Annotated in this window: 53 protein-coding genes (2 of these 53 cut by a window edge); 31 read left to right on the forward strand and 22 right to left on the reverse strand. The window is 72.6% G+C overall.

The features are described from left to right. The 6 genes from ABZV00_RS07395 to ABZV00_RS07420 all read right to left on the reverse strand — a co-directional run. Positions 1-1048: the beginning of an AMP-binding protein gene (locus tag ABZV00_RS07395; protein ID WP_355602694.1), read on the reverse strand. The gene continues 2504 nt to the left of window position 1, outside the view; the window shows 1048 of its 3552 coding nt (coding positions 1-1048); it begins with the start codon at positions 1046-1048; its stop codon lies off the left edge, out of view. Between the two features lie 321 nt (positions 1049-1369). Next, positions 1370-1777, reverse strand: a complete 408-nt coding sequence (locus ABZV00_RS07400) for a DUF2267 domain-containing protein (protein ID WP_355602696.1) — start codon at positions 1775-1777, stop codon at positions 1370-1372. 66 nt (positions 1778-1843) lie between these two features. Beyond that, positions 1844-2242, reverse strand: a complete 399-nt coding sequence (locus ABZV00_RS07405) for an NUDIX domain-containing protein (protein WP_328417475.1) — start codon at positions 2240-2242, stop codon at positions 1844-1846. 56 nt (positions 2243-2298) lie between these two features. Next, a complete protein-coding gene (locus ABZV00_RS07410; RefSeq protein ID WP_355602698.1) occupies positions 2299-3654 on the reverse strand; it encodes a hypothetical protein in 1356 nt (451 codons plus the stop codon). Next, positions 3651-4472 (reverse strand): sugar phosphate isomerase/epimerase family protein, encoded by an 822-nt coding sequence (locus tag ABZV00_RS07415; RefSeq protein ID WP_355602700.1) that lies wholly within the window; start codon positions 4470-4472, stop codon positions 3651-3653. The genes ABZV00_RS07410 and ABZV00_RS07415 overlap by 4 nt, the downstream gene beginning before the upstream one ends. Then, the gene (locus ABZV00_RS07420; protein ID WP_355602702.1) at positions 4469-5509 is read right to left on the reverse strand and encodes a zinc-binding dehydrogenase; all 1041 of its coding nucleotides are present in this window, start codon (positions 5507-5509) and stop codon (positions 4469-4471) included. The genes ABZV00_RS07415 and ABZV00_RS07420 overlap by 4 nt, the downstream gene beginning before the upstream one ends. A 116-nt stretch (positions 5510-5625) precedes the next feature. Here ABZV00_RS07420 and ABZV00_RS07425 point away from each other — a divergent pair, with 116 nt between their 5' ends. The 5 genes from ABZV00_RS07425 (at position 5626) to ABZV00_RS07445 (ending at position 10227) form a co-directional block, all read left to right on the forward strand. Then, positions 5626-7020: an extracellular solute-binding protein gene (locus ABZV00_RS07425; RefSeq protein WP_355602704.1), complete on the forward strand. Its 1395-nt coding sequence runs from the start codon at positions 5626-5628 to the stop codon at positions 7018-7020. Next, positions 7017-7976 (forward strand): sugar ABC transporter permease, encoded by a 960-nt coding sequence (locus tag ABZV00_RS07430; protein ID WP_355602706.1) that lies wholly within the window; start codon positions 7017-7019, stop codon positions 7974-7976. Before ABZV00_RS07425 ends, ABZV00_RS07430 begins: the two co-directional genes overlap by 4 nt. Beyond that, the gene (locus ABZV00_RS07435; protein ID WP_328417487.1) at positions 7976-8842 is read left to right on the forward strand and encodes a carbohydrate ABC transporter permease; all 867 of its coding nucleotides are present in this window, start codon (positions 7976-7978) and stop codon (positions 8840-8842) included. Before ABZV00_RS07430 ends, ABZV00_RS07435 begins: the two co-directional genes overlap by 1 nt. Positions 8843-8951: 109 nt before the next feature. Next, positions 8952-9566 carry a methyltransferase domain-containing protein gene (locus tag ABZV00_RS07440; protein WP_328417488.1) on the forward strand — a complete coding sequence of 205 codons (615 nt, stop codon included), beginning with the start codon at positions 8952-8954 and terminating at the stop codon, positions 9564-9566. A gap of 55 nt (positions 9567-9621) precedes the next feature. Further along, positions 9622-10227, forward strand: coding sequence for a class I SAM-dependent methyltransferase (locus ABZV00_RS07445; RefSeq protein ID WP_328417489.1), 606 nt, complete (start codon positions 9622-9624; stop codon positions 10225-10227). Between the two features lie 32 nt (positions 10228-10259). Here ABZV00_RS07445 and eccB read toward each other — a convergent pair whose 3' ends face one another. Further along, positions 10260-11645: a type VII secretion protein EccB gene (gene eccB / locus ABZV00_RS07450; protein ID WP_355602708.1), complete on the reverse strand. Its 1386-nt coding sequence runs from the start codon at positions 11643-11645 to the stop codon at positions 10260-10262. A gap of 127 nt (positions 11646-11772) precedes the next feature. On the opposite strand from eccB, the gene ABZV00_RS07455 reads away from it, so the two are divergent. Both ABZV00_RS07455 and ABZV00_RS07460 read left to right on the forward strand, forming a co-directional pair. Beyond that, on the forward strand, positions 11773-12492 hold the full coding sequence (locus ABZV00_RS07455; RefSeq protein WP_355602710.1) for a spermidine synthase: 720 nt from the start codon (positions 11773-11775) through the stop codon (positions 12490-12492). Between the two features lie 150 nt (positions 12493-12642). Further along, a complete protein-coding gene (locus tag ABZV00_RS07460; protein ID WP_328417494.1) occupies positions 12643-12819 on the forward strand; it encodes a hypothetical protein in 177 nt (58 codons plus the stop codon). A 12-nt stretch (positions 12820-12831) separates the two neighbouring features. Here ABZV00_RS07460 and ABZV00_RS07465 read toward each other — a convergent pair whose 3' ends face one another. Next, entirely contained in the window at positions 12832-14646 is a 1815-nt protein-coding gene (locus ABZV00_RS07465) for an acyl-CoA dehydrogenase (protein WP_355602712.1), read from the reverse strand. A 152-nt stretch (positions 14647-14798) separates the two neighbouring features. Here ABZV00_RS07465 and ABZV00_RS07470 point away from each other — a divergent pair, with 152 nt between their 5' ends. From ABZV00_RS07470 to ABZV00_RS07490, 5 genes are all read left to right on the forward strand, one after another. Beyond that, entirely contained in the window at positions 14799-15221 is a 423-nt protein-coding gene (locus tag ABZV00_RS07470) for an MmcQ/YjbR family DNA-binding protein (RefSeq protein ID WP_355602714.1), read from the forward strand. A 131-nt stretch (positions 15222-15352) separates the two neighbouring features. Further along, complete coding sequence (locus tag ABZV00_RS07475) at positions 15353-16390, forward strand: L-dopachrome tautomerase-related protein (protein WP_355602716.1); 1038 nt, start codon at positions 15353-15355, stop codon at positions 16388-16390. Between the two features lie 99 nt (positions 16391-16489). Then, positions 16490-17119: a DUF4291 domain-containing protein gene (locus ABZV00_RS07480; RefSeq protein WP_355602718.1), complete on the forward strand. Its 630-nt coding sequence runs from the start codon at positions 16490-16492 to the stop codon at positions 17117-17119. 77 nt (positions 17120-17196) lie between these two features. Next, positions 17197-17577 (forward strand): VOC family protein, encoded by a 381-nt coding sequence (locus ABZV00_RS07485; RefSeq protein ID WP_328417503.1) that lies wholly within the window; start codon positions 17197-17199, stop codon positions 17575-17577. 39 nt (positions 17578-17616) lie between these two features. Further along, positions 17617-18312, forward strand: coding sequence for an alpha/beta hydrolase (locus ABZV00_RS07490; RefSeq protein WP_355602720.1), 696 nt, complete (start codon positions 17617-17619; stop codon positions 18310-18312). Between the two features lie 106 nt (positions 18313-18418). Here the strand turns inward: ABZV00_RS07490 and ABZV00_RS07495 are convergent, their stop codons facing one another. The 3 genes from ABZV00_RS07495 to ABZV00_RS07505 all read right to left on the reverse strand — a co-directional run bounded on the left by ABZV00_RS07495 (position 18419) and on the right by ABZV00_RS07505 (position 21931). After that, the gene (locus ABZV00_RS07495) at positions 18419-19702 is read right to left on the reverse strand and encodes an MFS transporter (RefSeq protein WP_328417506.1); all 1284 of its coding nucleotides are present in this window, start codon (positions 19700-19702) and stop codon (positions 18419-18421) included. Continuing rightward, entirely contained in the window at positions 19699-20295 is a 597-nt protein-coding gene (locus ABZV00_RS07500) for a helix-turn-helix domain-containing protein (RefSeq protein ID WP_355602722.1), read from the reverse strand. Before ABZV00_RS07500 ends, ABZV00_RS07495 begins: the two co-directional genes overlap by 4 nt. Before the next feature lie 61 nt (positions 20296-20356). After that, positions 20357-21931, reverse strand: a complete 1575-nt coding sequence (locus ABZV00_RS07505; protein WP_355602724.1) for an LLM class flavin-dependent oxidoreductase — start codon at positions 21929-21931, stop codon at positions 20357-20359. 102 nt (positions 21932-22033) lie between these two features. On the opposite strand from ABZV00_RS07505, the gene ABZV00_RS07510 reads away from it, so the two are divergent. Continuing rightward, positions 22034-22627, forward strand: a complete 594-nt coding sequence (locus tag ABZV00_RS07510; RefSeq protein ID WP_355602726.1) for a MarR family winged helix-turn-helix transcriptional regulator — start codon at positions 22034-22036, stop codon at positions 22625-22627. Between the two features lie 31 nt (positions 22628-22658). Here the strand turns inward: ABZV00_RS07510 and ABZV00_RS07515 are convergent, their stop codons facing one another. The 4 genes from ABZV00_RS07515 to ABZV00_RS07530 all read right to left on the reverse strand — a co-directional run bounded on the left by ABZV00_RS07515 (position 22659) and on the right by ABZV00_RS07530 (position 28352). Then, positions 22659-23708: an aldo/keto reductase gene (locus ABZV00_RS07515; RefSeq protein WP_355602728.1), complete on the reverse strand. Its 1050-nt coding sequence runs from the start codon at positions 23706-23708 to the stop codon at positions 22659-22661. A 175-nt stretch (positions 23709-23883) separates the two neighbouring features. After that, positions 23884-25392, reverse strand: a complete 1509-nt coding sequence (locus ABZV00_RS07520) for a phosphoesterase (RefSeq protein WP_328417517.1) — start codon at positions 25390-25392, stop codon at positions 23884-23886. 195 nt (positions 25393-25587) lie between these two features. Then, entirely contained in the window at positions 25588-27585 is a 1998-nt protein-coding gene (locus ABZV00_RS07525) for a Xaa-Pro dipeptidyl-peptidase (RefSeq protein WP_355602730.1), read from the reverse strand. Between the two features lie 104 nt (positions 27586-27689). Beyond that, the gene (locus ABZV00_RS07530) at positions 27690-28352 is read right to left on the reverse strand and encodes a hypothetical protein (protein ID WP_355602732.1); all 663 of its coding nucleotides are present in this window, start codon (positions 28350-28352) and stop codon (positions 27690-27692) included. A gap of 340 nt (positions 28353-28692) precedes the next feature. Between ABZV00_RS07530 and ABZV00_RS07535 the strand changes: the two genes are divergently transcribed. Next, on the forward strand, positions 28693-29655 hold the full coding sequence (locus tag ABZV00_RS07535; protein ID WP_355602733.1) for a helix-turn-helix transcriptional regulator: 963 nt from the start codon (positions 28693-28695) through the stop codon (positions 29653-29655). 21 nt (positions 29656-29676) lie between these two features. On the opposite strand, the gene ABZV00_RS07540 is transcribed toward ABZV00_RS07535, so the two are convergent. Next, positions 29677-30081, reverse strand: a complete 405-nt coding sequence (locus ABZV00_RS07540; RefSeq protein ID WP_355602735.1) for a helix-turn-helix domain-containing protein — start codon at positions 30079-30081, stop codon at positions 29677-29679. Positions 30082-30171: 90 nt separating this feature from the next. Between ABZV00_RS07540 and ABZV00_RS07545 the strand changes: the two genes are divergently transcribed. Further along, positions 30172-31029 (forward strand): NAD(P)H-binding protein, encoded by an 858-nt coding sequence (locus tag ABZV00_RS07545; protein ID WP_328417527.1) that lies wholly within the window; start codon positions 30172-30174, stop codon positions 31027-31029. 107 nt (positions 31030-31136) lie between these two features. Here ABZV00_RS07545 and ABZV00_RS07550 read toward each other — a convergent pair whose 3' ends face one another. From ABZV00_RS07550 to ABZV00_RS07560, 3 genes are all read right to left on the reverse strand, one after another. After that, on the reverse strand, positions 31137-32303 hold the full coding sequence (locus ABZV00_RS07550) for an epoxide hydrolase family protein (protein ID WP_355602737.1): 1167 nt from the start codon (positions 32301-32303) through the stop codon (positions 31137-31139). 313 nt (positions 32304-32616) lie between these two features. Continuing rightward, on the reverse strand, positions 32617-32976 hold the full coding sequence (locus ABZV00_RS07555) for a hypothetical protein (protein ID WP_355602739.1): 360 nt from the start codon (positions 32974-32976) through the stop codon (positions 32617-32619). Between the two features lie 191 nt (positions 32977-33167). Further along, positions 33168-33869 carry a helix-turn-helix domain-containing protein gene (locus ABZV00_RS07560; RefSeq protein ID WP_355602741.1) on the reverse strand — a complete coding sequence of 234 codons (702 nt, stop codon included), beginning with the start codon at positions 33867-33869 and terminating at the stop codon, positions 33168-33170. A gap of 62 nt (positions 33870-33931) precedes the next feature. On the opposite strand from ABZV00_RS07560, the gene ABZV00_RS07565 reads away from it, so the two are divergent. The 6 genes from ABZV00_RS07565 (at position 33932) to ABZV00_RS07590 (ending at position 39686) form a co-directional block, all read left to right on the forward strand. Further along, positions 33932-34768: an alpha/beta fold hydrolase gene (locus ABZV00_RS07565; RefSeq protein ID WP_355602743.1), complete on the forward strand. Its 837-nt coding sequence runs from the start codon at positions 33932-33934 to the stop codon at positions 34766-34768. 194 nt (positions 34769-34962) lie between these two features. Next, entirely contained in the window at positions 34963-35910 is a 948-nt protein-coding gene (locus ABZV00_RS07570; protein ID WP_355602745.1) for an ion transporter, read from the forward strand. Between the two features lie 137 nt (positions 35911-36047). Then, the gene (locus ABZV00_RS07575) at positions 36048-37217 is read left to right on the forward strand and encodes an acyl-CoA dehydrogenase family protein (RefSeq protein WP_355602747.1); all 1170 of its coding nucleotides are present in this window, start codon (positions 36048-36050) and stop codon (positions 37215-37217) included. Then, on the forward strand, positions 37217-38062 hold the full coding sequence (locus ABZV00_RS07580; protein WP_355602749.1) for a PhnD/SsuA/transferrin family substrate-binding protein: 846 nt from the start codon (positions 37217-37219) through the stop codon (positions 38060-38062). The genes ABZV00_RS07575 and ABZV00_RS07580 overlap by 1 nt, the downstream gene beginning before the upstream one ends. Continuing rightward, a complete protein-coding gene (locus ABZV00_RS07585) occupies positions 38059-39276 on the forward strand; it encodes a ferritin-like domain-containing protein (RefSeq protein WP_355602751.1) in 1218 nt (405 codons plus the stop codon). Before ABZV00_RS07580 ends, ABZV00_RS07585 begins: the two co-directional genes overlap by 4 nt. A gap of 56 nt (positions 39277-39332) precedes the next feature. Then, positions 39333-39686, forward strand: a complete 354-nt coding sequence (locus ABZV00_RS07590; RefSeq protein ID WP_355602753.1) for a TraR/DksA C4-type zinc finger protein — start codon at positions 39333-39335, stop codon at positions 39684-39686. Positions 39687-39857: 171 nt separating this feature from the next. On the opposite strand, the gene ABZV00_RS07595 is transcribed toward ABZV00_RS07590, so the two are convergent. From ABZV00_RS07595 to ABZV00_RS07605, 3 genes are all read right to left on the reverse strand, one after another. After that, a complete protein-coding gene (locus ABZV00_RS07595) occupies positions 39858-41318 on the reverse strand; it encodes a GTP-binding protein (protein ID WP_355602755.1) in 1461 nt (486 codons plus the stop codon). Beyond that, positions 41315-43171, reverse strand: a complete 1857-nt coding sequence (locus ABZV00_RS07600; RefSeq protein ID WP_355603113.1) for a dynamin family protein — start codon at positions 43169-43171, stop codon at positions 41315-41317. The genes ABZV00_RS07595 and ABZV00_RS07600 overlap by 4 nt, the downstream gene beginning before the upstream one ends. Positions 43172-43286: 115 nt before the next feature. Further along, positions 43287-44165, reverse strand: coding sequence for an IniB N-terminal domain-containing protein (locus tag ABZV00_RS07605; protein WP_355602757.1), 879 nt, complete (start codon positions 44163-44165; stop codon positions 43287-43289). Positions 44166-44463: 298 nt separating this feature from the next. Between ABZV00_RS07605 and ABZV00_RS07610 the strand changes: the two genes are divergently transcribed. From ABZV00_RS07610 to ABZV00_RS07655, 10 genes are all read left to right on the forward strand, one after another. Further along, positions 44464-45729 carry an Hsp70 family protein gene (locus ABZV00_RS07610; protein ID WP_355602759.1) on the forward strand — a complete coding sequence of 422 codons (1266 nt, stop codon included), beginning with the start codon at positions 44464-44466 and terminating at the stop codon, positions 45727-45729. A 5-nt stretch (positions 45730-45734) separates the two neighbouring features. Further along, on the forward strand, positions 45735-48311 hold the full coding sequence (locus tag ABZV00_RS07615) for a LuxR C-terminal-related transcriptional regulator (protein ID WP_355602761.1): 2577 nt from the start codon (positions 45735-45737) through the stop codon (positions 48309-48311). 43 nt (positions 48312-48354) lie between these two features. Beyond that, positions 48355-50382: a nitrate- and nitrite sensing domain-containing protein gene (locus ABZV00_RS07620; RefSeq protein WP_355602763.1), complete on the forward strand. Its 2028-nt coding sequence runs from the start codon at positions 48355-48357 to the stop codon at positions 50380-50382. Next, positions 50379-50828 (forward strand): roadblock/LC7 domain-containing protein, encoded by a 450-nt coding sequence (locus ABZV00_RS07625; protein ID WP_355602765.1) that lies wholly within the window; start codon positions 50379-50381, stop codon positions 50826-50828. The genes ABZV00_RS07620 and ABZV00_RS07625 overlap by 4 nt, the downstream gene beginning before the upstream one ends. Further along, a complete protein-coding gene (locus ABZV00_RS07630) occupies positions 50806-51186 on the forward strand; it encodes a DUF742 domain-containing protein (protein ID WP_328417562.1) in 381 nt (126 codons plus the stop codon). The genes ABZV00_RS07625 and ABZV00_RS07630 overlap by 23 nt, the downstream gene beginning before the upstream one ends. A gap of 73 nt (positions 51187-51259) precedes the next feature. Further along, entirely contained in the window at positions 51260-51970 is a 711-nt protein-coding gene (locus ABZV00_RS07635) for a cellulose binding domain-containing protein (RefSeq protein WP_355602767.1), read from the forward strand. A gap of 85 nt (positions 51971-52055) precedes the next feature. Continuing rightward, positions 52056-52808, forward strand: a complete 753-nt coding sequence (locus tag ABZV00_RS07640) for an ABC transporter ATP-binding protein (RefSeq protein WP_355602769.1) — start codon at positions 52056-52058, stop codon at positions 52806-52808. Then, positions 52805-55345 carry an ABC transporter permease gene (locus ABZV00_RS07645; protein WP_355602771.1) on the forward strand — a complete coding sequence of 847 codons (2541 nt, stop codon included), beginning with the start codon at positions 52805-52807 and terminating at the stop codon, positions 55343-55345. The genes ABZV00_RS07640 and ABZV00_RS07645 overlap by 4 nt, the downstream gene beginning before the upstream one ends. Positions 55346-55455: 110 nt before the next feature. Next, complete coding sequence (locus ABZV00_RS07650; RefSeq protein ID WP_355602773.1) at positions 55456-56673, forward strand: sensor histidine kinase; 1218 nt, start codon at positions 55456-55458, stop codon at positions 56671-56673. Continuing rightward, a protein-coding gene (locus tag ABZV00_RS07655; RefSeq protein WP_328417572.1) for a response regulator transcription factor crosses the window boundary here: on the forward strand, positions 56673-56774 show its 5' end (the start). 543 nt of this gene lie beyond the right edge of the window; the window shows 102 of its 645 coding nt (coding positions 1-102); its start codon is at positions 56673-56675; its stop codon lies beyond the right edge, outside the window. Before ABZV00_RS07650 ends, ABZV00_RS07655 begins: the two co-directional genes overlap by 1 nt.

Consider the following 56774-nt stretch of genomic DNA (forward strand, 5'->3'; position numbering starts at 1 on the left):
AGCCGGGTGCGAGGTGTCCACTGCGCACCACGATCTCGCCGTCCGGAGCCAGCCGCAGCGCGTACCCGGGCAGGGCGGTGCCGACCGGCAGCGGACCGGTGGCCGTGCGGTCGACGTCGGCCAGCGGCAGCGCGTACCGGGCGGCGAAGGTGAATTCGGTGGCCCCGTAGCCGTTGACCAGCACGCAGCCCGATGCGAAGCGGCCCCGGGCGCGGGCGGCGTCGGTGTAGCTGGCCTGTTCGCCGCCGAGCAGCACCACCCGGACCCGGTCCAGCCGCTCGACGCCCGGGGTGTCCAGCAGGTACCGGTAGACGGTCGGGGTGGAGTGGTAGATCGTGACGCCGTGCCGGGCCAACTGCTCGGCGGCGTACGCCAGGCCGTGCCGGCGCAGGTCGACCGGCACGACGGCGGCACCGGTGAGGAGCGCCGGGTACAGGTCGGGGATGGCGGCGTCGAAGCTGAACGAGGCGAGCAGGCTGAGCCGGTCATCTGGCCGCAGGTCGAGGGTGGCGATCTGGTTGTCCACCACGTGCGTCAGGTTGCGGTGGCTCTGCCCGACCGCCTTGGGTCGCCCGGTGGAGCCGGAGGTGAACAGCACGTACGCGAGCGCGTCCGGGTCCACCGGCACCGGTCGCAGCGGCGCGGCCCGCACGTCGACGGCCGGGACGACCCGCAGGCCGGGCCGGTCGGTGGCGAGGCGCCGGGCCAGTTCGGTGTGCTCGCCACCGCAGAGCAGGACGGTCACCTCGGCACCGTCGAGCAGGTGCCGCAGCCGCTGCTCCGGGAAGCCGGGGTCGAGTGGCACGTAGGTGGCCCCGGCGGCGAGCGTGCCGAGGATGGCGGCGATGGTGCCGGCGCCGTGCCCGGTCAGCAGGCCGACCCGGACACCGGGCCGGACACCGGCCGCGGCCAGCAGTTCGGCGTGCCCACCGGCCAGGCCGGCGAGGCCGGCGTAGTGGAGCGGGCCGGTGTCGCCGAGCACGGCGGGATGGTCGGGGCAGGCGGCAGCGGCATCGCCGAAGCGATGGATCAGCGTCGAGGTGCCCATCTCAGGAGGCGCACACCGTCGCTCCACAACAGACGGACGCGCAGCAATCGACAGCCAAGATCATGATCCCCCCCAGGACGTCACAATGGAAGGAGCATATGGCTCGATGCATGTCGCGAAAGATCATCGACTAGAGTCGACCCGAAGGGGCTATCGACGGCTCCGACGAGGGACGGCGAATATCGTCCGATCATCCCCCTGGCGCGGCGCGCAATTTTCGCCTAAAGCGTCAACCGGCAACCATTTTTCCGGTTGCATTTCATTTGCGCAGTGGAATTTCCCGGTCAATAGCACCTGGTCCGAATAGCGACATCAAAACGTTCAATCCCCGACAGATGGCGGCGCAACGGGCGCGACTCCGCCGTCCGGATCGCGCGGCAACCCCGCCACCATCTCCCGGAACTCCCGCACCGTGACCGCCTCGCGCAGCGTCGCGAAGACCGCACCCGTGCCGGCCCGGGCGGTCGCCTCGTCGACCCCGGCCCGCTCCCCCACCAGACGCAGAAACTCCGCCGGTCCGGCGGCCACCGGCGGCCCGGCCGCGGCTCGATTCGTTCCGCCCACATAGCCGTTCAGCTCGTCCGGGAGCTGTCCGGCCAGGTCGGCCGTCGGACAGCCGGTCACCCGTTCGGCCATCGTCTGGAGCACGGCACGAGCCACCACGGCGGCCTGCTCGGTCGGCAGCCCGGAGCGCCGGGACACTGCGTCGATGAAGCGGGGGAACCGCACGCCGCCCTCCTGTCCGCCACGGGACCCGCGCTTACCCGGGCGCGGTCGCGGCAAACGGCGACGCGGTCAGCGCAGCAGGCCCACGGCCCGCAGGTGGTCGAAGATGAGGTGGTCGACCGGCGAGGTGCGGTGCCGGTCGGCGTACCCGAGCCAGGCGGTCTCGGCGATCTCGTTGGCCGGCCGCAACTGCCCCTCGTATCCCGCCCGATAGCAGATCATCCGCACGGTGGTGCCGGCCGCGTGGCCGTGCGCCTGGGCGCTGAACGTGCCCAGGTGCGCCGCACCGCCCACGTCGACCGTGACGCTCAGCTCCTCCTCGACCTCCCGGCGCAGGGTGTCCAGGTCGGTCTCCCCCGGCTCGCGCTTGCCACCCGGCAGGTACCACACGTCCTTGCCCCGGGACCGGGTGCTCAGCACCAGCCCGTCCTCGATGAGGATCCAAGCCACCTTGTCGATCTCGGACACGCCACCCCTCCCGCCGCTGGGACGGGCACGCTATCACCGGCACCAGCCGGAGCGGGTCACACCGCGTCGGGCGCGGGCTCCTCGGTCAGCAGGTCGAGCAGCAGCGCAGCGGTCCAGCTGAATGCCGGCGAGCCCAGCCCGGCACCGGTGTCCGGATGGAAGTACTCGTGGCAGCCGGCCCCGGCGACCAGCCCGATCATCGACTGGCGCAGCCCGGCGGCCAGCTCGGGATGCCCGTGCGCGAGCAGCCCGCGCCGTACCAGCCACCCGACGTTCAGCCAGCTCGGCCCGCGCCAGTAGCGCAGCGGCTCGAAGTCCGGCGCGGTCCGGTCGTAGCTGGGCAGCGGTCGGTCCATCCGCCGAGCCACCCCGAAACGCGCCGACCGCGCCTCGACGACCAGCGCGTCGGCCTGCCGGGTCGGCAGGTCGGGCAGGATCAGCGGTGCCAGCCCGAGCGCGGTACGGGCCGGGATGAGCCGGTCTGTGCGCAGGTCACGGGGGGCGAACGTACCGGTGGCCGGGTCGTACAGCCGGCGCACCACGGCCTCGGTGATCCGCACGGCGCGGGCCCGGTGTGGCCCCGGGTCGGCGCCGACCAGCGCGGCGATCCGGGCCAGCGCGTGTTCGGCCGCCCCGAACGCCGCGTTGAACAGCGGGCACTCCACCAGGAACGGATGCCCGTCGGCCAGGTCCCGGTCGCGGTAGCCCCGGTCCCGGTAGGCGGCGACGATCGCCAGGTAGCGCGCGTAGTCCAGGTCCGTGGGGCGGTGCGCGGCGTCGGCGTGCGCGGTGTCGTGCCGGCGGTACGCGCGCATCACCGCCGCCTCGGCCGGCACGGCGGCCATCGGCTCGTCCCAGGCCGGGCTGTTGTCCAGACCGGACTCCCACGGATGCACGATGCACACCAGCCCGTCGCCGGTCAGGTCCCGCCGGTCGGTCAGGTAGCGCTGCTGGGCGACCAGCGCGGGATAGAGCCGGCGCAGCGCGGCCAGGCCGGCCGGATCGGGCGTCCGCCGGTACGCCAGCCAGGCGGCGAGCGCGTGCACCGGCGGCTGGACCAGGCCCGAGGTGTCGACCCCCGGCGCGCCCTCGGCGCTTGCCGAGCGCCACATCTCCGGCCCCGGAAAGTACGCGCCGACCCGCATCGCCGGGTTGAACACGATGTGCGGCACCCGCCCGTCGGCCCACTGCGCCCGGAACAGGCTCGCCAGCTCACGCCAGGCCCGCTCGGGACGGACCTGGGCCAGCCCGACGGCGATGAACGCGGAGTCCCAGCTCCACTGGTGTGGGTAGAGCGTGCGCGACGGCACGGTGTGGTCGTGCTCCCAGTTGGCGTCGAGCGTGGCGACCGCGAGCCGGCGCAGCCCGGCGAGATCGGCCGGTCCGCCGGTGCGGGTCGGAACGGCGGTCATGCCGCGGCCCGTCGCGGCAGCGCGTGCCGCAGCACCGTGGCGGCCTGCTGGAGGGCGCGGACCGGGTCGCCACGCAGCCGGCACTCCAGCGCCAGCCAGCCCCGGTAGTCCAGCTCCAGCAGGGTCCGCACCAGCGCCGGCCAGTCCAGGTGCCCGGCACCCGGCTGGTACCGGTTGGAGTCGCTGACCTGCACGTGCCCGAGGTACGGCGCGGCGGAACGCAGCGCCCGGGGCATGTCGTCCTCCTCGATGTTCATGTGGAAGGTGTCGGCGACCACCCGGACCGAGGGCAGCCCGACCGCCGCGCAGAGCGCGACCGCCTCGTCGAGCCGGTTGACCATGTGGTCCTCGTACCGGTTGAGGGGTTCCAGGAAGAGGCTGACCCCCTCGGCCCGGGCGTGTTCGCCCAGCTCGCCGAGGGCGTCGACGAGCACCTGCCGGTCGCCGGTCGGCTGACGCGGCGGTTCGAACGGCGGCAGCCGCCGGGAGAACATCCCCCAGGCCGCCGGGGTCATCGCCCCGACGCCGCCCAGTTCGGCGATCACCGACAGCTGGGAGCGCAGGTTGCGCACCGCGTCGGCGGACCGGGCCGGGTCGAAGTCGCCGATGAAGTGGTCCATCTCGACGCAGACGGTGGGCATCACCACCCCGGCGGCGCGGGCCCGGCGCAGTTCGGGCAGCCGGCGGGCGAACGCGAGGTCGCCGCGCCCGCGCAGCTCGATGCCCTGATAGCCGAGGGCGGTGGCGAGGGCGTACTTCTGGATCAGGTCGGTGCCCGGCAGGAGCTGTTCCTGGCAGGCCAGCGCAATGGTGGTCATGAGAACCTCAACACCACTTGGAGGACGTCACCGGCGCTGCGGTCGAGCAGCGCGAGGGCGTCGGCGACCGCGCTGGCGTCGACGATGTGGCTGACCAGCGGCAACGGGTCGACGCTGCGCTCAGCCACCAGTTCCATGAAGGTCTGCGCCACCCGGTCGCCGGTCCACCGGCCGGCCATGCTCGGCGCGGGGGTGGGTCCGGAGACCTGGGCGGCCACCAACTGGATGCGGTTGTGGTGGAACTCCTCGCCGAGGCCGAGCCCGTCGGCCTGGCCCTGGTAGAAACCGGCGGCCACGACGCGGCCGGCGTGTGCGGTGGACCGGATCGCCTCGTGCAGCGCCGGGTACGCCCCGGACAGCTCCAGGCAGACGTCCGCGCCCCGGCCGCCGGTGGCCCGGCGCAGCACGGCGGCGGCGGATTCGGCGCCGGCGTCCACTGCGGACCGGGCACCGTAGCGGGCGGCGTGCTCCAGCCGGTCGGGCATCCGGTCGACCGCCACGACCCGTGCGCCGGAGAGCACCGCAAGCCGGGTGGCGAGCAGCCCGATGACGCCCTGCCCGAAGACACCGACCCAGTCGCCGAGGTGCAGGTCGGCGGCGAGCACGGCGGTCAGCGCGATGGCGCCGGGCCGGGCGAAGACGGCGGCGAGCGGGTCCAGGCCGGCGGGCAACGGGTGGACCACCTCGGCGGCCAGCACGGCCTCGGCACGGTGCCCCCAGATGCCCCACACCAACTGGCCCGGGTGCCGGTCGGTGACCTCCGGGGCCACCTCGACGATCTCGCCGACCTCCTCGTAGCCGAAGCCGATCAGCGGGTAGGGCACCGGGGTCTGCCGGGGCACGAACATCCGGGCGGCGTCGTCCCAGTCCTTGCTGAGCCGTGGATTGCTGCCCCGGTAGAGGGTCAGCTCGGTGCCGGCCGAGATGCCGGAGTAGCAGGTGCGGACCCGAACCTGGCCGGGGCCGAGCTGATCCGGCGGGCAGGGCTCGAGGCTGATCCGTCGAGGCCCGGCGAGAGAGACAACCCAGTTGCCCATGAGTCACATCCCGGTAGCACTGGGTTCCAGGATAGGCAAAAAATCGCTATATGTCTTGCCATTAATCAATCGAAGGCGTTGAATCCGGCATGTACCCTTCGAGAGGAGTGCCACCGATGTCAGCACCTCCGAGGCGGATACTCGCCACCACCTTGATCCTGGCACTTACCGCGTCCACCCTGCTGGCCTGCGGCGATGACGAGTCGGACAGCAGCAGCAAGAAGATCACCGTGTGGAGCCTGGAGGACGTGGCCGACCGGGTCACCGCCACCAAGGCGATCATCGCCGACTTCACCGCGAAGACCGGGGTCCAGGTTGAGCTCGTCACCGTCAACGAGGACCAGTTCCCCTCACTGATCTCGGCCAATGCCGCCGCCGGCGACCTGCCCGACGTGGTCGGCTCGGTCTCCCTGGCCGGCATCCGTACGCTCGCCGGCAACGAGCTGCTGCACGCCTCGGCGAACGCGGAGGTCGTCGACAAGCTGGGCCGGCAGACCTTCTCGCCGCGAGCGTTGGAGCTCACCTCGGACGACGGCAAGCAGCTCTCGGTGCCCAGCGACGGGTGGGGCCAACTGCTCGTCTACCGCAAGGACCTGTTCGCCGCCGCCGGCCTGCCCGCCCCCGACACGTACGAACGGATCACCACCGCCGCGGCGAAGCTGAACACCGGCGGCGTCGCCGGGATCACCGCGGCGACCGCCCCCAGCGACGTGTTCACCCAGCAGACCTTCGAGCACCTGGCGCTGGCCAACGGCTGTCAGCTCACCGACAACTCCGGCGCGGTCGCTCTGGACTCACCACAGTGCGTCGAAGCGTTCCGCTTCTACGGCGACCTGATCCGGAACAGCTCGGTGAAGGGCGCCCAGGACGTGGACACCACCCGCGCCACCTACTTCGCCGGCAAGGCCGCCATGGTGGTCTGGTCGCCGTTCATCCTCGACGAGCTGGCCGGGCTGCGCAACGACGCCAAGCCGACCTGCCCGCAGTGCCAGGCCGACCCGGCGTTCCTCGCAAAGAACAGCGGGTTCGTCACCGCGATCAAGGGCCCGAACGGCACCGAACCGGCCCAGTACGGCGAAATCAGCTCGTGGGCGGTGCTGGACGGCGCGGCGACCGACCCGGCGAAGTCCTTCGTGGAGTACATGCTCAGCGACGGCTACCCGCGCTGGTTCGGCATGTCCCCCGAGGGCCGCTTCCCGGTGCGCAAGGGCACCCAGGCAGAGCCCGAGGCGTACCTCACCGGGTGGAACACCAGCCAGGCCGGCGTGGACGTGAAGAAGCCGCTGGCCGACGTGTACGGCGAGGAGGTGCTCGCCACGCTGCGCCGCAGCCCGGACACCTTCCAGCGCTGGGGGCTCACCCAGGGGCAGGGAAAGCTGGTCGGCGCCATGCTCGGCGAGTTGCCGGTGCCCAAGGCGTTGAACGACGTCATCTCCGGCAAGTCCGACGCGGCGGCCGCCGCCGGTCGGGCCAAGAAGGACGTCGAGGCGATCAAAGCGGGCGTGAATTGACCACCACCGCGCCCGGCACCGGCCGCTCCCCCACCCGGGAGCGGCCGGTGCCGGTCCGCCGCCGCCGACCACTGACCCTGCGCCGCCGCGAGTCCCGCGCCGGGCTCGCGCTGGTCGCCCCGACCCTGCTCGTCACCATCGCGGTCATCGGCATCCCGATCGTCTGGACCGTGGTGCTCGCCTTCCAGCGGGTCCGGCTCGCCACGCTGCGCAAGACCGGGCTGTTCGGCGAGTTCACCATGGACAACGTCGACCGGGTGCTGCACACCCCCGGCTTCGCCGACACGCTGTGGATCACCCTGCTCTACAGCCTCGGCGGCACCGTCGGGTCGATCCTGCTCGGCCTGGTCGCCGCCCTGGTGGTCCGCCGGCCGTTCCCTGGTCGCACCCTGGTCCGGGCATCCATGCTGCTGCCGTACGTGGCGCCGGTGGTCGCGGTGACGTTCGTCTGGCAGGTGATGCTCGATCCGCAGCTCGGCATCGTCAACGCCTGGGGCCAGCGGTGGCTCGGCTGGGACGCCCCGGTGCCGTTCCTGTCCCAGGAGTCGACCGCGCTGGCCACGGTCGTCGTGTTCGAGGCGTGGCGGTACTTCCCGTTCGCATTCCTGTTCCTGCTGGCCCGGCTGCAGGCGGTGCCCGGCGAGTTGGAGGAGGCCGCCCGGGTCGACGGCGCCACCCCCACCCAACGCTTCCGGCACATCCTGCTGCCGCAACTGCTGCCGGTGATCGCCCTGCTCGGCGTGCTGCGCTTCATCATGACGTTCAACAAGTTCGACGACGTCTACCTGCTCACCGGCGGCGCGGCGGGCACCGAGGTGGTCAGCGTGCGGGTGTACGAGTTCCTCACCGCCCGGACCGACATCGGCGCCGCCGCCGCGCAGGCGGTCGTGCTGGCTGTGGTGCTCATCGTGTTCGTGCTGATCTATCTGCGCTTCTTCGGACGGAGGGTGGGCTGATGGACCGCGACGTGGTCGAGACGGTGAGCCTGCGCTGGCTGCGCCGCCTGGTGATCGCCGTGTTCCTGGTGGTCACCGTCTTCCCCTTCTACTACATGCTGGTGCTCTCGGTGCGCCCCATCGAGCGGCTGCTGCTCGACCCCGGCTCGCTGATCGTCGGCTTCGGCGAGCTGACCGTGGCCACGTACGCCGAGGTGCTCAAGGCCACCGACGACGGCGGCCAGGGGTTCCTCACCTTCATCCGCAACAGCGGTCTGGTCGCCGTGGCGGCGACCCTGCTCACCCTGGTCGTGGCGATCCCCGGGGCGTACGCGGTGGCCCGGCTGCGGTTCTTCGGCCGGCGGCAGGTGGACTTCCTGTTCCTGGCCGTCTACCTGTTCCCGTCGATCGTCATCGCGATCCCGCTGTTCGTGGTCTTCACCCGGGCCGGGCTGCGCGGCTCACTGTTCGGTCTGGTGCTGGTCTACATCTCGCAGACGCTGCCGGTCTCGGTCTACATGCTGAAGAACTACTTCGAGACCATCCCGGTCAGTCTCGAGGAGTCCGCCGCCATCGACGGCGCCGGTCGGCTCGGCATCATCCGCCGGGTCAGCCTGCCCCTCGCCATGCCGTCGATCATGGCGGTTGCGCTCTACGACTTCATGATCGCCTGGAACGAGTTCCTCTTCGCCCTGTTGTTCCTGGTCGACAAGCCCGACCGGTGGACGGTGTCGCTGGGGCTGTCCCTGCTCTCCGACGGGGTGGAGGTGCCCAAGACGGTGTTGATGGCCGGGTCGGTCGTCCTCACCCTGCCCATCGTGATCCTCTTCTTCGCCAGCGAGCGGCTGCTCACCGAGGGGCTGACCAGCGGCGCGGAGAAGGGCTGAGCCAACCGGCGTCATCGGCCGGTAAACATGCCGGCCGATGGCTCTGGTTTCTCGCGCCCGGCATCCGTACCATCGGCAAGTCCGTAAGCGCGAAGCCGAGGGGGCCGCGATGAGGCAGAGCGAGCCAAGCCGGCCGACCGATACGGCCGGCGAGGACTACACCGAACGGCTGCAACGACTCGGGGGTGCCCGCTGGAAGCGGCTCCTCGACGTGCAGGCGCCCTACCGGTGGAACCTGCGCCGGCTGCGGCTGGGGCACACCCTCGACGTCGGCTCCGGCCTCGGCCGTAACCTCGCCAACCTGGACGGCAACGGCGTCGGGGTGGACCACAACCCCGCCTCGGTGGAGCACACCCGGGCGGCCGGCTTCGAGGCGTACACGGTCGAGGAGTTCTTCGGCGGCCCGCACGCCCGTCCGGGCGCGTTCGACTCGCTGCTCGCCGCGCACCTCCTGGAGCACCTGCCCGCCGAGCAGGCGCGGGAGGTCGTCTCCTCCTACCTGCCGTACGTGCGCTCCGGCGGGACCACCGTGTTCATCACCCCACAGGAGCGCGGGTACGCCAGCGACGCCTCGCACGTCCGATTCGTCGGCTTCGACGAGGCGGCGCAGATCTGCCGGGAGCTGGGCCTGACCGTCACCCGGCAGTTCTCCTTCCCGTTCCCCCGGGCGCTGGGGCGGGTCTTCACCTACAACGAGTTCATCACCGTGGCCCGGGTGCCCTGACCCCTGCTCCCCGGGTCGCCCGCCGCGTCCCCGCAGGCCCGGTTACGGTGGCCACATGGCCAACCCGACCCGCTGGGCGACCGACACCGGCCCCGAGCACTCGCAGTGGTACATCGACCGGTTCCGGAAGCTCGCGGCCGAGGGAGCGGACCTGGCCGGTGAGGCCCGGCTGGTGGACACGCTGGTCCCGCCCGGCTCGCGGATCCTCGACGCCGGCTGCGGCACCGGCCGGGTCGGCGCCGCGCTGGCCCAGCGCGGGCACACCGTGGTCGGGGTGGACGCCGACCCGGCACTGGTGGTCGCCGCCCGCACCGACCACCCCGGCCCGCTGTGGCTGGTCGCCGACCTCGCCGAGTTGGACCTGCCGGCGGCCGGCGAGGCCGAGCCGTTCGACGCGGCGGTGCTGGCCGGCAACGTACTCGCTTTCGTAGCGCCCGGCACCGAGCCGGAGGTGCTGCGCCGGCTCGCCGCGCACCTGCGCCCGGACGGCGTGCTGGCGGTGGGCTTCGGCACCGAGCGCGGTTACCCGCTGACCGCCTTCGACGCCGACGCGGTCGCCGCCGGGCTGCGCCTGGAGCACCGCTTCGCCACCTGGGACCTGCGCCCGTGGCGCGACGACGCGGCCTTCGCGGTCACCATCCTGCGCCGCCCGGCCGCCTGACGCCCGACCCGGCTCCCGCCATCGCCCGACCGTCAGGCGGGGGCGGCGACGGCCCGCGCGGCGGCCGGGTCGAGGGTCGCACCGGCCGGCACCAGGCTGACCAGGCCGGCCGGCAGACGCAGTGGGCGCACGTCGCGGTAGCCGAGCATCGGGAGCACGTCCCGGTCGGCCAGCACGTACCGCCGGCCCAGGTCGGTGACCACGGAGACCGCGCCGCCGGACGCGCCGGGCGCCGCGGCGGCCTCGACCACCGCGCCCCGGCCCGGCTCCACCACCACGTGGTCGGCCAGCACGGTGCCGCCGGCCGGCACGGTGCGCGGCACGGCGGCCAGGTCCGGCAGCGGTACGCCCCACCGCACCTCGCTGGCGCCGTCGTCGCCGCTGACCCGGGTGCAGAGCGCCGCGTCGTCCCCGGCCGCCAGCCGGGGCGGGGCTGGCGGCGGGGCGGTCGGACCGCTCGGGGCGAGATCGGGCACCGTGGGCAGTGCGGCGAACCGGCCCAGCGTCATCGGCTCCGGCTCGTCCTGGCTGGTGCTGGCCAGCAACAGCCCGGCCTGCAACTCGGTGATTCCGGCAAGCCCCGCGTCGAGCGCCACGGCGTACTGCCGGCCGCCGCCGGAGTTGCTCACCAGGTAGACCTGGCCGATCGTGGCACCCGGCACCCGAGTGGCGGGCCCGCCCAGGCCGGGCAGGGCGAGCGGGGCCAGGTCGAGGCCGGCGGGTAGCGAGTTGAGCAGGGCGAGCGCCACCGGCAGCGCCCGGGCCCGGGTGGTGGCCAGGGCCGCCAGCACCCGGCTGGGATCGCGGATCAAGTAGCGCCGCTGATGCCAGACGAGGTGCAGACCGCCGTCGGGGCCGCGCAGCAGCAGCGCGTCGTCGCCCAGCGGCCGGCCGCCGGCGGGCTCGGTGCCGATCAGCAGCGCGGAGCGGGGCGCGTCGTCGCCCGCGCCGGCCGGGATCGTCGAGCAGACCGTCCACGCTCCGGTGGCCAACCGACCCGGGGCGGGCAGCGAGTCCGGCGCGTCGGCGATGCCCAGCGGCAGCCCGCGCGGCACGCCGTCGATCGAGCGCCGGGAGACCAGCACGGTCTTCGATCGGTCCGCGCCGACGATCAGCAGCGCCGAGGCGTAGTTGAGCACCGGGTGCAGCTTCTGCTCGCGGTAGACGAACCGGGCGCCGGACTCCTTCTCCACGATCACGGCGCCCGCGTCGCGCCAGCCGCTGCCGCCCCCGGCGAACAGGCCGTAGAGCGCGAAGCCGCCTAGCCCGATCGCCGCGACCAGGACGCTGGCCAGGCCGGCGCCGGCCAACCGCCGGAACGGCGACTGGGCCGGGTCGGTCTCCCGCATCACCAGGGCGGCGACCGTCCGCTGAACGCTGAACTGGTAGGAGTGCAGCTGGTCCTGCCGCGACGGCATGGGGTCCCTCCCGGTGGATCGGCCGGCCACAGGATATGCGTTGCGTCGATGTCCCGTGGACCCTGCGTGGCGGTGACCGTGCCGACCGGTACCATCCGGGGACGAATCTGGCGGCGAGAGGGCACCCGTGGGCGCGCGTTTCGAGGAGCTGGCCTGGCGGGAGACCCCGATCGGCGCGATCAGCCTGCGCCGGCGCCGGGACCCGGCGCTCCAGGTCGAGGTGTACGAGGTCAAGCTCGACGACGAGTTCCTCATGTCCAGCCTCTTCCCCGTCGCGGAGATCGAGCTGGCCCGGCTGGGCCTGGCCGAACTGGCCGGTGACACGCTCGACGTGGTGGTCGGCGGCCTCGGGCTGGGCTACACCGCCTGCGCGGCGCTGGATGACCCGAGGGTGCGTTCACTGCTGGTGGTCGAGGCGATCGAGGACGTGATCGACTGGCACCAGCGCGGGCTGCTGCCGTTCGCGGCGGGGCTCGCCGAGGACCCGCGTACCCGGTTCGTGCGGGCCGACTTCTTCGCGGCGGTGGCCGGCGACGCCGGGTTCGACGCCGAGGCGCCCGGGCGGCGGTTCGACGCTGTCCTGCTCGACGTCGACCATTCCCCGCGCAACGTCCTGCACCCCAGCCACGCCGCCTTCTACGAGCCGGCCGGGCTGCGCCGGCTGTCCGCCCTGCTACGCCCCGAGGGCGTCTTCGCGCTCTGGTCGGACGACCCGCCGGACGCCGAGTTCACCGCAGCGCTCACCGAGGTGTTCGCGACCGCGCGGGCGCACGTCGTGCCGTTCGCCAACCCGCTGACCGGTGGTCAGTCCGCCAACACCGTGTACGTCGCCCGCACCGCGGGCTGAAACCGGCCCCGCGCACACCGCACGCTGAACCGGCCCGCCCGCACCGCACGCTGGGCCCGGCTCCTCGTGCTGGGCGGGCATGGTGTCGGCCGGATGGGGAACGTGGCGCGGGGGTCGCCGCATGGGCGCGGCCGGTCACGGGAGGTCGAGATGCGTGCCATGCTCTGGGTCGTCGGCGTGGTCGCCGGCGTACTGATCCTGCTCGGGCTGATCCTCGAGGCGGTCCGCTGGCTCATCATCATCGGCCTGATCGCGCTGGTCGTGGTGATCGTGCTGGGCGTCATGAAGGGACGGCAGGCGATGAGTCACCAGGGCCGGCGGCGGTGAGGCCGGGGCCGCTCAGAACCAGTCCGCGCGCATCTCCAGCGTGGTCCGGTCCCGGCTGTCCAGCAGGTCCAGCTGCGGGCCGGTACGCGGCAGCTCGACCGTGAAGAAGTAGCGGGCGGCCTGCCGCTTTCCGGCGTGGAACGCGTCGCCGGACCCCTGCGGTGGCAGGGCCAGCACCTGTTCCAGCCACATCCACGCGATCACGACGTGCCCGACCGCCTCCAGGTAGACGCTGGCGTTGGCCAGCGCGAGCACCGGGTCACCGTCGGCCCAGAGTCGGCGGGTGACCGCGACGACCCGGTCCACCCCGCCCGCCAGCCTGTCGGCCAGCTCGGCGGCCTCGCCGCCGACCTGTCGGGCCCGGTCGACGGTGTCGCGGATCGTCCCGGTCAGCACGACCAGGCCGGCGCCGTCGTGCATGGTCACCTTGCGCCCCAGCAGGTCCAGCGCCTGGATGCCGTGGGTGCCCTCGTGGATCGGGTTGAGCCGGTTGTCCCGGTAGTGCTGCTCCACGTCGTGATCGCGGGTGTAACCGGCCCCGCCGAGCACCTGGATCGCCAGATCGTTCGCGGTCAGGCACCACTGCGAGGGCCAGCTCTTGGTGATCGGGGTGAGCACGTCCAGCAGCAGGTGCGCCCGCTCGCGATCGGCCTCGGCGGGGGCGGTCTTCTCCTCGTCGAGCAGCCGCGCGCAGTAGAGCACCAGGGCCAGCGCCCCCTCCACGTAGCTCTTCTGCGCCAGCAGCATCCGCCGTACGTCGGGGTGGTCGATGATCGGCACCTGCGGCGCGGCCGGGTCCTTGCCGCCGACCGGCCGGCCCTGGGGCCGCTCCCGGGCGTACGCCAGGCTCTTGAGGTAGCCGGTGTAGCCCAGCGCGGTGGCACCGGCCCCCACCCCGATCCGGGCCTCGTTCATCATGTGGAACATCTGGGCCAGTCCCTGGTGCGGCGGGCCGACCAGGTGACCGACCGCGCCGGGACGGCCGGCCGGGGTGTGCCCGCCGTCGCCGAAGCTGAGCAGGGTGTTGGTGGTGCCCCGGAAGCCCATCTTGTGGTTGAGCCCGACCAGCACCACGTCGTTGCGGTCGCCGAGCGACCCGTCCGGCCCGACCAGCACCTTTGGCACGATGAACAGCGAGATCCCCTTCACCCCGGGCGGCCCGCCGGGGATCCGCGCCAGCACCAGGTGGACGATGTTCTCGGCCAGTTCGTGATCGCCGCCGGAGATCCACATCTTGGTGCCGAAGAGCCGGTACGTACCGTCCGGCTGTGGTTCGGCGCGAGTGGTGATGTCGGCCAGCGAGCTGCCGGCGTGCGGCTCGGACAGGCACATGGTGCCGAAGAACCGGCCCTCCAGCATGGGCCGCACGTACGTGTCGACCTGCTCCGCGCTGCCGTGCGCCAGCAGCAGGTTGGCGTTGCCCAGGGTGAGGAACGGGTACGCCGAGGTGGAGACGTTGGCGGCCTGGAACCAGGTGAAGCAGGCGGCCGCGACGGCGTGCGGCAGCTGCAGGCCGCCGACCGAGGCGTCCAGCCCGGCCGTGAGCAGACCGGTCTCGGCGAAGCTCTCCAGCGCCGCCCGGACCTGCGGGATCAGCCGCACTCGCTGCCCGTCGAAGGTGGGCTCGGCGAGGTCGGCGGCGCGGTTGTGCGGGGCGAACTGCTCGGTGGCCACCCGCTCGGCGAGATCCAGGGCATCGTCGAAGGTGTCCCGGGAGTGCTCGGCGTACCGGGGGCGCTCGACAAGCTTGGACACCTGCAGCCAGTCGTGCAGCAGGAAGTCCAGGTCGCGGCGGGAGAGCAGGGTGGACGGCACAGCACTCCTCATCGGGCACGGGGGTGGGTCGGTCCGGGGCGCTGCCCGGCGGCGCCCGTGCCCATCCTGGCGGATCGGCCGGATGGACACCACCGGCACCGACGGGCCGGGCAACCATCACGAACCCGGTGATCTGTCGTACCGGCCCGCTAGGGTCGCTGACCGTGACCGAACCCGGAGACGTCCCGCCCGAGGTTCTCGACCGGCTGCGGCCGATCTGCCTCGGGCTGCCGGAGAGCTACGAGGAGCCAGCCTGGGTGGGCACCCGCTGGCGGATCCGCAAGCGGACCTTCGCCCACGTGCTCACCGTCGACCCCGACCACCAGGTCGCCCACTCGCGCGCCGCCGACGTCGACCGGCCGACCTGCCTGCTGATCTTCCGGTCGCCGCCCGACGAGATCGCCGGGCTCGTCGCCAGCGGGCCCCCCTTCTACAAGCCGGAGTGGGGCCCGACCGTGCTGGGCATGGTCGTGGACGACGACACCGGCTGGGACGAGGTCGCCGAGTTGCTCACCGAGAGCTACTGCCTGCTCGCCCCGAAGCGGCTCGCCGCTCTGGTCGACCAGCCCGGCCCACCGGCTGGTTGAGCGGCTGAACGGCACCCGCTGGGGCGATGGTTTCGCCCGACGCGGCCCGGGGATACCGCGCGGCGGGTGGTCGAGGCCGTCGGTCACCGGGTGGAGGCCAGGACGCCGTCGGGCGGGTGAGGAGCGGACCGATGTCCACGCTGCCCACCGAGGAGGATCCCCGGCTGACCCCGGTGCTCACCGAGGACCGGGTGTGCACGGGTGTCACGACCCTGCGGGATCGGATCTTCCTGAGCTACCCGTCGGCGGACCGGCCGGGCGTGCAGGTGGCCGAGGCGCTGCCGGACGGCCGCCGCGACCCGTACCCGAATGCCGCGTGGAATCGGGCGGGCCAGGGACCGGACGGCGCGTTCGTCAACGTCAACGGGTTACGTGCCGGGCCGGACGGCCGCCTGTGGATCATCGACGCTGGGGCGCCACAGATCGGCACCCGGCAGGTGCCCGGCGGGGCTCGGCTCATCGTGGTCGACCCGGACGGCGACCGGGTGCATCGCGTCTACCACCTCGACGCGGCGGTGCACCCCACCAGCCACGTCGACGACGTCCGCTTCCACGACGGCGTCGGCTATCTCACCGACGCCGGAGCGCCCGGCCTGATCGTGCTCGACCTCGACTCCGGGCAGGTCCGGCGGGTACTGGACGGGCATCCGAGCACCGTCGGCGGGCCTCTGGTCGCCGACGGCCGGCCGTTGCGCGACCCGGACGGTGGTGAGGTCCAGCTGCACGCCGACCAACTGGAGGTCTCACCGGACGGTCGTTGGCTCTACTACCAACCGGCCTCCGGCGGGATGTCCCGGATCGGCACCCGGTGGCTGGACGACCCGTCGGTGTCCCCCGACGAGTTGGGCCGGCGGGTCGAACGGTGGTGCGACACGCCCAGCACCGGCGGCGCGGCGATCGATGCCACCGGCACCATCTACGTCAGCGACGTCGAGCGACGGCGCGTCCTCGCCCTGGCACCGGACCGCAGTGTGCGCACGCTCATCGCCGATCCGCGGCTGGTCTGGGTGGACGCGATGTGGATCGACGCCGACTCCCGGCTCTGGCTGCCGGCCGCTCAGTTGCACCTGACCGCCGGGCTCAACGGTGGGCGGTCGGCCGTCGACTACCCGGTCCGGATCTTCCGGATGCCGGTCGATGCCGGCCCGCCAGCACTGGACCACCTCTGAGCGGAGACCGGTCGGTGCGGACGCCGCCGCAGGTCCAGCGCCGGCATGGGTACGGAATCTCGGTGGAGCAGCCGAGGGCCGATCGGTGAGGATCGGGGCATGTCCGTTCCCGCCCGTCAGATTCGCGCTCGCTACTCCGCCGACACCGTCACCGTCTACCAGGCGTATCCCCCACAGGTCGCGCTGCCGGCGGTGGCGGCCGGCCGCTTCGTGGCCCCCTTCAAGCGGGACCGGATGACGTGGATCAAGCCGTCCTTCCTGTGGATGATGTACCGCTGCGGCTGGGCCACCAAGCCGGGCCAGGAGCGGGTGCTGTCCATCGACATCACGCGGGAGGGCTTCGAGTGGGCGCTGGCGCGAGCCTGCCTGAGTCACTACGACCGGGACGTGCACGGCGACAAGGCGACGTGGTCGCGTCAGCTGAAGGCCAGCCCGGTGCGGGTGCAGTGGGATCCGGAACGGACACTGCACCTGGAAGCTCTGCCATACCGGTCGCTGCAGGTCGGGTTGTCCGGCGAGGCTGTCGCCCGGTACGTCGACGACTGGATGGTCTCGGTCACCGACATCACCCCCACCGTCCACCGCGTACGGGAACTTCTGCGCGCCAACGACGCACATGCGGCGACAGACCACCTGCCGGTCGAACATCCCTACCCATTGCCGGCTCAGATCGCCGCCGGCCTCGACGCCAGCGAAGACGTCACGGCCGGAGAGATACCCGGACAGTGACAACGCGCAGCTGGCCGCATCGCTCGGCGGCAGAGGCGGACGCCGATTCTTGCGTGGCCGGCGATATCCTGCCTCGCATGCATCGAAGCCGTGTGTACGCGCTGCTGATCGACGCCCCCGAGGCGGAGGCCGCGCGGGCGGCGCAGTTCTGGTCGGCGGCGCTGGGCGTCAGCACCCGGTCCGATCCCGCAGAGCCACAGTTCATTGGCCTGCACGAGGCGCTGCCCGGGCTGGTCACCGCGGTCCAGGCAGTCGACGACGCCCCGCGCTTTCACCTCGACATCGAGACCGACGATGTGCCGGCCGAGACCGCACGGCTGATCGACCTGGGCGCGACCGAGGTGTCGCAGTGGCTGGAGTGCCGGATTCTGCGGGCACCCGGTGGGCACCTGCTCTGCGTGCTGCCAGTGGCGAGTCCACCGGCGGTCTTCGCCGCCCAGGCCCGAACCTGGCCCTGATCCGCCGGGTTGTCGCAGGTCGGCGCTAGGGTTCCGGCCATGGCAGAGTTCGTACTGGTGGCGGGGGCGTGGCTGGGGTCGTGGGCGTGGGACGAGGTGCTGCCGCCGCTGCGCGCGGCCGGTCACGGCACCCATCCGCTGACCCTCTCCGGCCTCGCCGAGAAGCAGGGCGTGCCGGCCGGGCAGCAGACCCACGTGCAGGACATCGTCGGTGAGATCGAGCGGCGCGACCTGCGCGACGTGGTGCTGGTCGGGCACAGCTACTCGGGCATCCCGGTGGGTCAGGCCGCCGAGCGGATCGGCGACCGGCTGACCCGGGTGGTCTTCGTCGACTCGGAGGTGCCGGTCGACGGTGGCTCGTTCGCGTCCGGCTGGTGGCAGGGCCAGGCGGCGCTGGAGGCGTTGATCGCCGACAACGGCGGCTACTGGCCGCCGCTCGGCGCGTCCGACCTCGACGGCCAGGGTCTCACCGACGAGCAGGTCACCCGGCTGGTCGAGGGCTCCACCCCGCACCCCGGTGCCACGTTGACCGAGCCGGCCGTGCTGACCCGCCCGCTCGGCGCGCTGCCGGCCACGTACGTCAAGTGCCTGCTCGACGGGCCCGAGCCCAACGACACCGTGGCGAAGCTGCTGACCAGCGAGCCCTGGCGACTGGTCACGATGGACACCGGCCACTGGCCGATGATCTCCCAACCCGCCGAGCTGGCCCGGCTGCTGCTGGACGCGGCCGGCTGAGCTGCTCCGCCGGCCGGGTTCTCCCCCGGCCGGCGGTGTGCTGGCCGCCTGCCTGCTGCCCGCGGCGCGGTCAGGTCGGTCGCCGACTTGTCCTGCAGCGGCGCGGTCAGGTCACCGGCTCGTCCTGCAGCGGCGCGGTCGCTGGCTCGTCGATGGTGGTGATGTGGCGTACTGGCGACGCGAACAGCCAGAGCACGGCGAGCACGCCGCCCAGGCCGGCGACGACCAGTGTCGGCCGCAGCCCGATGGTGGTGCCCAACGCGCCGCCGACCAGCGCGCCGAGGGGCCGGATGCCGTAGTTGACGGCGCTGTACGCACCGGCTCGACGGCCCCGCGCGTCGTCGGGTGTGACCGCGGTGATGAGGGCGTTCAGGTTGACGTCCATCAGCATCACCCCGACGCTGGAGACCAGCTCGATGGCGGCCAGCATGCCGACTTTCGCCCAGGTCGGGCCGGCCACCAGCGCGGTCAGCGCCAGCGGCGCGGGAAAGAGGACGACGCCGATCATCGCGGTACGCCCCAACCCGATGGCGCGGGAGACCCGTGGCGCCAGCGCCGCGCCCGCCAAACCACCGATCGCGCCGGCGCCGAACGCGATGCCGATGGCACCGGCGGACAGGTCGAGCTCGCGACTCGCGTAGAGCACCAACAACGCGCTGGCGATGAAGGTGAAGAAGTTGACGGTGCTGGTGCAGCCGAGCGCGGCGCGCAGCACCGGGTGGCGCAGCACCAGGACGAGACCTTCGCGGACGAGGCCGAGGGTGGACGACCGCCGCGGTGGCGGAGGCGCCTCGGTCACCGGGATGCGGCCGAGCATCAGCGCGGAGCCGAGGAACGACACCGCGTCGACGATGACGGCGACCGGCGCGGTCAGCGCTTGGACCAGTCCACCGCCGACGGCCGGGCCGGCCACGAACGACACGGCGCGGCTCATGCTCAGCTTGCTGGTCGCGTCGACGTACGCCGACCGCGGCACCAACGCGACGAAGAACGCCTGGCGCGCCATGGCGAACAGCACCGCCCCGGCACCGGTGAGCAGCGCCACCAGGTAGAGCTGGGTGAGGGTGACCGCGTCGAAGAGGTAGGCAACCGGCAGGCTGAACAGCACCGCCGCGCGGATCAGGTCGGCGATGATCAGAAGCCGGCGCTTGTGGGTGCGCTGGTCCACCCACGCGCCCAGGAACAGGCCCAGCAGGTTGGGCAGCCAGATCAGCGCGGTGAGGATGCTGACCTGCGCGGGCGTCGCGGCGAGTAGGGAGACGGCGATCAGCGGCAGGGCCAGTTCGCTGATCCGATCACCGAACTGGGAGATCGTCTCGCCGATCCAGAAGGTGCGGAACCGCCGGTCGCGGTGCAGGGCGGGTGAGGGCGCGGTGCCGACGGTGGTCACGACGCGGCCGAGTCGTCGCCGGGCTCGGGCAGCACGTAGCGCAGCATCCGGACGACCTGCGCCCCGGTTGGTGGCGCCTGGTCGTCCTTGCGCCGCACGTACGGGGCGAGCAGCTCCTCGATCGCGTCCTCCAGCTGCCGCATCTCGTCGGCGGTGGCCACGAACCGGGTGTCGGCCACCCCGGCCAGCCCGCGCCACTCGGCGTCCAGCCGGGGCTCGTCCTGCAGCAGCCACTGCTGCGGAGCGTCGGCGTACCGGGCGAACATCTCGCCCCGCAGCTGGCGGCCGGCGGCCTGTCCCTCGGCGTCGTCCGGGAGCGTGAAGCGGAAGCCCCGGGCCGCCGCCTGCCACCAGCGTTCCCGCTTGCTGGTGGCGCCGTCCCAGTCGGTGACCAGGCCGAACGTCGCGAGGTGTCGCAGGTGCCAGCTGACCACCGACGGCGTGGCGCCGACGTGCGGCGAGAGCGCGGTGGCGGTGGCGGGACCGTGCCGCTGCAGGCGGTCGAGGATGGCCAGCCGGACCGGGTGCGCCAGCGCCCGTAGCGCCTGTGGCTCGGTGATCTCGAAATCCCCGTACGGATTCTTGAGAGACATGTTTCGAAAGTAGTCTCTCAGGTTCCGTCAGGCAACCCCGAACTTCGCCGGATGGCTTCGGTCAGCTCACCCCCAGCCGGGCCAGCGGCTCGACCAGCTCGCGCTCCTCGTAGCTGAGGTGGGACAGCAGGGTGTCGCTCAGCAGGTCCACCGCGGCACGCAGCTCGGCCAACCCGTCCGGCGCGCCGACGTACGCGACCAGGGCCCGGTCGACGCCCTCCAGCACGTCGTGGATGACGTGGTGTTCCTGCTCCAGCCGGTCGACGACCGGGGCGAGGCGGGGATCGCGCTGCCGCAGCCGCGGGAAGAGCGCCTGGTCCTCGATGGTGTGGTGGGTGGTGACGATGCGGCAGTAGGACTCGCAGTAGACGCCGAGCGTCCACCGGTTCTGCCGCATGGTCATCGTGTTGATGTGCGACCGGGCCGTGCCGGCATCGATCTCACCGGCCGCCACCTGCTCGATCAGGTCGTGGATCTGGGTCAGTTCGCCGCGCAGGCCGTCGTGCACCTGCACCAGGTGCTGGCCGTTGGCCTGCTCCTGCGGGGTGTAGGTGCGCGTCGGGTCGGGTGCGGGTCCGCTCGGCCGGGTCGACTCGTCCCAGACCTGCCGGTCGCTGCGCCGCCGGCCGTCGTCAGGGGTCGGCACCACCGCGAAGGCGCCGCTCGGGCGGGCCGCCCGCGCCGGCGCGGCGACAACCCTCGCCGGCTCAGGCTCAGGCTCCGGCGTGCGCTCCGGCGCCGTGCCACGGTCACGCTCGGCGGCGACCAACTCGCGGACGGCGGGGGCCACCTCGCCGGCGAACCGGCGCAGGTCGTCGGGGTCGTCGCTGCCGAGGATGAAGGTGCTGATGCCCTCGTCCAGCGCGAGCTCGGCCAGTTCCTGGACCCACTGCTCAGCCGGCCCGTGCAGCGGGCCGCGTCCGACCGAGGCGAACTGTCCGGAGATGTTGAGCAGCCGGCGGATGTCCTCGGGCGAGCGGCCCGCCTGCCGGGCGGCGTCGTCGATGATCGCGTTGCCCTTTTCCAGGTCACCGGGCTGGAGGTAACCCAGCGAGGGCAGCCAACCGTCGGCCCGGCGACCGGTGAGCTCAAGCATCCGAGGCTTGTACGCGCCCAGCCAGACCGGCACCGTGTGCGCGGGCGCCGGGCCGCGCTTGGCACCGACCACCCGGTGGAACTCGCCATCGACACGCACTCCGCCGCGCGCCTCGGCGTCCCAGAGCTGGCGGATGACCTCGATGGCCTCCTCCAGCGCCCGTACGCCCTGCCCGGGGGTCAGCCGACGGCCGCCCATCGCCTCGATGGCCTCCCAGAACGCTCCCGCGCCGAGGCCCAGCTCGACCCGGCCGCCGCTGAGCAGGTCCAGGCTGGCGACGCTGCGGGCGAGCACCGCCGGGGGTCGCAGCGGCAGGTTCGTGACGTTCGCCGACAGGTGCACCCGGGTGGTCCGCGCGGCGACGTAGCTCAGCAGCGTCCACGTGTCGAGGAACTTCGGCTGGTAGGGGTGGTCCTGGAAGGTGACCAGGTCCAGGCCGACCTGCTCGGCCAGGACCGCGAGACCGACGGTGCGTCCCGGATCGTCGGCGCCGGGCGTGGTGAACGATCCGAAGACCAGGTCGTGGCCGTAGTCGCTCATCTGCGAGCCTCCCGTGTCGCGCGATGCATCATGACCTCAACCTTATGCCATACAGAACATCTGCTGCCAATAAGGTCTGCGACGCTGCGCTATTGTCGTCGTATGACGGGTGCCACCGACGCGCGGGACCGACCCGATCCCCTCGACGAAGACCTGGGCTGGATGCTCGGGATCGTCTTCCGTGGTTACGTCCGGGCGGCCGAGCACGCGCTCACCGACTTCCCCGGTGGCCCACGCGGCTACCAGGTGCTCACCGCCGCGATCAACGGGCCGACCCGGAACCAGGGTGCGATCGCCGAGGAACTCGGCATGGACCGCACCGTGCTCACCTACGTCATCGACGACCTCGAACGACCCGGGTTCGTCGCCCGCCGGGCGGACCCGGCCGACCGGCGCAGCCGACTGGTCGACGTCACCGACGCCGGCCGCGCGGCGTGGGAGCAGCGGCGGCGGGCGCTGCGCCAGGTCGAGTCACACCTGCTGGGGGCGCTCTCGCCGGCCGAGTCGGCGACGCTGCGGGCCCTGCTCCAGCGGGTCGCCTGCTCGGCCCAGGCCGTCGACCCACTACGCGACCTCTGCGAGGTGGTCGCGCAGGTGCAGCCCGACCCGACCCCGCCCACGCTTTCGCCAAACGCACCACCGGCGTCCGCGCCCCCGCGGCGGACGCCGGCCACCCGCACCCGCCGTCGCGGCTGAGCCGGGCAGGCGGTCTGGTCAGGCGGTCGGGTCAGGCGGCGGCCCGCTCCGGCAGCGGACGACGCCGCAGCGCCGAATCGGTGAGCACCTGCGGCGCCCAGGCGCCGTCGGGCTGGTAGAGGTTCGTTCCGGGCGCGACGATCTCGTCGATCCGGTCCAGCACCGCGTCGTCGAGGGTGAGTTCCGCACCCGCCAACAGCCCGTCAAGCTGCTCCATGGTGCGCGGGCCGATGATGGCCGACGTGACACCCGGATGCGCGACAGTGAACGCCACGGCCAGCTCCGGCAGGGTGCAGCCGACCTCCTCGGCGAGCGCGACGAGACGGTCGACCGCGGCGTACTTGGCCGCGTTGCCCGGCAGCGCGGGGTCGAAACGGGCCGGGGTGAGGGCAGGTCGGCCGGCGCTGAGATCGACCGGTCGGCCGGCCCGGTACCGGCCGGAGAGGAAACCGGAGGCGAGCGGGCTCCAGACCAGCACCCCCATGCCGAGACGCTGGCAGACCGGCAGCACCGACGTCTCGATCCCCCGGGCCAGGATCGAGTACGGCGGCTGCTCGGTGCGGAACCGACCCAGCGCCCGCCGCTCGGCCACGTGGTACGCCTGCACGATCTCGTCCGCCGGGAACGTCGAGCAGCCGAAGGCCCGGATCTTTCCGGCCCGTACCAGGTCGGTGAGCGCGCCCAGCGTCTCCTCCACGTCGGTGGTGTGGTCCGGCCGGTGCACCTGGTAGAGGTCGATCCAGTCGGTGCCGAGCCGGCGCAGGCTCTCCTCCACCTCTCGGACGATCCAGCGCCGGGAGTTGCCCCCGCGGTTGGGGCCCTCCCCCATCGGAAAGTGGACCTTGGTGGCCAGCACCACGTCGTCGCGCCGGCCGCGCAGCGCCTTCCCGACAATCAACTCCGACTCCCCGGCGGAGTACATGTCGGCGGTGTCGACGACGTTGATCCCCCGGTCCAGTGCGGCGTGCACGATGCGGACGCAGTCGTCGTGGTCGGGGTTGCCGACCGCGCCGAACATCATCGTGCCGAGACAGTGGACGCTGACCTGGATGCCGGTGCCGCCGAGGACGCGGTAGCGCATGGAGTCCCCCGAAATGGTTGGAGCCGCGCGGACGGGGGCGGCTGGCCCGTCCAGCCAACCTAGGCATTCGAGCGCACTCGAGGTCAAGTGAGCACGGGCCGGGCCCGCCGGCACCGCTCGACCGTCGTGCGTCGAGCCGTACCGGCGGACCCGTGCCACCGCCGTCACGCCGGGGTCAGCGCACGTGCACGAACACCGGGTTCGAGTAGAACCACAGGTCGTCCCACGGGCTCTCCAGCCCGTCGGCCAGCGGCTCCGCCTCGTCCGTGCTGGTGCCGCGGACCCGCGCGTAGGTGTCGGCCTCCACGTTGCGCAGCGTGTGCCGGATGACGTAGTCCGCACCCTGTCGGCGCCAGTCCCGCGGGCCGAACCGGGCCACCACCTTGGTGGTGGGGTTGGTGTCGGCGTCCGGGTTGGCGCTCGGACCGGTGATCTGACCGACGATCAGGTCGACCCGGCGGACCTCGGGGCGGTCACCGTTGGCGTTCGCGCCGTTCAGCGGACGGAACTTGATCTCGATCTCGACATCGGTGCGGTTGCGACGGCTGACCGTGATGGTCTCGCCCACCTCGGCGGTCCGGCCCTGGGAGCTGGCGGTGACGTCGAGGCTGCTGATCAGGTCACCGGTGGTGACCCAGATCCGGCCGTTGCGCAGGCCGTCCATGATGTCGCCGTAGTCTTGGCGGGCGTGCACGTAGGTCTTGCTGTACTCGCCCGGCCAGAAGTCCGAGCCGCCGCGCGTCCAGTGCACGTGTGAGTCCGAGGTCGCCGTGATCCACCAGCGGCGGCCCTCGCCGAGCAGCGAGTCCCACAGCCCACCGACCCGCGCGGTCATCTGGTCGAAGCCACCGTAGGTGGGGTGGTTGCCGTACCCGCCCCGCTTGCCGCCGTTGAGCGGACCCGCCTGGTGGCCGGGCGCACCCTCGAAGCCGATGTACACGTCCGGGGCGGCGTTGTTGCCGTTACGGAACTCCCGTGGGGTGTCCTGGCCGTAGACGCCGAGGCCGGGCGCCGAGCGCGACGCGTGGTGGGCGATCACCAGCGGCTTGTGCGGCATCCCCCGGGCGACCTTGAGGAACTCCACCATCCTGGCCTCGGTGTCCCGGGCCGGGTCGGTGGGGAACGCGTCGTACTTGGCGAACCGGCTCTCCAGCTCGAACAGCTGCTTCGCCTCGTCGTCGTGGCGGGGGATCATCAGCGTGTGGTGGTCCAGCGCCGGCGCGTCGAACTCCATGCCCCAGAACTGGAGCACCTCGGGGACCAGCTTGCGCGAGCGCAGCAGGTCGGGGTACGCCTGCTCGATGTTCACCTTGGAGTGGGTCGGTCCACCGTGGTCGGTGCACATCGCCCAGCTCAGGCCGAAGTTCTTCGCCATGATGGCGTTGGTGACGATCGGGTAGACCGCGTCCGCGCCCTTGTGGAACACGATCGGGGACTTCGTGGTGTCGAATTCGCCGCTGTACTCGGAGTGGACATGGTGGTCACCGGCACGCCACGCCCGGTTCTTGGAGTTGCCCCGGTCGCCCGTGTCGTCGCCGGGCCGCCGCTCCTCGTCGGCCCAGGCCGCGCCTCCGCCGATCAGCGGGCTGGCAGCGGCCAGCGTCGCGCCGACGCCTGCGTACTTGACCAGCTTGCGGCGCGACAGCTGCCCGCGCTCGGTCTCTTCGGGTTGCTTGTCCCTCACGTGAGAGCCTCTCCTCGATCAAGCGAATGCTCTTTCGATCAAGGAGCCTTGAAGAAGGTCGTGAACGCACTCTGTACGGTGCGCGGGCGCACGATGAACACCCGGCCCGGACCTCCCGACAGGCCCGGCCCCGCCCGCTCGAGGCTGCGGCCGGCACCCCGCGACGGCGCGGGGTGCCGGACCAGGATCGCCAGGTCAGGGCACCTGCCAAGTATCCCGCGTGCTCCGGGCGGCCGACGAGTCGGCCGGTCCGGTGACCACCGGTGGCGCGACGTCGACCGAGGGCAGCCCGGCCCGGCCGGCGAGCGGCAGGATCAGCTCGCTGCGACCCAGGTCGACCCGGACGGTGGCGTCCTGGTCGTCGGTCTCGGTGAACTGCGGGTCGCTCTGGCCGAGCACCAGGCCGAGCACATGGCCGGCGGGCAGCATCGCGTCGTACGCGTTCAGCGGCACGGTCACCGTGTACCAGCGGTCCGGCCGCAGCGGGGTGCTGAACCGCAACGAGCGGTGGTGCGCCGCATCGAGCCAGCCCCGGGTGAGCACGGCGTGGTCGGAGACCTCGGTGATCTCCTCGGTGTCCCGGTAGCAGGCGTCGTCGGCGTCCGTGGAAGCTCCCCAGCACGACTCGGTGCTCAGCGTCCGCACCCCCTCCGAGCTGCCGTACCGGATCCGCTCCGCGGTGCCGTAGTCGACCAGCCGGGCGGTCAGCTCGGTGGTCGGCCGGTCCACCCGGATCCGTAGCCGCACCGAGGCGCTGCCGGAGATCCGCACCGGCGCGGTGAGCGCGCCGGAGAGGAAGACCAACCGGCCGGCGGTCGCGGTGCTCGGCTCGGCGACCAGCTCCGCTTCGCTCAGCGACTCGTCGACGTACGCCTGCTCGCGGCCCGGCCGCGCGCCGCGCCCGCCCAGGGTGCCGGTCACGCCGTCACCGGCACCGAGGGCCACCCGTACCTCCCGGGTGCCGGGTGCCGGCCAGTCCCGTTGCGTCGTCCAGGTTCCCGGCGCGGTCTCCAGGTCGACCCGCGGCTCGTCCATCACCCCGTTGCGCAGCCCTTGCAACCAGTAGTCGAACCAGCGGTGCAGGTCGGACACCCACTCGGCACGCCGGACGTCGAACGGGTCCTCGTGGCCGGCCTGGTAGAGCCAGAGCTTGCGGGGCACCCCCTGCTCGGCCAGCTCCTGCCACCAGCGGGCGAACTGGTTGGTGGTCACATTCAGGTCGTTGACGCCGTGCGCCACGAACACGCTGGCCCGCACCCGGCCGGCCGCGGGTCGGTAGTCGCGCTGCGCCCAAAACCCGTTGTAGTCGCCGGTCTCCTCGGCGCTGTCGGCGCGCAGCCGGGCCAGCACCACCGCGCAGGCCTCGTCGGTGCGGCCGTTGACGTACGAGTGCAGGTAGCCGGGATAGTCCGTGGCACGCAGCACCCCCTGGTAGCGCATGTAGTCGTACCAGCTGGAGATCGCCGAGATCGGCACGATCGTCGCCAGCCCCGGCACGCCGGTGGCGGCGACCCCATTGGCGACAGAGCCGTCCCACGACTTGCCGATCATGCCGACCCGCCCGGTGCTCCACGCCGCGCTGACCGGTTGACCGTCGGCGGTGAAGGCACGGGCCCGCCCGTTGAGCCAGTCCACCACCGCCTTGGCGCTGCCCACCTCGGCCGGGCCGCCGACGTCCTCGCAGCCGGTGGAGCGGGCGGTGCCGGCGAGGTCCACCGCAGCGAACGCGTAGCCGCGCGGGACGAAGTAGTTGTCGTAGAACAGCGGCGCCTTGGCGATCACGCCTGCCGCGTCGTACGTCTTGCGCTCGCTCTCGTTGCCTCGGCCGCAGCAGAGGTAGTAGGGCGAGGCGTCCATGATGACCGGCACCCGGACCCCCGCGGCGGCGGCCTCCCGGGGCCGGACCAGGTCCACCGCCACCCGGTCCCGCACGCCGTCGCCGTCGGTGTCGGCCCGGGTCTCCACCCAGACGCTCTCCCGGATCGCGTCGGCGTAGGAGTACGCGGGGACGGTCTGGTCGCCGACGACATGCGGCGGGGCCGGGCGGTGCTGGGCGGCCGGGTCAGCGGCCACCGGAGAGGCGGCCACCGGGGCGGCGGCCACCGGAGCGGTGGGCAGCGCCGCGAGCAACAGGCCGGCCAGGACGGCGGCGACCCGGGCGCGGGTGCCGGCGGTCATCGGAGTGGGCGACATCGGTGTCCTCCCCAGGATGCGGCGCGTGGATGACATTCCATCGCATCGATGTCCTGCTTGCCTAGTGCCCGCCCGATCGCCGCCCACGACCGGCGGGGCCGTCGTCAGATCCGGGCGCGGGGCAGCCAACCCAGGAATCGGTTCCGGACCCGGGGTAACGGCAGCGTCGGCAGGTCCTGGACGGCGGCGACGAGGCAGGAGCCGAGGTACATGGCGAGGGCGGCGCGCGCCCCACCGAACTCGGCGAGGAGCTGGCTCTGTTTCGTGGCGCAGGGCCATTCGCGACCGCAGCCGGTGCAGGTCCAACTCGGCGGGTTGGGCAGGTGCTCGGGCAGTCTCGCCCGGCGGTACCGGCCCACGACACTGTTGTCCGAGCGCACGTCGCGTCGCTGGGCGGCTGGGCCGCCGTTGCGTGGCGCGAGCGGCCGAACGGGCGGCAGGTAGCGCCGGACGGTCCCGAGGAGTACGCCGACGCGGATCAGCGCGTCCGGCCCCACGTGGTGGGCCAGCAACGCCGTCATCACATGGTGCCCCAGCAGGTCGAGGGAGTCACGGTTCAGGCGCAGGTCGCGGCAGAGGTCGACGAATTCGAGGGTGGCCAGTGGCACGCGGTCGTCGAGCGCGCGGCGCAGCACCTCGCGCAAGGCAGTCCCGAGGCCCTCCAGCGCGTCACCCTCGCCCAGTCCCAGGCTGTCCTGGTCCGCCACCCGCGTCAGCGCCTCGGCCACGGCCAGCCGGACGACACGGTCAGGGTCGGTACTGTCCAATGGTCACCCCGTTCGATGGCCGGTCGTCCGGCAAGGCCCGGCCGCGCTCCGGCGTCCGGGGAATTGTGGACAAGATTCCGGTGGGCGCAACCTGCATGGCTAGGCCAGCAGGCGCAGCGATACGAATGCGGTAGTCGGAATGCGAAGTCGACCAACCGACACACCGAGGTGGAACGGCGGGCGGGCCTCCACCTGTCCTATGGTGGAACTTCCATCAAAGCCTGTTGTGTAAGTGGGAATTGTTCACAGTTCGCTCCGGCCTCGCGGCCCGGTACGTCCCGACACCGCCGCCGGCCCCGGTCCAGCATCCGGCGACACCTTCCCCGGACGGAGACAGCGGATGACCTCACGAGTGCAGATCCGAGGATTCGAGAGCCGAGATCCGGCGGCCATTCGCCACTTCCTGGCCCGGACGTACGACACGGACCTGCGCATCCGCGGCGGGGACGACGGCTATCGACTCGTCCACCAACGCCTCGACACCGGGTTGTTCGCTCTCGCGACGATCGCTCAGACGGCGCACCTCGACATCGGTGCGCACGGTATCGACGCTCTGGTGATCTGCCGCACCCGCACCGCCCGGGTCGAGCGCGCCACCGACGGCGCGGTCCATCGGTTCGGCCCCGGCGACGTCTTCCTCACCACCAGACCCGGTCTGCCGTTCAACATGCACTGGCAACCCGGCGAGGTGGAACTCTGCGTGCTGGACCTGGCGGTGCTGGCGCAGGTCGCCACCGCCGCGCCGGCCCGGCGACCCGGTCAGGTCCGGTTCACCGACCTCGGGCCTGCCAGTGCCGCCCACGCCCGGCAGTGGCGGAACACCACCCGCTACATCAGCGACGTCGTGCTGACCAACGCGACCACCAACGCGGAGCCGCTGGTGATCGGCAACGCCGCGCGGATGCTCGCCGCGGCGGCACTCACGGTCTTCCCCAACACGGCGGTCACCGATCCGACCACCGAGGACCGGCGCGACGCCGGCACCGCCACGTTGCGCCGGGCGATCACCTTCATGGACGAGTACGCCGACCGGGACATCACCGCGGCCGACATCGCCAACGCCGCCGCCGTCTCCCTGCGGGCGGTGCAACTGGCCTTCCGCCGTCATCTCGGCACCACCCCGATGGCGCACCTGCGTCGGATCCGGCTCGATCGGGCCCACCACGACCTGGTACGGGCCGACCCTCGCCGGGATACCGTGTCGGCGATCGCCAGTCGGTGGGGGTTCGCCAGCCACAGCAGATTCACCGCCCGGTACCACGCCAGCTACGGGGTGCCGCCCCGCGAGACCCTCCACGCCTGACCGACGCCAGCACCGCGCGGGCTAGTCCCGGTCGCGCTCGTGGGCGTCGCGGGCGGTCTGCAACTCGGGCACCGAGCCTTCCAGCAGGTCGGCGAGGCCGCGCAACTGCTCGGCGACCCGGGCGCCGAGGGGGGTCAGCGAGTATTCGACGCGCGGCGGAATCGCCGTGAGGACCTCGCGGGTCAGCATGCCGTCGCGCTCAAGGGTCTGCAGGGTCTGGGAGAGCATCCGCTCGCTGACCCCGTCGATGCGCCGACGCAGCGCGTTGAACCGGTACCGACCCTCGCCGAGCGCCAGCAGGGCCAGCGAAGCCCATTTCGAGGTGACGTCCTCGAACGCGGCGCGGGAGGTGCACCCGCGCGCGAAGACATCGCTGACGAGTTCCTGGGTAGGCCCCGCCGGGTCCTGGGCCGGCACGTCGTTCACCTCAACAGCCTACCTCACGATTACGAGAACGCATGTACTGTAGATTAGTAAGTGCCTACAGTTTCGTCATCGCCGCACCGGAGGTTTCCCATGCCCACCTATGCCGTCACCGGCGCCACCGGCCGCCTGGGCCGCCTGGTGATCGAGCACCTGCTCGACGCCGGCGTACCCGCCACCGAGATCGCCGCCGTCGTCCGCACCCCGGAGAAGGCCGCCGACTTCGCCGCGCGCGGCGTCGAGATCCGCCAGGCCAACTACGACGACCCGTCGACGCTGCCCGGCGCCGTGGCCGGAGTACGCCGCCTGCTGCTCATCTCCGGTGACACTCCCGGTCAGCGCGTTGCCCAGCACACCGCGGTCATCGACGCGGCCAAGCTCGCCGGGGTCGAGCGCCTGATCTACACCAGCATCCTCCGCGCCGACACCACCACGAACCCCCTGGCGCCCGAGCACAAGGCCACCGAGGAGGTCATCGCCGCCTCGGGTCTGCCGTACACGATCCTGCGCAACAGCTGGTACACCGAGAACTACACCGACCAGCTGCCGCAGTACCTGCAGACCGGCGTGATCCTCGGCGCCACCGGTGGCAGCAGGGTCTCCGCCGCGACCCGGGCCGACTACGCGGCGGCGGCCGTCGCGGCGCTGACCCGCCAGGAGGACGGCAACGCCGTCTACGAGCTGGGCGGGACGGCATTCACCTTCGACGAGTTGGCCGCCGCCGTTACCGAGGTCACCGGCACCACGGTCGTCCACCGGGACCTGTCCGCCACCGAGCTCGCCGCGACCCTGGAGAACGTCGGGCTCGACGCGGGCACCGCCGGGTTCGTCGCCGCGCTCGACCACTCGATCGCCATCGGTGAACTGACGACCGACAGCGACGACCTCAGCCGGCTGATCGGCCGCCCGAGCACCCCGCTGCACGACGCCGTCCGGGCCGCGCACGCCTGACCGGCGGCCGTCGGCCACGTCGACGAGCACCGGCGGGCGACGGGTGCGTACCTGTCGCCCGCCTGCGCTCCGGGAGCCCCCACGGCCGACACGTGCCGGACGGGCGTTTACGCCCCGCGGCGCAGCGGTCGGAAGAAGTCTCGCAGGTCGTTGGCGAGCACGTCGGGTTCCTCCAAGGGCAGGAAGTGGCCTCCGCGGGTCGGGCCACGCCATTGGCGCAGGTCACGATAAACGCGCTCGGCGTACTCGCGGGGGTAGTCCCGGTCCTCCGGGGTGAGCCGGACTCCTGCTGGCACGTCAACAACCCCCAGGGGCGGAGTCCGGGAGTCGTCGTAGTAGGGCCTGAAGGATGAGCCGATCGTCCCGGTCGCCCAGTAAAGAGTGGCGATGGTGAGTAGAAGGTCTTTGCTGAACCGAGATTCGAGGTCTCCGTCGCAGTCGCTCCAGGCCCGATACTTTTCCACGATCCAGGCGGCTAGGCCGGCGGGAGAGTCGAGCAGGGCCGCAGCGAGGGTGTCCGGTCGAGTGCTCTGGATGGCGGCGTAGCCGTCATCGCTGCCATCGTGCTCGTTCGATCGCGCTTTCAGGTAGGCCTGCTCGGCTGCGGACAATGGGTGGGCGTCGTCGAGAATGGGGTGCAGGTTCGGATGGTGGGTGTGGATCCCGACCACCCGCTGCCGGTGCCGGGCGCCGAGAAAGCCGGTGACATGAGAGCCGATGTCGCCGCCGTACGCGCCGAACGTGGAGTAGCTCAGGACATCCGTCATCAGCCGTGCCCACAGGTCAGCAACTACCGGAGGGGTCACCAGGCCGTGGATCGGCAGGTCCGAGAACACGAAGCCGGGCAGGGACGGAACGACGACGTCGAAGGCGTCGTCCTGCTCGCCGCCGTAGGCAGCCGGATCGGCCAGCCGCGCCGCTAGCGGCAACATCTCCACGAAGCTGCTGGGCCAGCCATGGGTGAGCACCAGCGGCAGCGGGGAGCGGGTGCCGCTGGAGGTTGCCGCGCGCAGGTACACGAAGTGCACGCGCCGGCCGTCCAGGGTCGCGGTGTAGTGCGGCACTGCGTTGAGTTCGCGTTCCCGGGCGCGCCAGTCGAAGCCGCTGCGCCAGTAGGTCACCAGCTCGCGAAGGTAGTCCGGATCCGTGCCGGCACACCACCCGCTCGCAGTCGGGCGGGGAAAGCGGGTGCGCGCCAACCGCTCGGCCAGGTCCGCCAGCAGGTCGTCGGAGACGTCGATGGTGAACGGCACAGCTTGTGGCAGGGACGACATGAAGAGGGCCTCCGTGACCTGGGACGGATGAAATCCACATTCCCCAGGTCAGCTCGCCATATCGGCTCGCCCGATGGCTGCAAGGGAAGCGATTCGCATGCTACCGGCCGCGACGCTGCCTGAAAAGTGCTCACTCGGCTGTGGCCGGGAGCGCCACGTAGCCGGTGGTCGGCTGGGGCCGGGATCCGGCTCGGTCGGTACGCATCGGGTGCAGTCGGGGAGCAGGAACATCCGGCACACCGCCGCGGCGGGCTAGTCAAGGTCGCGCCCGTGGGCGTCGCAAGCGGTCTGCACGGCGACACGTGCCGGTCGGCTACTCCGTCTCGTCGTCCTGGTCGGTGACGTCGGCCAGGACGTCGGCCGCGTCCCGGTTGCCGCCATCGGCGAGCCGTCGAAGCTCGGCGACATCGACCCGCTCGGTCGCCAGCTCGACGAGCTGATCGGTCGCGTCCTGGTCGCCCCGGTCGGCCAGGCGCCGCAGCTCGTCCATGTCGCCGCGCTCAGTGGCGAGCTCGACGAGCTGAGCCGCCGCGTCGGTGTTGCCGCTCTCTGCGAGCTGGCGCAGCTCCGCCAGGTCGCCCCGCTCACCGGCAAGCTCGACGAGCTGGTCGACCGCGTCCCGGTCACCGTTCGCGGCCCGTTCCCGCAGGCCCGCAAGATCAGAATCTGACACGATCACGTACCTTTCACCAGGCTCACGCACGACGGTTCTCCATCGGCCCGCCGTCATCGTCGGCCGCCGCACCCGGCCCGGTCGACCCGACCACTCCCCCGGGCTCACCACCGAAACCTAGACAACCGGCGCCGCGTCGGGCAGCCGAACGCCTCAACAGCATCGGCTGGTGGTTCGCCCTTCCGCCGTTGTCACTGGGCCGTCTCCGTGGGGTCGGCGAGGAGCAACCCGGTCAGCAGGCTGCGCACGGTCCGCTCGAAGAGGTCCGTCCGGGGCGCGGGCACCGAGGGCTGGCTGAACGCCGCGACCATGTGCGGGTACGCGGTGAGGTCGCCACCAGCGAAGCTGAACGACCCGGAGGTGGCCTCGCTGCGGGCGAAGAGGCTCACCACGCCGGTCATCATGGCGATCGCCTCGAACTTGGCGGTGGCGGCGCAGCGGACGGGTTCCAGGACCCGCAGGCAGTTGTCGAACCAGGCGAGGCTGTCGGGGCCGATGCCGGACGGTCGGTGACTCACGTCGAACAACCACGGGTGGCGCCGGTGCAGCGCCAACTGCCTGCGGGCCAACAGCAGCATCGAGTGCAGCCAGTCGCCCTCCGCCTGCGGGTACGGCCGCAGCTCCCCCACGGCCCGGTCGGTCATCAGATCCAGGAGGTCGTCGCGGGAGGACAGGTACCGGTAGAGCGATCCGGCGCCGGTGCCCAGCGCGGTCGCGACGGCGCGCATCGACACCGCGGCGAGTCCTTCGGCGTCGGCCAGTGCGATGGCGGCCGCGACGATCTCGTCGCGGCTGTGCGCCGGAACGGGACCGCGGCTGCCGCGTTCGGGCCTGGTCCAGATCGGTTGCCGGTCGGTGTCACCGCCGCCGGACTTCCTCGGTGCGTCGCTCACCGATCTACTGTAAACTGCAAACGTCGTTCGCAGTTTAGACCTGGCGGAAGGGCGGACCGATCATGGAACGGATCACGGCACGGGACGGCGCCAGCGTCGTGCTGCACTCCACGGGCAGCGGACCCGGGATCGTCGTGGTGCACGGCGGCGGGGTCACCATCGACGTGTACGGCCGGCTGGCCACGGCCCTCGCCGACCGATTCACCGTGCACCTCTACAACCGGCGGGGACGTGCCGACGCCCCGCCCAGGTCGATGCCCTACACGTTCGACCAGGACATCGACGACCTCGCCGTGGTGCTGGAGCACACCGGGTCCGGCAACGTCATCGGCCACAGCTCCGGCGGCTTCATCGCGCTCCGGGCCGCACTCCGGCTGCCGATCGACCGACTCGCCCTCTACGACGCCGCGATCTCCATCGACGGCGGCTCACCGTCCGCGTGGCTGGAGCCCGCCCGCGCGGCGCTGCGGCGTGGCGACACCGCTCGGGGCCTCGCCATCACGGCCGCCGGCATCAACCCGCAGATGGCGGCGGCGAAGCTCCCGCTCGGCGTACGGGTGGCGATCACTCGCGCGTTCAAGCACACCCCGATCGGGCGCACGATGGGCGAGCTGCTGCCGATGACTCTGGACGAGACGGCCCTGATCCTGGCGCACGACGGCCCGGCCACCCAGTGGGACGGGGTCACCTGCGAAGTGCTGCTGACGTGCGGCGCCGACGGCCCGCCCTACTACATCGATCTCAACGAGGCGTTGGCCCGCGCGCTGCCACGAGCCAGGACGCTGACGATTCCCCGGAGCGGGCACGACGCCATCAACCGGGCGTACCCGAGAATGGTCGAGCCGCTCGTCGACTTCTTCGCGGCCCCGGTGACGCCGCGGCGGACGCCCCACACCTGACGGGCCACGCGGTCGCCCGGCCTGGCCGTCCCCAATGGATGTCGGCGCCATCGCGCGGCACGCACGGCCGCCCACGGTTATTGATCTTGGCATAGGCTGGGGGACATGCCCGAATGCCCCGCGCACCGCCATCATGACGGCCACAGGTCGGGCCGCCCAGCGGCCTCGGAACACACCACCGAGCCGGCCGGCTGGTGAGTGGAGCACCCGCGCCCGCCCAGCGAGGTGAGCCGGCCGCACCGACAGACGGCCGGTCGAGGCTGGTCGACGGCTGCCGGCGACTCGCCGACTCGCGCCCCTTCGAGATCGGCATCGTCGTCGTCATCCTCGCCAACGGGGTCGTCCTCGGCCTGGAGACGTACGACGGCCTGATCGCACCAGGTGCGGCGCTGCACTGGCTGGAGTTGTTCTTCCGCGCCGTCTTCGTCGTCGAGATCGGCATCCGGCTGGCTGCGTACGGCCGTCGTCCGCAGGACTTCTTCCGGCACGGCTGGAACGTCTTCGACTTCGTGGTGATCGCGGCGATCTTCATACCGGGCCTGCACGGCGACCCGGCGCTGCTGCGCGTGGTGCGGGTCGCACGGATGATCCGTTTGGTGCGGTTCTCGCCGGGCCTTCGCACCATCGTCGCCGCCCTGTGGCGCAGCCTGCCGGGCGTCGGCGGTTTCCTCGCCCTGGCCGTGGTGACGCTCTACGTGTACGGCATGGCCGGCTGGCTGATCTTCGGCAGCAGGTACCCGGAAGAGTACGGCGACATCGGCCGGTCCCTGCTGACGTTGTTCGTGCTGCTGTCGCTGGAGACGCTGCCAGACCTCATCGAGCAGGGCATGGCCATCTCGCCGTGGACCCTGCTCTACTACGTCAGCTACGTGATCATCACCGTCAACCTGCTGCTCAACATCCTCATCGCGGTCATCGTCAACTCGATGGAGGAGGCACGCCGGTTGGAGATGACCGAGCGGCTGGCCCCCGGGTACGACGAGGACGGTGACGGCGTACCGGACGAGCTGGACCGCATCGCGCTCACCCAACGGCTGGACGACCTGCGGGCGGTGATCGCCGAGTTGGAACGGGAACTGCGGATCGACCGCGACGACGGGCACGGCCGCCCACACCGGGAGGACGCCCGCGCCGGACGATGAACCGGCCGCCGGGTGCCGGATACACCCTCCGGTGCGGCGCATTCCAGCACGTGACGGTCATCCGACGTTCTTCCGTGGCGGTCCGCGTACCAGTTAGTCTCGATGGCGTCCTACAGGTCTGACTGAAGGGCATCCGCATGACGGCCAGTGTCGACAATGCCCGCACCAACACCGACACCCCGGACGCACTCGGCACGCTGATCGACGACGTGATCCGCCCCCAGGCGGCGACTGTCGACCGGGACGGTTCCTTTCCCCGGCAGGGCGTCGACGCCCTCGCCTCGGCTGGCCTGCTCGGCCTGGCCTCCTCGACCGAGGTCGGTGGCGGCGGCCAGGGGATGCGCGCGATCGCCGAGGTCATCGAGCGGCTGGCCGCCGAGTGCGGCTCCACGGCGATGGTTGTTCTCATGCACCACGCGGCGACCGCCGTCATCGAGGCACACGGCCCGCGCGAGGTCCGCACGGCCATCGCGGCCGGCGATCATCTGACCACGTTGGCCTTCTCCGAGTTCGGTTCGCGCAGCCACTTCTGGTCGCCGACCGGCACCGCGTCGGCCGCCGACGACGGCACCGTCCGGCTCGACGCCAGGAAGAGCTGGGTCACCTCGGCCGGCGAGGTGAACAGCTATGTCTGGTCGAGCCTCCCGCTGTCCCCGGGGGCGGGTCCGATGACCCTGTGGCTCGTCCCGGCCGACAGCGCCGGCCTCAGCATCACCGGCGACTTCGACGGGCTCGGCCTACGCGGCAACGGCTCCCGACCGATGACGGCCGACGGGCTCCGGGTCCCCACCGGCGCGATGCTGGCCGCCGACGGTGCCGGCCTGGACACCGCGCTTGGCGCGGTCCTCCCTTGGTTCCTGGTGCTGAACGCCGCGTTCTGCCTCGGCCTCGCCGACAGCGCGGTCGCCGAGGCCGGCCGGCACCTCACCAGGACCACGCTCACGCACACCGGCGCGGCCCTTCGCGACGCGCCCGTCACCCGGCGGGGCTTCGCCCAACTGAAGATCCGCACCGACGCCCTGCGCGCCTTCCTCGGCGACACCCTCACCGCGCTGGAGACCGGCCGGGAGGACGCGATGCTGCGGGTGTTGCAGGTCAAGGCGCTCGCCGGCGAGACGGCCGCCGACGTGACTGACGGCGCGATGCAGCTCTGCGGCGGCAGCGCGTTCCGCAAGGAGTTGGGCCTCGAACGCCGATTCCGCGACTCTCGTGCGGCCCGGGTGATGGCACCTACGACCGACGCCCTGCACGACTTCGTCGGTCGCGTCGCTACCGGGCTGCCGCTGCTCGACGAGGCCAACCGCTGATGCCGGCGCCAGCGGTCCTGATGGGGGCGGTCGCCTACGACCCCAAGGTGGTGACCATCTGGGAGGGCTTCCGTGCCTGGCTCCGAGAGGGCGGGCTGGACTTCGACTTCGTCCTCTACTCCCACTACGAGCGGCAGGTCGAGGACCTCGTCGCCGGGCGGATCGACGCGGCGTGGAACTCCCCCCTCGCCTGGCTACGGGCGGAACGCCTGGCGGCGGCCAGCGGCAGCGCCGTGCGAGCACTCACCATGCGCGACACCGACCGGGACCTCACCTCGGTCGTGGTGGTGCGCGCCGACTCACCGGTGCGGCAGGTCGAGGACCTCGCCGGGATGCTGGTGGCCGTCGGTGCCGTGGACAGTCCCCAGGCGACGCTGATCCCGCTCGGGCACCTCGCGGCCGCCGGAGTCGAGGTCGAGGTACGCCGGTTCGACGTTGGCGTCGGTCTGCACGGCGACCACATCGGCGGCGAGCGCGACGCCGCTCGGGCCCTCATGTCCAAGGAGGTGGACGCCGCCTGCATGATCGACGCCAACCACCTGGCGTTCGTTCAGGAAGGCACGCTGCCGGCCGATGGCACCCGGATCGTCGCGCAGACCGCGCGATACGACCACTGCAACATGACGGTACTCGACCCGGCGTCCGCCGGGGTCCAGCTCTTCGGCACGCTGCTGCGTGGCATGTCGTACGCCGACCCGCAGGTACGGCCGTTGCTCGACCTCGAAGGGCTGACGGCCTGGGAAGACGGCCGGACCACGAGGTACGACGCCCTCGCCCGGGCGGTCGACGCGAGCGGGTTCTACGCCGCCGACGGGCGGGTGACGGCCGCGGACTATCGGCCGTGAGCAGCGTGCCGGCCGCCGACGTCGAGATCCACCTCGGCGGCCTGGGCTTCGGCCGGGGCGCACACCTGCTGGTGCAACGCGCCCTCGCCGGGCTACCGCCCGGCGGCCGGCTGGCGGTCTCCGGCCGCGACCCGGCCCTGCCCGTGCACCTGCCCGCCTGGTGCCGGAGCCGGGGCCACCGGCTCGAATGGCCGGATCCGGCCGACCGGAACGAGCTGGCGGCGGTGGTCGTCCGGGGCACGGCGGATGACGACCGCTGGTTCGGCGCGGAGCGGGCCGGGTCCGCCCTGCCGTCGGCGCTCAGCAGTCGTCCGCCGCCCCGCTGGGGGCTCGGCGCCCGCGGTGCGCTGCTGGAGGCCGGCGGCCCCGAGGCCCGGTTCGACCTGGACGAGCGCGATCTGGTCTGGGCCGACGTCGCGCCCAAGCTGTACGCGCAGGCGGCCGCGCGGCAGTGGGACCCGGAGACCGCGGTGTCGTGGGGCGACGCGTTCACGCTGCCGGCCGACGTCGAGGCCGCGGTCGTGCAGGTGATGACCTACCTCGTCGAGAACGAGCAGGCCGCACTCGTCGTGCCGGCGCGCTTCGTCGGGCGCATCCACCCGCACTTCCGCGAGGTGGTGCAGCTTCTCGCCGTACAGATGGCCGATGAGGCTCGGCACATGGAGGTGTTCAGCCGGCGGGCGCTGCTGCGCGGAGCTGAGCTGGGCACGTCGTCGGCCGGCGGCCGGCAGTCGCTCTTCACGCTCGTCGCCGAATCCGACTTCGCGCTGGCCTCGTTCCTGCTCTCGGTGCTCGGCGAGGGCAGCTTCGTCGACCTGCTCTCGTTCCTGGAGCAGAATGCCCCGGACCCGGTGACCCGGCGGATCTGCTGGCTGGCGATGCAGGACGAGCGCCGGCACGTGGTGTTCGGCATGGCGCACCTGGAGCACCAGGCATCCGTCGACCCGCGGCTGCGTGACCGACTGCGGGCGGCCATCCACCGCCGGCACGACGCGCTCGTCGACACCGCGGGCCTCAACGCGGACGTCTTCGACGCGCTCGTGGTGCTCGCGGCCGGCGGCTGGCGCCCCGATGACGTGTCCGCCGGCTTCGACCGGGTGCAGGACCTGCAGCGCGCGATGGATCAGGGCCGCCAGCGCCGGCTGGTAAGGCTGGGCTTCCGACCCGACGAGGCGGCCGCGCTCTCCGCCCTGCACACCCGCAACTTCATGTAGATCCAGCGCGCGGGCCGCCGGCGGCCTGCGGGCCTGCGCAGTACCGTTGAACGGTCATGAACAGGGACAACGACTCGGTCCGTGCGGCACTGCTACGACTGCGCGCCGAGACCGAGGCTCAGGCCGCAGCCATGGACGGCGATCTGCGGAGCCTCTTCGAGGCATCCCGGTCGTCCAACGCCGATGACGAGCACGACCCCGAGGGCAGCACGATCGCGTTCGAACGGGCACAGCTCACCGCGGTCCTGGAGGCGGCGCGCCGGCGCCTCGCCGAGTTGGACGTCGCGTTGCAACGGGTCGACGCCGGCACGTACGGCGTGTGCGAACGCTGCTCCCGGCCGATTCCCGCCGAGCGGCTGGTCGCCCGCCCCTCGGCGCGTACGTGTGTCGCCTGCGCCAGCCGGCGGTGATGTGGTCAGCTGCCGCAGCAGCCGCGGCCTGAGCGTCGGCGGGCGCGGCGTCGAGGGCGATGAGGGTGAGCGGCGCGGACGGCAGCCCACCGCTCGACGACCCGGCCGGCAAGGGCGTCGAGGCCGTCCGCCTGATCCGCGGCGAGATCCGTGTCCGGGTGGAGAAGCCCCTCACCGGCCGCCCGCGGCCAACTCGGCGAGCATCCCCTCGCAGCTGCGGACGACGACCTGCGCGCCGCGTCGCTGGGCCAGCGGGAGCAGGGGATCCTCCGCCCGGTCCCGCCATCGCCACTGAGCATCGGCGGCGACCTCCCAGAGCCGCTGCACGGTCGCCTCGTGCTCGACACCGAGTCGGGCGGCCAGCCCGACCCCGTCGCCCCCGATCAGTCGCTGCGCCTCGGCGACCAGGTCGGCGTCGAAGCCCAGCCGGGAGTTGCGCAGCGCCACCAGGAGGCGTAGCTCCCGAAACTCGTGTGCACCCGCGAGGATCTGCTCGATCGCGCCGACCAGCTCGTCGGTGCCCCGGGCGGGTTCGGCCCGCAGCAGGGCCTCCACGGCGGCCAGCGCCGACCGGGCCTTGAGCGTGTCTCGGCGGTCGATGAAGCAGCGGGTCACCGACTCCCGCAGCTCGGTGAGCCCGCTGCGCCGAATGAGTTCGGCGGAGAGCTTCACCCGGCTGTCGAACCCGGCGCGGACCAGGGTGGTCGCCAACCGGATCCCGAAGAGCCCGAACCGATCCAGCAGTTCGGCGCGGACCTCGGGGTCCAGCCGTACCGGCAGCTCGCCTCGGACGAAACGGTCGGCGGAGAGCAGGTGCGCCTCCAGCTCCGGTCGGGGCACCCGGGCCAGCATGGCGAGCGCGGCGAAAGCCGACTCGCCGAGCGTCCGGCCCGCGAGGCCGAGCGCGCCGCTGCACGCCACCACGTTCACGCAGAGCGCGCTCACCCGCGGTTCGCGGTGGTGCCGTCGGGCCAACTGGCGGGCGGTGAGCAACCCGTCGATCCGGCCGCCGCCGGTCTCGTCCGCCCGGGACAACACCATGATCACATTTACCGGGGCGGCCTGCCCGACGGCACTCTCCCGGCTGGACTCCAGCACCCGCAGATCGCTGTCGCGACCATCGCGGGTCAGGTACAACACCGCGTCCGCGTCCCGCAGCACGCGTTCCATCACCGGCACGTGGCCCTGCTCACCGGTGTCGGTGACCGCCGGGGTGTCGATCAGGGTGACCTGCCGCAGCGCCCGGGTCGGCCACTGCACCACGATGTCGCGGACCTCCCCCGCCCGCCAGCCGAGATCCACCCGCATCCCGGTCGCCGACTTGAGCACCGTCAGCTCCTGCGGAGGTTGACCGGCCGGGTAGGCGGTGGCGCGCGGCTGGGCACCGTCCTCGTACCAGGTGAAGACGCCGTCGGCGCCCTCGACCGGCGCGACCTCCTCACCCATCAGCGCGTTCAGCACCGTCGATTTGCCGGAACGCCAGGGACCGGCGACCGCGATCCGCAGCGGTTGCTCCAACCGGGCCACCTGGTGCCGCAACTCCCCCAGCGCCCGGGGATTGTCCTGGTAGAGGTCGATGGCCTGGTGCAGCAAGCCCCACGCCGCCTCATCCAACCGCAACCCGACGGTCATGCCCGGGGTTCCAACAGCACCGGGGCGGGGCGGGCACCGCTCAGCTGCTGAGCCTGCTCGTAGAGCGCGGCCAACCGGGTCATCCTCAGCCGGATCTCGCGCTGCCGCTGCTCGCGCAGGGCGGCATCGGTGTCAGCCTCCTGCTTCGCGCTGCGGAAGGACTGGACGATGGCCTCCTGCAACTCCTCGGTCAGCCCGGTGAAGTGGTCCCGCAGCATCCGCTGCACCTGCCGGGCGGCGTCCCGACAGTCTCTGATCATCTGGACGAAGAAGTCGTCGACATGCCGCTGAATCGCCGTCTTGGCGGTCGCCTGCCGGCGCCGGAGCAACTGCTTGCCCTCGTCGCGGATGCTCTTGCCGCCGAAGAGCGCGCCGATGCCGACCGAGACCGGATTGATCATCGGCATTCCGGCCAGCGTGGTCGCCAGACCGAACATCAGCATGCCGCCGTACGAGCCCTTCATGCCGGTGAACAGCTTCTGACCAGTGGTGAACCGGTCGATCCTCGGACGTTCCAGCTCTGGCAGGCGGTCGCCGAAATCCTCCGGCATCGTCATCGACCACGGCGGCAGCACGTCGTAGCCGTACCGGGTGAAGTTGGCGGCCACCCGGCGGGCGATCCAGTCGCAGCGCTGGATCAGCCACTCGTGGTTCGCCTCCGCCGCCTCCACCAGGTTTCGCTCCAGCCAGTCCTGGAAGGTGTCCCAGGCGACCAACGGATCGGCCGTGTCGAATGCCTCGTCCACCGTGCGCAGGATCTGCCGGGTCCGGTCGCGCAGGTCGTACTCGATGTCGGAGAGCAGGTCGGCCATCTCGTCGGTGAGGGTGTTCTGCCACCGGGTGGTGCAGCGGCGCAGCTCGTCCACCTCACGCTGGGCCGCGTGCAGCCGGGAGATCGGCCCGGACTGCACCTCGGCCTCCTGGGTCGCCAGCTCGGCGCGCAGCGGCGCGGCCAACTGCTCCACCACCGTCCGGGCCACCCCCTGCACCGAGGCCCGGGCGAGTTGGTCGGACTTGCCGGCCAGGTCCCGCTGCAACCGGGCGATCAGCGCGGGAAAGCCGGACTCGGCATTGAGACCGCGGTCGTCGGCTGCGGCAGCACGCAGCCGCAGCGCGGCCGAGACCGGTATCAGCGGCACCGGGACGCCGGCGTCCGCCAGGTGTTGCCGGTTGCGCTCGGCGACCGCGCGCCAGTCCGCCACGAGATCGGTCTTGCTCTGTACAACGACCACGTTCGGATGCGAGCGCATGACGTGCAGCAGCATGTTCAGTTCGGTGACCGAGAGTTCCCGAGTGGAGTCGGTGACCAGCAGCACGGTGTCCGCGCGGCTGGGAGCGGCGACCGGGGCGACGCTGCCGAGCACGGCGATCTCGTCGGTGCCCGGAGTGTCCACCAGCACCAGTCCGCCGCCGAGCAGGGCGCGGGGCAGTCCGATCTCGACGTACACCGGGCCGCCACCGGGCCGACGCCCGATCGTGCCGGCCACCCCCGCGGCGACCTGGTTGAGTGCCACCGGGGTTCGCTCGACGATCGCCGCGGGCGCGGTGCCGGCAGGACGGCCCGGGGCCGGTGGGGGCGCCTGGACCACGGCGGCGGAGGTGACGTCGGCGTGCTGCACCACGGTTGGGAGAACGGTGGTACGCCCGTCGCCGACCGGGCAGGCCGGCGCGTTGATGATCGCGTTGATCAGCTGGCTCTTGCCCTGGTTCGGTTCGCCGATGACCAGGACGCGGAGCTTCGGGTCCAGCAGTTGGGTACGCCGCTGCCGCACCGTCTGGAGCAGGTCGCCACGTCCGTGTGTGTGGCACGTGCGGGCGATCTCGTCCAGCACGTCCAACCAGATCCCCGCCATCACCGCACCAAGTGTGCGGATTTCGGCTCAATTATCAAGAGGGGCCGGATGTGGAACCGGAGAGGGCCGGATCGCCCGAGGCGATCCGGCCTTCCGTTCCCACCGGGAATCCCGGTCAGAGCAGACCGCCGGTGATGCCCAGCAGTCCGTTGTCCGACGAGGCGTGCCCCCCGTCGTGCGAGTCGCCGAGCACGCCGCCGGTCACGTCACCGACCGTGCCGGTGACACCGGGGAGAAGCCCGTCCACCTGGTGCGTCACGCCGCCCACCACGGACGGCACGTCGACCGGCGGGACCACGCCGCCGACGCCGCCACCGTCACCCAGGCCCAGCCCGCCCAGGGTGTCGCCGACACCGAGGGAGCCGACGACACCGTCGAGCTGACCGGTGGTGCCGGAGAGGAGACCACCGGTCAGGTCGCCACCGAGCAGGCTCGGGTCGGTGGTGCCGAGCACGCCGGCCGGGTTGCCGACCGTGCCGGTGACGTCACCGAGCAGCGGGTCGGCGATGCCGTCCACCGGCGCCACCACGTCGGCGTCGAGGGTGTGCGCCACGTCGTTCACACCGGTGAGGTCGGTGTCTAGGCCGTTCGGACCGACGCCCAGGCCGATCCCGGGCAGCACGGTGACCCCGGCGGCGAGAGTTGCCGGGTCGACGGCGATGGCGCCCAGCACGCCGGCCTTGACATCCAGGCCGGTGGGAGAGCTGGTGATGCTGATCTGCTGCGCCACGCTCTGCAGTTGGCCGACCGCGTCAGTGGCGTCGGTCACCAGCGGGTCGAACCCGAGCTGCCCGACCGGAGCCAGCGGCGCGAGACCCTGCCCCGGGGCGTAGTCGACCACGAGCGGAACCACGTCCTGCACGTCGGCGGCGGTGATGTCGGTCAGCCCCGCGGCGTTCAGTGCACCCTCCGGGTCGAGGTCGAACGCCGACCGCGCGTCCGGGTTCGTCAGCAGGTCGAGCACGAAGTCGTGAAGGGTCTGGTGCGAGTCCATGTGCCGGTTCTCCTCGGATTGGCATCGGCGACCGTCTTTCGTCGACAGCGACGTTATTGCGGGGAGCGACCGTGGACATCGGGGCTCGGCCCGCATCTGGTCCCGCCGCGTTGGGGCCTCCGGCGCCTCCTACGTTAGGGGGACTGGGGGAAACCGTCCCGGCCAGATTAGGGTCCCGATCGGGAGCCGATCTCTGGTACGAACGTAGGAGCCCGCGGGGGCTCGCCGGGGGTGGGTCGTCGGGCGGCACCGACGCCATCACCGCTGGTCAGCCAACTCACGGGGAGTTACGAGACGGATGCCTTACGTCCTGGGGATAGACATCGGAAACACCAACACGGCCGCTGCCGTCGCGCGGCGACACGGCACGACCTGGACGCGCCCCGAGGCGGTGCCGCTGAACGCCGACTCGGCTCTCGTACCGTCGGTGTTGTACCTGTCGACGGACGGTTCGCTGCACATCGGCGAGCCCGCGACCGACGACGGCAGCCGCACCACACGGGACTTCGTCCGGCGGATCGGCGACGACGTGCCCCTGCTGCTCGGCGGCGAGCCGTGCGCACCGCAGACGCTGGCCGCCGAGCTGGCAACGTGGGTGGTCGAGCGGGTGTACGCCGTGGAGGGCGGCCCGGCCGAGGCGATCGTGCTCAGCCACCCGGCGGGCTGGCGCCCGTACCGGCGGGAGTTGCTGCACCGGGCGCTGTTCGACCTCGGCCTGCGCAACGTGACGCTGCTGCCCCACACGGTCACGGTGGCCGAGAGCCACGCGGCGCACGGGTTCGCGGGCACCACGGCCGCCGTTTACGCACTGGGTGGAAACAGCTTCGAGGCGGCACTGGTGCGGCGCACGCCGCGGGGCACGTACGAGAGCTTCGGCACGCCCCAGGGCCTCGACCAGATCGGCGGCGCCGACTTCGACGAGGTGCTGGCCGGGCACGTACGCACCGTGCTGGCCCGGGAGTTGGCCACCACCGCACGCCGGGACACCAACGCCGCCCTGCGGGGGCTCCGGTCGGAGTGTGACCGGGTCAAGCGTGAGCTGACCGTCGATCTGGCAGCCGACGTGGTGCTGACCCTGCCGACCGGGCCGGCGCGGATACCGGTGACCCGGGCGCAGTTCGAGGACATGATCCGCCCGACGGTGCAGGCCACCGTCGACCTCCTGCTCCGGACCGTGTGCGGCGCCGGCCTGAAGCCGGCCCACCTCGACGGCGTCCTGCTCGCCGGCGGCTCCGCCCGCATCCCGCTCGTCACCGAGCTGATCACCGCGGCTCTCCCGGTCCCTGTCGAGGTGGAACCGGACTCGCAACTGACCGCCGCCACCGGGGCCGCGAGGGCGGCCTGCCAGGTGGTGTCGCCGCGCCCCCGCCGGCCGGACCCGGTACGCGAACCGGCGCCGGTCAGTGGCGCCGGCCGGGCCGCCATCCCGGCGCCGCGCCGCCCCCACCACGACAACACCGTTCCGGGCGATCCGCCACCTCGACCCCCGGTCCGGGTTCTCCCACTGGAACTGCCGAAGGCGTCCCGCCTGGCGCTGGCCCTCAGCCGGGGACGCGAAGGATGACCACAATGATCATGAATGACGTCGCCGAATCCAGGCTGGTGCTGGGCAAGGGTCCGAAGGCCCTGCTGGACATGGTCTCGGAGGACCCGACCGGCCCGCTCACCGTTGGTCTGGCCGGGCCGGGCGGCCACGGCAAGACCGCACTGCTCGCGGAGTTGTCGCGGCTCCACCGGCGGGCCGGTATCGCCGTGCGCACGGGCGCTCCGGAGCCGGGCGAACAGGTCGACCCCGACGCGCTGCTGCTGGTCGACGACGCGCACCTGCTCGACGACGCCCGGCTCGGGGCGCTGCTGGGCCTGGTGTCCACCCGTCGCCACCGCCTCGTGGTCGCCCACCGCCCGTGGCCCCGGTCGGCGGGCCTCATGGAGCTGGCCGACGCCCTGCGCCGGGACGGGCAGGCGGTGCTGCTCACCCCGTTCACCGGGGAGCAGACCGCCGCCTACCTCGCCGCCGCGCCGGAGCTGGGCAGGCGGAGCGACCTGGTCGACTTCGTACACACGCAGACCGGCGGCGTGCCCCGTGACGTCGAGCGGCTGGCCCGCGGACTGCGTGGGCCGGAGTGCCCGGCGGGCACCACGGTCGAGCCACCCCGGTCCGTCGTCCTTGAGTTCGGACCGGACCTGGAGGTGCTGCCCTCCGACGTCCGCCGACTGATGCTCGCCGTCGCGGCGGGCGTGCCGCTGCCGGTGAGCATGCTCGGCGCGCTCCTCGGTCAGGAGCCGGAGGCGGTCGACGAACTGATCGCTATGACCAGGGGAGCCGGGCTGCTCGGCGCCGACGGCCGGCTCGCGCCGATCGTCCGGCGAGCCGTCACCGCGCTCAGCCCGGCCAACGATCGCGCCGCGGTCTGGCGGCGGCTCACCGAGTTGCAACTCGCGCGGGGCGGCGCGGTGCTGCCGCTGGTCCGCTCCCTGCTCGCGGCCGGCGTGCTCGGCGACTGCCCGGCCTCGACGCTGGCAGCCGCCGCGGAGGAGGCGCTGGCCGACGAGCCAGCCTTCGCCGCCGAACTGTTCGCCGGCGCCACGGCGGCCGGGCGGCCGGCGAACGCGCGGCAGGCGCTCGCCGCCGCGCTAGCCGGCAACCTCGACGACGCCCTGCGGCTGGCCGACCGGCTGCTGAGCGCGACCGCTCCGGCCGACCGCACGGAGGCCGCCATGGTGTCCGCGACCGCCCTGGCGCACCGCGGTCACGTCGGTCGCAGCGTGGAGCTGTACCGGTGGTCGGGCACCGCGTCGTCGGTGGCGTTCGCCACCGTCGGCGGGCTCGCCTCCGGTGACCTGACCGCCGTCGCCGAACCGGCGGCGGACGGCCCGGCCGGCGAACCGCCCACGCTGCACGCCAGCGCCGCCCGGCTGATGGCCGACGGGGTACGGGAGAGCGTCACCGGCCCGCCGACAGCCGCGCTCTCCGCGCTCGTGCAGGCCGCCGCGCTGCTGGAGCCGGCCGGGCGGGCGGCACTCCTGCCGGACAGCCCGGCCGCGCTGGCCGCCTTGACCGCGGTGCACTGCGGCGAGCTGGAGATCGCCGAGCGGGTGCTGCACCGGGCCCTGGTGGCCGGTGTCGGCGGCCCGCTGATGGCCCGCCGTCACCGGCTGTTGCAGGCCTGGATCCTGATGGTCCGGGGCCAGACGCACGCCGCAGCCGAACGCCTCGCCGCGGTGACGGTCGACGGGCGGCCGTTGGAGTCACGCGACCTGCTCTTCGCCGCCGCGCTCCGGATGGGCATCGGCCGGCGCAACAGCGACCTCGGGGCGCTCACGCGTGGCTGGGGGCAGGCGCTGGAGGCGGTGGTCCGGCACCCCGTCGACCTGTTCACGCTGCTGCCGCTGGGCGAGCTCGCCATCGCCGGCGCCCGGCTGGGTGACCTGGCCCGACTGGACCCGTACCTGCGGGAGGGCCGGTCGCTGCTGGGCCGACTCGGCGGGCCGGCACTGTGGAGCATCCCGCTGCACTGGAGTGGGCTGCACGCCGCGATCCTGACCGACGAGCCGGCGGTCGCCGACGAACACGTCACCGCCCTCCTCGCCGCCGCGGGCCACAGCCGGTACGCCGCCGTGGTCGCCGCCGCCGCCGAGAGCTGGGTGGAGGTGCTCCGGGGCGTGGTCGACCCGGTCCGGGTGGAGGCCGCCGCCCGAGGGCTGCACGACACCGGACTGTGCTGGGACGGCGCCCGCCTCGCCGGGCAGGCAGCGATCCGGACCTCGGACCGGCGGGCGATGACCACCCTGCTGGAATGCGCCCGGGTTCTGCAGGGCCGGCCGGCCGGCGGCAACGGCGGGCAGCGACCCGCGGCCGGCGAGAGCACCGCCCAGGTCGCCGACGCCATCGCCGGCCCCACCCAACAGGGGCTCAGCGACCGCGAGTACGAGGTGGCCGAGTTGGTGCTGGCCGGGCTGACCTATCGGGAGATCGGCGACCGACTCTTCATCTCGGCCAAGACCGTGGAGCACCACGTGGCCCGGATGCGCAACCGACTGAACTGCGCCAACCGCGCGGAGCTGCTGGCTCTGCTGCGCACCGTCGTCGCCGACCGTGCCAGCAACGCGGCCGGGCAGCCGTGGCCGCAACGGTCGGCCCGATGAGGCCGCCGTGCGCCGGATGCCGGTGGGCCGAGCGGAGCGCAACGTGACGCGGCCCGAGGACCGGCCGATCCGGATGAGGCTCATCGCGCTGGCGGTCGTGCTGCTCACGCTCTGGTCGTACGCGGCCTACCTGACCAGCCAGGACGCCGCCGACCTGCTCCGGGTGCGGGCCCTGGCGGACACTCTGGGCCAACCGATCGACCGGCTGATCCTGAGCCTGCAGGCCGAACGCCGGCTCACCGCCGAGACGAGGGCTGGAGCCGGGCTGCCGGCGACCGCGCTGGACGGGGCACGCGAGGGGACCGACCGGGCCGCGGCCGAGGTCCGCGCGTTCACCGAGGGCACCGACCTCCGGCTGCTCACCGCCGGCGCGGTCCGCGACCGGGCCGACGAGCTGGTCCGGCGGCTGAACGGACTGGGCACCATCCGGTCCCAGGTGGACGCCGAGCAACTCGATCCGGCCGAGGCGGTCGACGGGTACGACCAGCTCGTCGACGTCGCATTCGACGTGTACGGCCCCGAGTGGGGCGCGTACGAGAGCGAGCTGGCCGCCGACACGCGCGCGGTGATCGCCCTGGCCCGCGCCCGCGAACTGCTCGCCCGGGAGGACACCCTGGTCAGCGCCGCCCTGACCGGTGACCCGGTCGACGCCGACCAGCGGCGTCGTCTGGCCGAACTGATCAGCAACCAGCGGTACGCACGCGCCGAGGCGACCGCCGGGCTGCCCGTCGACGATCGGGGCGAGCACCAGGGGCTCACGGCGGGCCCCCGATTCGCCGGCCTGCTCGCCCTGGAGGACATGCTGCTGCGGGCAGGCAGCGCCAACGCCCTGAGCGGGATCACCATGGCGGATTGGCGGGCCGCTGCGGACGACGCCCTCGGCGCGCTGCACGAGTTGGTGACGACCACCGCGCGGAGCAGTGTCGAGCGGGCCACGCCGGGTGCGGCCGTGGTCGTGGCGCGTACCGGCGCGGTGGTGGGGCTCGGACTCATCGCGGTGATCGCGGTCCTGTTGAGCTGGGCCGGCACGGTCCGACGGTTGACCGAAGGGCTGGCCCGGTCGGGCACCGACCGCGATCGGCGGCAGCCACCGGGTGGCCTGGCGGAGCCGGGCGGCACCGCGCTGAGCCGCCCCGACGTCGCGGCGGAGGTCCACTCCCCGGTCCCGGCCCGGGATGCCTCGGCGGCGGAGCGCACCCAGGACCTGTTCCTGCGGGTGACCCGACGCAACCAGGTCCTGCTGCGCGACCAGCTCAACCTGCTGGACGGCATGCAGCGGCGGGAGCGGGCCGCCGAGGAGGCCGACGAGCTGTTCCAGCTCGACCACCTCACCACGCGGGTCCGGCGCAACGTGGAGAAGCTGATCGCCCTCGCCGGTGCGACCCCGGCCCGCCGATGGCGGCGCCCGGTGCCACTGCTCGACATCGCGCGCGGCGCGGTCGCCGAGGTGCCGGAGTACCACCGGGTCCTGATCGCGCCGCACTGGCCGTGGTCGCTCGCGGGTCCCGCCGTCACGGACGTCATCCACCTGCTGGCCGAGCTGATCGAGAACGCCCTCGCCTTCTCGTCGACGGACACCACCGTCCGGGTCGCCGGTGAGCACCGGCCGCAGGGCTGCGCGGTCGTGGTCGTCGACGACGGGCCTGGCCTCGACGCGACCGCGCTGGCCGAGGCGAACCACCTGCTCGGCAACCCGCCACCGAACGGCCCGCCCGTCGGGCCGGCAGGGCTGTACACCGCCGCCCTGCTCGCCGCCCGCTGTGGCGCCCGGATCTCGCTGCGTCCCAGCCAGCGCGGCGGGACGGCGGCGATCGTGCTGCTCCCGGCCGGGTTGGTCACGGTGACCGGTGCCGGTGGTGGCCGGGCCGGCACCGGCGACGGAACGGCCACGTCGCCCCCCGGCCCCGCGTACCCGCCGGCCCGGGGCGGAGCCGACGCGGCCGACCCGAGCGGCCACGGCGAGCTGCCGATGCGGATCCGCCAACCCGGGCCGACCGGCCGCGAAACCGGCGGCGCCGGCCCCGAGACCGTCGAACTGCCGGTAGCAAGAGCAACAAGGAGACATCGATGACGCATGCAGTGGCCACCAGCGACAGCCTGACCGGCGCCCTGGACCGCCTGGTCGACCGGGTACCCGGCGCGGAGTTCGCCGTGGTGCTCTCTCCGGACGGGCTGCCGCTCGGCAGTTCCCGGCATGTCGAGGCGAAGCTGGCCGAACAGATCTCCGGCGTGGTCGCCGGCCTGCTGGCGTTGGGGCAGGCCGCCACCCGGACGTGCGAGGCGGGCGGGCTGCGTCAGATCGTGGTGCAGATGTCGCGGTCGTTCCTGTTCATCGCCACCATCCGGAACGGGACCATCCTCACCGTTCGGATCGCCGGTGACGACGCCGAGGTCGGCGACATGGCGTACGAGGTGGCGCTCTTCGTGGGGCAGGCCGAAAGGCACCTGCCGGTCCGCCTGGTACCGGCCTCCTCGGCGACGAGCGGGGACACTGGTGTACACCACCGGCACGGCTGACGAGGCGTGGTACGACGACGACGCCGGCCCGGTGGCCCGCCCCTACACGATGACCGGCGGGCGCACCGCACCCGAGCGCGGGCAGTTCGATCTGATCTCACTGGTCGTCGCCCGGCGGGCGGCCACGCCTGACGCACCGCTCTTCCCCGAACAGGCGCGGATCGTCGAGCTGTGTCACCATCCACTGTCGGTGGCTGAGGTCGGCGCCGAGCTGGATCTGCCCCTGGGCACCGTCCGGGTACTGCTCAGCGACCTGCTGGCGGCCGGGCTGATCGAGACGCACCAACCGCCGTCGCTGTCGGAGCTGCCGTCCGAGGACCTGCTTGAGGCGATACTCGTCGGGCTTCGCGCGCTGTAGGGCCGAGCGAACGCCACGGCGACCGGAAGGGTCGCGGGCGCCCGTCCGGGACGAACTGAAGGGGAGACAGGTAGTGCCGGCAACTCCGCCCCAGCCACGGCGTACCGCGGCGATCATTCTGCTGGACCGGATCGTGGCCATCGCCGCGGCCGTACGGCGGGCGCTCCCCGGTCGCGGCGACGGCTCGCGGGCCACCTGGGTGGCCCTGATCGCGGCGCTCGGGGTGCTGGTCGCGACTGCGGTCTCCATCATCGCGGTGCTGCGCACGCCGGAGCGGCTGGCACCGGTGACCCTCGCCCCGCCGCCGTCCGCCGAGCAGGTGGGGCCGCAGGTCGCTACGCCCCGGGCGCAGGCGAGACCGGCGGCCACCAGCCCGACGAGGTCCACTCCCCCGCCAGCCCCGTCCACCACCGAACCGTCGACCAGCGCCCCCGCACCGACCGCACCCACGCCGGCCGCCCTGCGCGGCGACTTTGCCATCGCGGAGAACGCCCTGCTCAGCTACGGCGCCGCCGTGACGATCAGCAATCCCGGACCGGTGCCGGTGACGCGGTGGACGCTGGTCGTCACCCTGCCCAGGGATTCGCTGCGGGTCACGTCGGTCGAAGGCGCTCGGGCCAGCCAGAACGGAGCGGTGTGGACGTTCGTACCGGACGGCAGCGCCGGACAGGTGGCCGGCAGCGCTTCGGTGCAGGTGACGTTCCGGGTCAACGGCTCGACGGTCGGCTCCGCCCCCACGGCGTGCACCATCGACGGGGTCGCGTGCACCGGTCTGCCGGACTGAGCAGCCGACGGTAGGGGTTTCCCCACCACCGAGATCATGGGTCGCCGTATGTTCCGGAAACGCGACCTCGACCAGGCTTTCCGCTATGCGAAACAGCGATGTGACCCCCGCTCGCGGGCCGGTCGTCGAGGTGCTCGACGTGACGAAGACCTATGCCGGCGGGGGCGGTGTCCGGGCGTTGGATGGCGTGTCGGTCGCCTTCGAGGCCGGTTCGTTCTGCGCGGTGATGGGTCCGTCGGGCTCGGGCAAATCGACGCTTCTGCACTGCGCGGCGGGCCTGGATCGGCCGGACAGCGGACGGGTGCTCCTCGCCGGTCAGGACATCGGCGGGCTGCGTGAGCCGCAGCTCACCCAGGCACGGCGGCGGCGGGTCGGGTTCGTCTTCCAGTCGTACAACCTGATGGACGCGTTGTCGGTCTGGCACAACGTCCTGCTGCCGCAGCGGCTGGCCGGGGTACGACCGGACCGGGACTGGGCGCGGGAGGTGATGCGCCGCGTCGGGCTCACCGGACGGGAGAACGACCGGCCCGGCCAACTGTCCGGCGGCCAGCGGCAGCGGGTCGCGCTCGCCCGCGCCCTGGCCAGCCGTCCGGAGGTCATCTTCGCCGACGAACCGACCGGGGCGCTGGACCTGTCGACCGGCCGCGAGGTGCTCGGGCTGCTGCGCGAAGCGGTGGACGGCATCGGCACGACGATCATCATGGTGACGCACGACCCGGCCGCGGCGGCGTGGGCCGACCGCGCGGTGTTCCTCGCAGACGGGCGGATCGTCACGGAACTCGCCGACCCGACCGCCGAGAAGGTCGCGGCGCAGATGATGGCGGTGACCGTCCGATGATCCGGCTCGCTCTCGGCACCCTGCGCCAGCACCGCGGCGCGTACGCCGGCACGTTCTTCGCCGCGCTGCTGGCCGTTGCCCTGCTCGCTGGCGGCGGTCTGTTGCTCGCCTCCGTGCTCACCGCGCAGCCGCCGGCCAACCGGTTCGCGGCCGCGCCGATCGTCGTCTCGGGCGACCGCGACGTCACCCTCGAGATGGTCACCACCAAGCAGAAGAAGGACAAGGTCAAGGTCAAGCGCAAGGTCAAGTCCGAGCGGCTCACCGGCGCCGCCTCGCTGCCAGCGGACCTCGCGGGCCGGCTGGGCAACCTTCCGGGCGTCGCGGCCGCCGTCGCGGACGTCGCCTTTCCGGTCCAGACAGGTACGCCGGACGGACGTCCGCTGCGCGGTGCCGACGATGCTCCCGTGATCGGACACGGGTGGGCCTCCGCACCGCTGACCCCGTACTCGCTGCGCACCGGTGAGGCACCCGGCCCGGGCCAGGTCGTCATCGACGCCGACCTCGCCAACCGGTCGGGCACCACGGCGGGCGAACGTCTCGTCGTCACCACCAAGACCGGGGTCCGCACCATGCTCGTGTCCGGTGTCGCCGCACCGGCCGGGCGGGACGGGCTGCCCGCCCAGGGCGCGCTGTTCTTCGCCGACAGCGAGGTGGCGTCGGTGTCGGGGCTGCCCGGGCCGACCGCGGTGGCCGTCCTGGCCAGACCCGGCACCGATCCGGTCGCGCTCCGCGACGCCGTCGAAGGGGTCGCCGGAAAGGCGCCCGTGCTCACCGGCGCCGACCGGGTCCGGGCCGACCTGCCCGGCGCCCTGCCGGACTACATCGGTCCCATCTCGATCTTCGGCTTCGTCATCGGCATCACGGCGTTCTCGGCCGTCTTCGTCCTCACGGGCACGGTCACCCTCGGCGTACGCCAGCGCCTGCGCGAGTTGGCCCTCCTGCGCACCGCCGGCGCGACCCCCGGTCAGCTGCGCCGCCTCCTCGGCGTGGAAAGCCTCCTGCTCGCCGGGGTCGCCGCGCTGCCGGGCGCGCCGCTGGGTGTGGTGTTCGCCCACGTGGTGGCCGCCCGGTTCCGGGAGCTGGGCGCGGTGCCGGCCCAGTTCGTCGTACAGACCAACGTGATCGTGCTCCTCGCCGCCGCGGTGGCCGGGATGCTGGTGACCTTCGTCGGTGCCCGGATCGCCGGCCGCCGAGCGGTGCGGATCGCCCCGACGCAGGCACTAGCCGAGACCGCGAACGCACCGACCGGCGGCCTCGTCCTGCGGACCGCCGTCGCGGTGGTGACCACCGCCGGCGCGATCGCCCTGCTCATCTTCGTTCCGCTCGACGGGCCGCTCGGGATGGGCATGAGCTTCGTGTCGTCCGCCCTGTTGCTGTGCACGGTCGCGGCCCTCGGCCCGGTGCTGGTCCGGGTGCTGACGGCGCCGGTGTCCCGCCTCGTCGGCGCCGGCGGCGCGACCGGTTGGCTGGCCGGCCTGGTCACCCGGGCCGAGCCGCGACGGGTCGCGGCGGTCGCCGTCCCGCTCGTGCTCATGTTCGCGATCAACGCCACCATGCTGCTCAACAGCGCCCTGCTGGACGAGTTGACGGCGCAGGAACAGGCGGAACGGACCGCGGCCGCGACGGCTCAGGTGACCGCTCCGGGCGGACTTCCGCTCGGAGTCGTCGAAAGGCTCACAGCTCTCGACGGGGTGACCGGTGCGGCGGCGACGTTGCCGACGCGGGCCATCGTCGAGCAGGGCGGCAAGCCCGAGGACTACGCGACGCAGGGTCTGCTGGTCGCCGGCACCGAGGCGGTGCTCGACCTCGATCTTCGCGCCGGGACGCTGCCGGGCACGGGCACGTTCGCCGCCAGCGAATACGTGACCGGTCAGTACGGCTGGCGGGTGGGCGACGACGTGCAGATCTGGCTCGCCGACGGCCACCAGGTCCAACTGCGCCTCGCCGGGGTGTACGCCCGAGCGCGTGGCTTCGGCGACCTGACGCTACCGGCGGACCTGGTGGCGGCGCACGACCCGCGCGGACTGGTCAGCACGGTCGGGCTGCGTTACCGCGGCGACGCACCGGACCGGATCGCCGCCTCGTGGCCCGGCCTGCGGCTGACCCCCACGCTCGGTGCGGCACCCGCCGGTGACGCGCAGAACCAGCAGGGCGCCTGGGAGCTCATGGTGGTGATCTCCCTCGGCTTCACGGCGATCGCGGTCGTCAACACCTTCGCCATCGCCACCGCCGCGCGTCGCCGCGAGTTCGCCGGCCTGCGGCTGGCCGGGGCGACGACCGGGCAGCTCCACCGGCTCGTCGGGCGTGAGGCGACGATCACCGTCACCGTTGGGCTGGTGCTGGGCATCCTGGTCACCGCGATCGTGGTCGGCGCGTTCAGTACCGCGCAGGACGGCACGTTGCGGGTGTTCGTCGACGCCGGCACGTACGCGGGGATGCTCGGCGGTGTCGCGGCACTGGGGCTGGTCGCGGGTGCCGTACCGGCCCGGGTCCTGCTGCGGCGGCGCAGCCTGCCGGCCCTGAGCGACGGACGCTGACCGTGCGCACGGCTGGATCGCCGCTCGGACCCGTCCTCCGGATCGTCGGGGGCCGGGTCCGGCCGGCGGCCGCGGTCCGGTGCCGGCGCGCCGCCGGTACGATCGCCGCGATGATCCGCACAACGATGTCGGCGCTGGCGTACCTGTTCAGCAGCCTCGTCGCCGGTGTCGTCGGCCTCGCCTGGGCCGTGGCGTCCACCCTCGGCGTCGGTCTGTTGGCGATCACGCAGCTCGGCGGCCCGGCGTTCCTCGGCGCCGCCTGGGTGACCCGGCGCCTCGCCGACCTGGAGCGGCACCGGGCCGGTTGGGTGCTCGGCACCGCGATCGCCGCGCCGTACCTGCCGATCGAGGGCGCAACCATGCGGCAGCGGGTCAGCGCGGTCGCCGTGCAACCGGCCACCTGGCGGGACCTGGCCTGGCTGGTCGCGCTGTTTCCGCTGGGCCTGGCAGGCGGGATCGCCGCCATCGTGGTCACCGTCGTCGATCTCGCCGCCGTCGTGGCGCCGGCGTGGGCGTGGGCGGTGCCGAACCCGCACGCACCGTTCCCGATGCGTCCGCTCATGACGACGGTGCCGGGCCGGTTCGGCCTGACCGTCCTCGGCGTGCTGCTGTTGCCGGTCACCGCGTGGTTCCTGCGGACCGCCGGGCTGCTCCAGGCCCGTACGGCCCGGGTCCTCCTGGCGCCCGGCGCGCACCGGCACCTGGTCGAGGAAGCTGCCCGACTCGCGCAGACCCGCCGTCGGGTCGTCGACGCCCAGGCGGCGGAGCTGCGTCGGATTGAGCGGGACCTGCACGACGGCGCCCAGGCCCGGATCGTGGCCGCCGGCATGACGCTGGCACTGGCTGCCCGCAAGCTGCGGGCAGGTGCGGCCGCCGCATCCGACGTGGACCTCGCCCGCCGGCAGCTCGACGACGCCCTCACCGAGCTGCGCCGGCTGGTACGCGGCATCCATCCGCCGATCCTCACCGACCGGGGGCTGCACGCCGCTGTCGCCGCCCTGGCCGGCGACAGCCCGCTCAGCGTCGAGATTCGGGGCGACCCGGACGACCGTTACCCGCCGGCGGTCGAGTCGGCGGCCTACTTCGTCATCGCCGAGGGTCTCGCCAACGCGGGCAAACACGCCGACGCCCGGACCTGCGTCGTCACCCTCGCCCGAACCGCCGGCACGGTCACCGTCACGCTCGCCGACGACGGACAGGGCGGTGCCGACCCGTCCGGCTCCGGGCTCGACGGTCTACGCCGCCGCGTCGAGGCACTCGACGGCCGGCTCACCATCACCAGTCCACCCGGCGGTCCCACCGTCCTGTCCGCGGAGCTACCCCACTGATGCGCATCGTGATCGCCGAGGACCTGCTGCTGCTCCGGGACGGCATGGTTCGACTGCTGACCGACACCGGCCACACCGTCGTCGCCGCCGTCGACACCGCA

Origin of the sequence: Micromonospora sp. NPDC005173, assembly GCF_040608515.1 — a bacterium.
Classification (GTDB): Bacteria; Actinomycetota; Actinomycetes; order Mycobacteriales; family Micromonosporaceae; genus Micromonospora.

Coding starts and splice junctions, on each gene's coding strand:
- ABZV00_RS07525 (WP_355602730.1), bottom strand. CDS start 27,585: ATGTCGCCCACTCCGATGACCGCCGGCACCCGCGCCCGGGTCGCCGCC.
- ABZV00_RS07425 (WP_355602704.1), top strand. CDS start 5,626: ATGTCAGCACCTCCGAGGCGGATACTCGCCACCACCTTGATCCTGGCA.
- ABZV00_RS07510 (WP_355602726.1), top strand. CDS start 22,034: ATGACGGGTGCCACCGACGCGCGGGACCGACCCGATCCCCTCGACGAA.
- ABZV00_RS07605 (WP_355602757.1), bottom strand. CDS start 44,165: ATGGACTCGCACCAGACCCTTCACGACTTCGTGCTCGACCTGCTGACG.
- ABZV00_RS07580 (WP_355602749.1), top strand. CDS start 37,217: ATGCCGGCGCCAGCGGTCCTGATGGGGGCGGTCGCCTACGACCCCAAG.
- ABZV00_RS07420 (WP_355602702.1), bottom strand. CDS start 5,509: ATGGGCAACTGGGTTGTCTCTCTCGCCGGGCCTCGACGGATCAGCCTC.
- ABZV00_RS07645 (WP_355602771.1), top strand. CDS start 52,805: ATGATCCGGCTCGCTCTCGGCACCCTGCGCCAGCACCGCGGCGCGTAC.
- ABZV00_RS07485 (WP_328417503.1), top strand. CDS start 17,197: ATGCATCGAAGCCGTGTGTACGCGCTGCTGATCGACGCCCCCGAGGCG.
- eccB (WP_355602708.1), bottom strand. CDS start 11,645: ATGCCGTCGCGGCAGGACCAGCTGCACTCCTACCAGTTCAGCGTTCAG.
- ABZV00_RS07480 (WP_355602718.1), top strand. CDS start 16,490: ATGTCCGTTCCCGCCCGTCAGATTCGCGCTCGCTACTCCGCCGACACC.
- ABZV00_RS07610 (WP_355602759.1), top strand. CDS start 44,464: ATGCCTTACGTCCTGGGGATAGACATCGGAAACACCAACACGGCCGCT.
- ABZV00_RS07490 (WP_355602720.1), top strand. CDS start 17,617: ATGGCAGAGTTCGTACTGGTGGCGGGGGCGTGGCTGGGGTCGTGGGCG.
- ABZV00_RS07625 (WP_355602765.1), top strand. CDS start 50,379: ATGACGCATGCAGTGGCCACCAGCGACAGCCTGACCGGCGCCCTGGAC.
- ABZV00_RS07640 (WP_355602769.1), top strand. CDS start 52,056: ATGCGAAACAGCGATGTGACCCCCGCTCGCGGGCCGGTCGTCGAGGTG.
- ABZV00_RS07575 (WP_355602747.1), top strand. CDS start 36,048: ATGACGGCCAGTGTCGACAATGCCCGCACCAACACCGACACCCCGGAC.
- ABZV00_RS07600 (WP_355603113.1), bottom strand. CDS start 43,171: ATGGCGGGGATCTGGTTGGACGTGCTGGACGAGATCGCCCGCACGTGC.
- ABZV00_RS07535 (WP_355602733.1), top strand. CDS start 28,693: ATGACCTCACGAGTGCAGATCCGAGGATTCGAGAGCCGAGATCCGGCG.
- ABZV00_RS07550 (WP_355602737.1), bottom strand. CDS start 32,303: ATGTCGTCCCTGCCACAAGCTGTGCCGTTCACCATCGACGTCTCCGAC.
- ABZV00_RS07465 (WP_355602712.1), bottom strand. CDS start 14,646: ATGAGGAGTGCTGTGCCGTCCACCCTGCTCTCCCGCCGCGACCTGGAC.
- ABZV00_RS07475 (WP_355602716.1), top strand. CDS start 15,353: ATGTCCACGCTGCCCACCGAGGAGGATCCCCGGCTGACCCCGGTGCTC.
- ABZV00_RS07415 (WP_355602700.1), bottom strand. CDS start 4,472: ATGACCACCATTGCGCTGGCCTGCCAGGAACAGCTCCTGCCGGGCACC.
- ABZV00_RS07505 (WP_355602724.1), bottom strand. CDS start 21,931: ATGAGCGACTACGGCCACGACCTGGTCTTCGGATCGTTCACCACGCCC.
- ABZV00_RS07460 (WP_328417494.1), top strand. CDS start 12,643: ATGCGTGCCATGCTCTGGGTCGTCGGCGTGGTCGCCGGCGTACTGATC.
- ABZV00_RS07650 (WP_355602773.1), top strand. CDS start 55,456: ATGATCCGCACAACGATGTCGGCGCTGGCGTACCTGTTCAGCAGCCTC.
- ABZV00_RS07615 (WP_355602761.1), top strand. CDS start 45,735: ATGATCATGAATGACGTCGCCGAATCCAGGCTGGTGCTGGGCAAGGGT.
- ABZV00_RS07545 (WP_328417527.1), top strand. CDS start 30,172: ATGCCCACCTATGCCGTCACCGGCGCCACCGGCCGCCTGGGCCGCCTG.
- ABZV00_RS07515 (WP_355602728.1), bottom strand. CDS start 23,708: ATGCGCTACCGCGTCCTCGGCGGCACCGGCATCCAGGTCAGCGTCCAC.
- ABZV00_RS07590 (WP_355602753.1), top strand. CDS start 39,333: ATGAACAGGGACAACGACTCGGTCCGTGCGGCACTGCTACGACTGCGC.
- ABZV00_RS07500 (WP_355602722.1), bottom strand. CDS start 20,295: ATGTCTCTCAAGAATCCGTACGGGGATTTCGAGATCACCGAGCCACAG.
- ABZV00_RS07445 (WP_328417489.1), top strand. CDS start 9,622: ATGGCCAACCCGACCCGCTGGGCGACCGACACCGGCCCCGAGCACTCG.
- ABZV00_RS07410 (WP_355602698.1), bottom strand. CDS start 3,654: ATGACCGCCGTTCCGACCCGCACCGGCGGACCGGCCGATCTCGCCGGG.
- ABZV00_RS07595 (WP_355602755.1), bottom strand. CDS start 41,318: ATGACCGTCGGGTTGCGGTTGGATGAGGCGGCGTGGGGCTTGCTGCAC.
- ABZV00_RS07440 (WP_328417488.1), top strand. CDS start 8,952: ATGAGGCAGAGCGAGCCAAGCCGGCCGACCGATACGGCCGGCGAGGAC.
- ABZV00_RS07435 (WP_328417487.1), top strand. CDS start 7,976: ATGGACCGCGACGTGGTCGAGACGGTGAGCCTGCGCTGGCTGCGCCGC.
- ABZV00_RS07565 (WP_355602743.1), top strand. CDS start 33,932: ATGGAACGGATCACGGCACGGGACGGCGCCAGCGTCGTGCTGCACTCC.